A 46,962-nucleotide genomic window follows, 5' to 3' on the forward strand; every position below is an offset into this window, starting at 1 on the left:
GCATTCAGGTGGGCAACGGGCAGGACACCAGTGGCGGCACCGTGCAGTAAGCGCGCGCAGCGGTTGCGCTGATGTAGTTGCCAGGTGAGTCACCGGTTTGGTCTGAGCGCCGGTGCGCCCAGCCTTCGGCCCTCCGGCGACCACCGTCCTTGCAGGTGGCGCACCGCTGCGAGGCAACGGACCCTGGAGCGATGTCACCTGACTTCGCTCCCCGGCGACGACCGCGCCGTAGAATAGGCGCGGTCGCCCGCCCGGCTGCGAAGAGATCGGCCAGCAACCCCGTTGCGTGACCGTCATGCGGGTGCGGCTGGTGTTGCAGTGGCGGGTACGGCATGTACCCGCCACGTCTCGCCAGCTGCGCCATCCATGGCTGTCCTGTGGGAATGCCTGCCCTCGAACTGGCTCGTGGCCCCGGCTGCGGGCCGTTTTTTTTCCAGAGGTGATTAGATGGAATTCAAGGATTACTACGCAACGCTGGGTGTGGAGCCCAGCGCGGGCGATGCGGAAATCAAGACCGCCTATCGCCGGTTGGCGCGCAAGTACCACCCCGACGTCAGCAAGGAAGCCGGCGCCGAGGACAAGTTCAAGGCGATCAACGAAGCCTACGAGGCATTGCGCGACCCGGCCAAGCGCAAGGCCTACGATCAGTTGAAGGCGCAGGGGTATCGCCCGGGCGACGAGTTCCAGGCCCCGCCCAGCTATGGTGGCGGGCAGGGCTTCGACTATGAAGAGGTGTTCGGCAACGGCGGCGCCGGCGGCGGTTTCAGCGATTTCTTCGAGAGCCTGTTTGCCGGCCAACGCGGCGGCCGTCCACGCGGGCCGGGTGCCGGTGCGGGCGCAGGTGCCGGCCCACAGACGCGCGGCGACACCCGCGCCAAACTCGCGGTACCGCTGGAAGCGGTGCACTCGGGTGACAGCGTGCGCATCACCATCAACGGCAAGCAGCTGGACGTGCGCGTGCCCAAGGGCGTGCAGCCGGGTCAGGTGATCCGCCTGAGCGGGCAGGGCAACGGCGGCGGCAACCTGCTGCTGGAGATCGAGTACGCCGCGCACCCGCAGTTCGAGGTGGACGGGCGCAACATCCTGTACACCCTGCAGGTCATGCCCTGGCAGGCAGCGCTGGGCACCACCATCAGCGTGCCCACCCTGGGCGGCTCGGTGGAACTGAAGGTGCCCGCCGACTCCGACGCCGGCCGCAAGTTGCGCCTGCGCGGCCGCGGCCTGCCGGGCACGACCCCGGGCGATCAGATCGTGGAGCTGGAAATCCTGGCCCCGGCTCCCACCGACGACGCGCAGAAGAAGGCGTACCGTAATCTCGCCAAGGCATTTGGCGAGACGGTGTGAGCCGGTCCGCATGAGTGCGCGTGTGACCTGGCCCCTCTCCCGGTGGGTGCAGAAAATAAGCCCCTCTCCCCGCGGGAGAGGGGTTGGGGTGAGGGTGCGGTAGGTCAGCAATGCGGCAGTCGACCTCGACCTGTGCCATCGAGCCGCAGCCGTACCCTCATCCGGCGCTGCGCGCCACCTTCTCCCGACGGGAGAAGGGAGAAGCCCCTCTCCCGACGGGAGAGGGGTTGGGGTGAGGGTGCGGTAGGTCAGCGATGCGGCAGTCGCCCTCGAACTGCGCCATCGAATCGCGGCCGCACCCTCATCCGGCGCTGCGCGCCACCTTCTCCCGACGGGAGAAGGGAGAAGCCCCTCTCCCCTCGGGAGAGGGGTTGGGGTGAGGGTACGTAGGTCAGCGATGCGGCAGTCGCTCTCGAACTGCGCCATCGAATCGCGGCCGTACCCTCATCCGGCGCTGCGCGCCACCTTCTCCCGACGGGAGAAGGGAGAAGCCCCTCTCCCCTCGGGAGAGGGGTTGGGGTGAGGGTACGGTAGGTCAGCAATGCGGCAGTCGCCTCGGCCTGCGCCTTCGAATCGCGGCCGTAGCCTCATCCGATACTGCGCCCCACTTGCTCCCCACGCAGCAAGCAATGTCCGGTGCGAGAAGGGGATCAGCGTCGCTGTCCGTCGATTCCTGTGGTGAATCCAACCGTGCCTTGGCCGACGTAGTACTCCAGCAGCCGCCTACAAAGAACGACTGCGCGTCAGTCCATCGCATATCGCAACCTTCGCCAACCACCAACCACCAACCACCAACCACCAACCACCAACCACCAACCTGGCCCAGCTATCGAAAGCGCAGCCGGCGCACTACACTCGCCGCGCACACTAGGGGAAACACATGGCACGCATTTTGATCGTCGACGACTCGCCGTCGCAGCTGCTGGGGATTCAGCGCATCGTCGAGAAGCTCGGGCACGAGACCATCACCGCCACCGATGGCGCCGCTGGCGTGGAAGCGGCCAAGGAGTCGCTGCCGGATCTGGTGCTGATGGACGTGGTCATGCCCAACCTCAACGGCTTCCAGGCCACGCGCACGCTCAAGCGCGAGCCCACCACCCAGCACATCCCGGTGATCCTTGTGACCACCAAGGACCAGGACACCGACCGCATGTGGGGCATGCGCCAGGGCGCCCGCGCCTACATCACCAAGCCGTTTTCCGAAGACGAATTGCTGGAAGTGATGGAGCGCGTGTTCAACCAGAAGGACGAATCGCCGACGGCATGATCGCGGTGGGGTGCCGCGCCGCGTGTGCAGCACCTGCGGCCGTTGCCGCACTACCGTGGCGTCCGGCGCCGCAGTTGCCGGCAGTGTCGGTCGCGGCTCCACATCAGCCAGCCAGGCAAGGCTGCCGCCGGGCAAGGCAAGGCAAGGCAGGTCAGGCCAGCGCTGCGCGTCCGTCCTCGCGCATGCCCGGTGAGACCGGCAGGTACTTGTGCTGGCCATCCATCAACAGGGCACCGGCGCGCCAGCGAGGTCCCTCGTCCCCCGCACATGCCATGCTGCACAGCAATGCGCCCCAATCCACCCAGCGGCTAAATCGCCGATGCACCGGACCGGGCCTTTCAAAACGGCCGGTCTGCCCCATCTAGTAGAATCGGCGAATCAAACAACACGGCGGCACTGCGGGACTGGCCCGCACAGCCCCTCGATCATGGAGCGTGCATGGCCTGGAACACACCCGGCAACAAGGGCGGAGACGGCCCGGATCCCAACCGTCGCAGGTCCTGGGGCCCGCGCGGTGGTGGCAACGGTGGCGGTTGGGGCAATCTGCCCGCCCCGGTGAAAGAGCTGTTCGACGGTGGTGTGGGGCGCTGGATCCTGGTCGCGGTGGTGCTGATGGTGCTGTTTTCCAGCTTCCAGCTCATCGGTGAACAGCAGCGTGGCGTGGTGCTGCGCTTCGGCCAGTTCTCGCGCATCCTGCAGCCCGGCCCCAACTTCAAGCTGCCCTGGCCGATCGAGTCGGTGCGCAAGGTCAATGCCACCGAGATCAAGACCTTCAGCAACCAGGTGCCGGTGCTGACCCGCGACGAGAACATCGTCAACGTCTCGCTCAACGTGCAGTACCAGATCAGCGACCCGCGCAAATACCTGTTCGGCTCGCGCAATGCCGACTTGGTGCTGGAGCAGGCCGCGCAAAGCGCCGTGCGTGAGCAGGTGGGTCGTTCCGATCTGAATACCGTGCTTAACAATCGCGGCCCGCTGGCGATCGCCTCCAAGGACCGCTTGCAGGCGGCGCTGGATGCCTACAACACCGGCCTGGCCGTCACCGGCGTGACCCTGCCGGACGCGCGCCCGCCGGAAGAAGTGAAGCCGGCCTTCGACGAGGTCAACGGTGCCCAGCAGGTGCGCGAGCGCCTGATCAACGAAGCCCAGGCCTATGCCGCCAAGGTGGTGCCGGAAGCGCGCGGCCAGGGTGCGCGCACCCGCACCGGTGCCGAAGGCTACAAGCAGGCGGTGATCTCCAAGGCCGAGGGCGACGCCGACCGCTTCACCCTGCTGCAGGAGCAGTACGCCGGCGCGCCCGAAGTCACGCGCAAGCGCCTGTGGCTGGAAACCGTGCAGAAGGTGCTGTCGGAGAACCGCAAGGTGATCGGCAGCGATGGCCGCCAGGTCATCTACGTACCGCTGCCGGCCGATGCCAACAAGGCGTCCGCGACCAGCGGCAATACCGGAAACAGCGGCATGCCGTCGATGGTGCCGCAGGACGTGCTGTTGAATCCGCCGCAGAATTCCAGCAGCGAGGCCATCCGCAACCCGGAGCGCGGGCCGCGCCCGACCGGCCGTGAGGGAACCGAATAATGAAGAATTCGCTAGTCATCGGCCTGATCGTCGCCGTGTTGCTGACCTTGATGGGCTCGGTGTTCGTGGTGCGCGAGGATCAGACCGCCATGGTGCTCAACCTGGGCCGCGTGGTGCGTGCCGACCTCAAGCCCGGCCTGCACTTCAAGATTCCGGTGGTGGAATCGGTGCGCGTGTTCGATCGCCGCTTCCAGGTGCTCGACACCGCCCCGGCCCGCTACTTCACCGCCGAGCAGAAAGATGTCAGCGTGGACTTCTTTGCCATCGGCTACATCTCCGACGTGCGGGCGTTCTACCGCGCCACCGGTGGCGAGGAGTCGGTCGCCAATTCGCGCCTTGCCCCGATCATCACCGACTCGCTGCGCAACCAGATCAATTCGCGCACCCTGCAGCAGCTGGTCTCCGGCGACCGCAGCGAATTGATCGCCAACCAGCTCAAGGGCATCAATGGCGCCATCAAGGGCCTGGGGATGCAGATCACCGACCTGCGCATCAAGCAGATCGACCTGCCGACCGACAGCCAGGTGATCACCGACGTCTACGAGCGAATGCGCGCCCAGCGCAAGCAGGAAGCCAGCAAGTTGCGCGCAGAAGGCGAAGAGCAGGCCCTGACCATCCGTGCTCAGGCCGACCGCGAAAGCACGATCATCAAGGCCGATGCCGAGCGCGATGCCCAGAAACTGCGCGGCGAAGGCGATGCCGACGCGGCCCGCATCTATGGCCAGGCCGGCGCAAAGGACCCCTCGTTCTACGCCTTCTACCGCAGCCTGGAGGCGTACCGCGAGTCCATGACCGACGGCAACGGCGTGGTCGTACTCGACAAGAACGACCCGTTCCTGCAGTACCTCAAGAGCGATCGTTGATCGCTCTGTCTTGAAACAAAAGCGCCCGCGTAATGCGGGCGTTTTTGTATGTGCCTGTTATTGCCGGGCAGACAGACGCGCCCCCACCGTAGGAGCGCACCCGGGCGCGACGGCTTTACCGGCAATGCCCGTCGCGCCCAGGTGCGCTCCTACGGTGTGGCGTGTCGGGCTGCCGAACCGGGCACACTGCAGCTCCCACGTTGTCCTGGTGTTGCTGATGCACGAGTTCCTGTCCGCGTTATGCCTGATCGCCGTCATCGAAGGCCTGCTGCTGTTCGCCGCGCCCGCCGCCTGGAAGCGGATGGTCGAGCAGCTGTTCAGCCTGCCCACGGCCCAACTGCGTGCCATCGGCGGTGTGACCTTGGTGCTGGGCGCGATCGCGCTGTGGATTGTGCGCCACTGAGTGGGTGGTCCGTTCCGACCGAAATGGGCAGCGTAGGAGCGCACCTGGGCGCGACAGGCGTTACCGGTGAAGCAGTCGTGCCCGGGTGCGCTCCTACGACCCGCGATGGGGGTTTGGGATTGCTAGGCGCCGGCAGCGCCCGGGAGCACCGCGCAACCGCTGGCCAGCGGCAATCCGGCTAGCCCTCGATCCGCCGTTCGCCAAGGGTAGTGCACGCCACCCAAAACCCGGATAATGCACAAAAGCCGGCCGGGCACGCTCCAACCAGAGCACCCCGTTCGGCTTTTTCCGTGTCAGGGCTGGTCGCCGCTGCAACGCTCCCCGATGGAGCCGCGCGCACGGTGGCGCCGCCAGCCCCGAGTCGGTCCCATCCCGCGGCCCCGATGGCTGCAGCAAAACTCAGGAGTTCACCCGTCATGGGTCAATCAGTTGTCGTGCTCGGTGCCCAGTGGGGCGATGAAGGCAAAGGCAAGATCGTCGATCTGCTCACCGAAGAGATCGGTGCAGTCGTCCGCTTCCAGGGCGGCCACAACGCTGGCCATACCCTGGTCATCAACGGCAAGAAGACCGTCTTGCACCTGATTCCGTCCGGCATCCTGCGCGACGACGCGCTGTGCCTGATCGGCAATGGCGTGGTGATCTCCCCGGCCGCGTTGATCAAGGAGATCAGCGAGCTGGAAGGCGCCGGTGTGGAAGTGCGTTCGCGCCTGAAAATCTCCCCGGCCGCGCCGCTGATCATGCCGTACCACATCGCCCTGGACCAGGCGCGCGAGAAGGCCGCCGGCGGCAAGGCCATCGGCACCACCGGCCGCGGCATCGGCCCGGCGTATGAAGACAAGGTGGCGCGTCGCGGTATCCGCATCGCCGACCTGCACTACCCGCCGCAGCTGGAAGAGCTGCTGCGCACCGCGCTGGACTACCACAACTTCGTGCTGACCAAGTACCTGGGTGTGGAAGCGGTGGACTTCCAGAAGACCTTCGACGAGGCACTGGCTTTTGGCGATTACGTGCAGCCGATGAAGTCCGACGTGGCCGGCATCCTGCACGACCTGCGCAAGCATGGTAAGCGCGTGCTGTTCGAAGGCGCGCAGGGCGCGTTGCTGGACATCGACCACGGCACCTACCCGTACGTCACCAGCTCCAACACCACCGTGGGCGGCGCACTGGCCGGCACCGGCGTGGGCGCCGACGCCATCGACTACGTGCTCGGTATCGCCAAGGCCTACGCCACGCGCGTGGGCGGCGGCCCGTTCCCGACCGAGCTGGACGACGAAGTGGGCCAGGGCATCCGCGACCGCGGTGCCGAGTACGGCGCGTCCACCGGCCGCCCGCGTCGTTGCGGCTGGATGGATATCGTCGCGCTCAAGCGCGCGGTGGCCATCAACGGCATCTCCGGCCTGTGCATCACCAAGCTCGACGTGCTCGACGGCATGGAAAAGCTCAAGGTCTGCATCGCCTACGAATACCGCGGCAAGCGCACCGAATACGCCCCGCTGGACGCGCAGGGTTGGGAAGAGTGCACCCCCGTGTACCTGGAGTTCCCGGGCTGGACCGAGAACACCCACGGCATCACCGAGTGGGACAAGCTGCCGGTGGCCGCGCGTGCCTACCTGCGCGCGCTGGAAGAACTGGCCGGCTGCCCGATCTCGATCGTCTCCACCGGCCCGGATCGTGACCACACGATGGTGCTGCAGGATCCGTTCGCCTGATCGGCTGACGCCAGACGCGGCATCGTCCAACGGCCCGGCTTGTCCGGGCCGTTGGCATTTGAGGATTGCTGAGATTTGCCATGACTTCCGGCGGTGCCTGCGCGCACTGTTCCGGCGGATCATCCGCGGCCTGGCGCCGCTTGCCTGCCCACTTCGCCCACATCGAGAATTTCCCATGCGTCTTCCCCTGGTGACCGCCATCGCACTGGCCCTGGTCGGTACAAGTCCGGCTGCCTCCGTGCTCGCCGCCGCGCCCGCACCGCCTAGCGCCGCCGCCTCGTCCATCACCACCCAGTTGCCGCGCACGGCCAAGCCCACGCATTACGCGGTGGAGATCACGCCGCATGCCGACAAGATGACGTTCGACGGCAAGGTCGCCATCGACGTCAGCGTGCTGCAGGCCACCGACCGCATCGTGTTGCAGGCCGCCAACCTGAGCTTGGCGCGGGGCACGCTCACGCAAAAGGGCGGCAAGCCGCAAGCTGCCAAGGTCAGCACCGATGCCGAGGCGCAGACCGCCACGTTCGCGTTCGACAAGCCGCTGGCAGTGGGCGAGTACGTGCTGTCCATCGACTACAGCGGCGTGATCAACACGCAGGCCAACGGCTTGTTCGCGCTGGATTACACCACCGCGCAGGGTGCGCGCCGTGCGTTGTTCACCCAGTTCGAAAACTCCGATGCGCGCCGCTTCATTCCCTCCTGGGACGAGCCAAACTTCAAGGCCACCTTCGACCTGGCGATCAATGCGCCGGCCGGGCAGATGGCAGTGAGCAACATGCCGGTCGCCTCGTCCAAGCCGGGCGCAAACGGGCGCACCCGCATCGCGTTCCAGACCTCGCCCAAGATGTCCACGTACCTGCTGTTCGTCAGCGTGGGCGATTTCGAGCGTGCCACCGTCACCGCCGACAACGGCACCGAGATCGGCGTCATCGCGCAGAAGGGCAAGGTGGACCAGGCCCAGTTCGCGCTGGAATCCGGCCGCGACGTGCTGCACGAATACAACGCCTACTTCGGCATCCCGTACCCGCTGCCCAAGCTGGACAACATCGCCGCGCCCGGGCGCAGCCAGTTCTTCAGCGCCATGGAAAACTGGGGCGCGATCTTCACCTTCGAATACTCGTTGTTGCTGGATCCGGCGGTGGCCAACATCGACACCAGGCAAGGCGTGTTCACCGTCGCCGCGCATGAGATCGCGCACCAGTGGTTCGGCAACCTGGTGACCATGGCGTGGTGGGACGACCTGTGGCTCAACGAAGGCTTCGCCAACTGGATGGAGGCGCGCACCACGGCAAAACTGCATCCGGAATGGGATATCGACAAGACCGGCCCGGCGCTGAAAAGCCGCGCGGCGATGCGGCGCGATGCGTATGCGACCACCCACCCGGTGGTGCAGCACGTGGCCACCGTGGAGCAGGCCAGCCAGGCCTTCGACGCCATCACCTACCAGAAGGGCGAGGCGGTGATTGCCATGCTGGAAGACTACGTCGGCTCGGACCACTGGCGCACCGGCGTGCGCAGCTACATCCAGCAGCACCAGTACGGCAACGCGGTGACCGACCAGTTGTGGCAGCAGATCGACGCGGTGGCCCCCGGCAAGCAATTCACCCAGGTGGCGCACGACTTCACCTTGCAGCCGGGCGTGCCGTTGATCAAGGCCAGCACCCGCTGCGTCGGCGGCCAGACCGCGGTGACGCTGGAGCAGGGCGAGTTCACGCTGGACCGCCCCGACAAGCAGCCGTTGCGCTGGCATGTGCCGGTCGTCCTGCGCAGCGGCAATGGCGCGCCGGTGCGCGTGCTGGTAGACGGCACCGCCCAGGTGCAGGTACCCGGCTGCGACGCACCGGTGGTGGTCAATGCCGGGCAAAAGGGCTACTTCCGCACCTGGTATGCGCCCGCGCAGTTCAAGGCGCTGACCACCAGGTTTGCCGCGCTACCGGTGGTGGACCAGGTGGGCGTGTTGAACGACACCAACGCACTGGCCGGTGCCGGCGTGCAGGCGCAGGCCGACGTGCTGGATCTCACCGCCCAGGTGGCGGCCGGTGCATCGCCCGATGTCTGGGACATGGTGGCCAGCATCTACGACGATGTGGATGGCAGTTTCGAGCGCGACCCGGCTGCGCGCGCCACGTGGCGTGCCTATGCCGTGCCGCGCTTGTCGGCCGAATTCGCAACGCTGGGCTGGGACAACCGCGCTGGCGATTCGGCGCAGATCCAGCAGTTGCGTACCCGCCTGATCGCAACCCTCAGCGACATGGGCGATGCCGCCGTGATCGCCGAGGCGCGCCGGCGCTTTGCCGCCTTCCAGGCCAACCCCGCCTCGCTGTCGCCGGAACTGCGCGACAGCGTGCTGGGCGCGGTTGCGCACAATGCCGACGCCGCCACCTGGGACGCCTTGCATGCCTTGGCCACGCAGGAAACCTCGTCGATGGTGCGCGACACCTATTACGACTTCCTCTCCATGCCCAACGACGAGGCACTGGCCAAGCGCGCGCTGGAACTGGCGTTGACAGCCGAGCCGGGCGCCACCACCGGTGCGAGCATGATCGACCGGGTCGCTTCCCGGCACCCGGAGCTTGCCTTCGACTTCGCGGTGGCGCATCGCACGCAGGTGGACACCCTGGTGGACTCCACCTCGCGTGCCCGCTACTACCCCGGCCTGGGCATGGACTCAGCCGAGCTTGCCACCGCCGACCGGATCAAGGCCTATGCCGAGCAGTACATCGCACCCACCTCGCGGCAGGCCGCAGACAACGCCGTCAACACGATCCAGACGCGGGTGAAGCTGCGGGCGGCCTCGCTGCCGCAGATCAAGGCATGGTTGAAGGCGCGCAAGCGCTGAGCGTTGCGGTCATCGCAGCACAGGAAACAGCCCGGTCTTGCCGGGCTTCACAACCATCCGCCGTCCAGACGAACTCAAGATGCGTGTTGCTGCAGCAGCGAAGCGGGGCGGCACGACGTCACATGGTTTCATCCTGGAAGCGATCGCCGAAAAGGCGGAAGCGGTCGAGCGTCGTGCCGAGTTCGATGCGGTTGCCGAGCAGCGTGATGCCGGCATCGTGGCGTCCGCGAAGACCATCGCCTGGGACGACATGCGTGGCTATCTGGAAAAGCGCATGGCCGGCGAGCCGGCAAAGCGTCCCACGGCCCGCAAACTAGCCCGGTAGCATGGCGCGTATCGAGCTGGCACCGGAGGTTGCACAGGATCTTGAGCGGATCTTCGACCACCTCCAGCGCCATGAGGCCGCACATGTCGCAGCACGCCTGCACGAGGTCATTGCGGCAATCGATGTGCTGGAAACCAATCCGCTGATCGGCTGGCTGGCGGCGACAAGTGCGAACTGGTGATCGGTCACGGCGCGCACGGCTATCTGGCGCTGTACTGCCATGTCGCGCAGATCGACACGGTGTTTGTGCTGGCCGTTCGCTCGCAACGTGAGGCGGGCTTTGCAGGGCCGTGATGTTCGCAGTTCTCTGATTGCTGTAGCCCGGCGTCCCTAGTTATTCGATGCACTGCCACCCGACCCGCACAAGCCGGTGCTGGAGATCGTCGCGCGCCACGCCGACGTTGCCAACAGGTATCGCCTGCACGCCATAGCCCAAGAAGCCGCCGCAATGCCTCGCCACCCGCCTAGCGCCGTTATCCCATGCGCATCGACGCACTCTCACGCTGCCGGGTATCCATCTCCTGCTGCTGGCTCTGCGCCAACGCCTGTTGGCGATCGGTGCTGGCCACTTCCAGCTGCTGCAGCGACTGCTCCACCGGCGTCTGCACGGCCACGTCGGTCGGCATGTGGGCGCGCAGGTGCGCCGGGTTGTTCAACTCGCCCTGCACCACAAACACATTGCGGCCGGCCGGGCTGTCGGTCGTCTGCTCGCTCAGTACCACGTGGTCGGCCCGGTCCAGGTTGTTCTGGCGGGCGAGGGTCATCACGCTGGCGATGAGGCGCTCGCTGTTCTCGTCTGGTGTGCGCCCGGCTTGCGCATCGATCGCGTTCACGCCTGCGCGCACCTGCTGCAGCAATGCGTAGTCCCGGTGCTCAGGGCCGATATCGGCGAGTTTGGTGGGCGGCTGCATCCGATCGGGCAGCCCGTCGACCGATACCGTGAGCGGGCTGCGGGTAATGGAGCGGTGCGAATCGTCTTCATGGAACTGCGTGGCTTTCTGCTGCCGTTCCAGACGCACGGCGCGGGCATCGTCGAGTTCGGCGATACGGCCGGGATTGGTTTCTTCGCGCATGGAAAGATACCCACCGCCTGCGCTGACGTTCACCCATTTCTGCTCTTTTTCAAAGTACATCGCGTAGAAGCTGTTGCTGCCGATGACGTTGGGGTCGACGGCTGAGCGGCCTTCCAGCATCTGGATCGCCTCGGTGGTGCCGAGCTTGGCCAGGTACTGGCTGCCGGCCGCCAGTCCCATCTGCGCAAAGGTCTCGTAGCCCGTGTTCCTGATACGGGCAGCGCCGCCGTACTCGTTGTCGAGCATGTTGGTCCAGATCTGTTCCAGCTTCTGGGGGCCGCTTTTTTCCAATGCTGCTTGCAGGAGCACGCGGGGTGTCCAGCAGTTAGGGTCTAGCTCATGGTCCAGGAAGGCTTGGTCGTGTGCTCGCATGACGTCCTTGCCGGGAAGGTTCAGTGCCATATCCGGACGCTCTTTGTCGAACCAAGCTTGTCGAAGCTCAAAATCCTTCTTGAGCAGCGTTTGCCCGAACTCTTCCCACTGGCGTTCGCTCAATTCAGCATTGGCAAAGCGCGAGCCAGTATCGCGCTGTGTCTTGGCATAGTCTTGCGCGTAATTGTTAGCCACTTGTCCTGGCAAGCTGTCGTTGCGCACAACGCCTAATGCCAGCGTCCCATAGCCGTCTGCTCCATCAAGCTGCGAGAGATAGTTCCAATACAGCTCGCGATTGCCTTTATTTGCATAGCTGGAAAGAATTTCCAGATCCTGCTCACTCAGTCCGCTCACCGGCTACTCCCTGTAAATACGCTAATCACCGAATTTTACTGCGGGTTAATACGCCCCTCACCGCATCTTCCATGCGCTTCCAGTCCTTCAGGAATGCACGCTTGTAGTTGAGACTGATGGAAAGTTTGTTTTCGATGTCAGAGAAGTAGTGGACGCAACTTGCAGCAACGGCACCTTTTTCATGGACCACTTCAGATCCCTCCAGCCGAACGCCATCTGCTCGAAATTTTATGCTGTCGCACTTGATGAACGTGGTCAAATTGCCGCTGGAGTCGCGCGCGACGTACCAGTCGTCTTCAAACGCAGGGTTGCGCGTCGGAGGCTCGCTGTGTTGGGCTTCATACGCTTTTACATATGCCGCCATCTTCTCCTCATCAATGGCATAGGGCGTTAATCCGAATGCTTCAGGCTGTGCGATGCGGAGATCGAGCCGGGCGACAGGATTGCCCCGCTCAACTGAGTCTGCCTCTGTACGCCTATCGTTTGACGAGAAACGCTCAAGCAATACCTCAATGGGAACACGGTCGACATAGTCGATAGACACGGAAATTTCTTTCCGGAAATCATTCGTGCGCGGGTTGGCCCGTGCCCCGGGCGGGGTGGGGGTCATGTCTGGCCATTCGATGACCAGCGTCACGCCTTCGCCCGGCCATGGTGCGATCTGGCTGTCCAGATAGTTGGCGGGGATGCGGAAGGTGTTCGGCCCCAGCTTTACGTCAACCGGCGCGTCCGAATAGGTGTGCCCGTTGATGGTGCGGCCTGTGGTAACGGTGCCTGACATGGGGGAAGTCCTTTTTTGTTCGGGTGATGGCGTCCGTGCACAGGCACTGCCGGTGACGGCGATGGCGAGTGCAAGAGCCAGGCACCGGCCAGATGACATCATGTGCATTGGTCAATCCATTGCAGGGTTCGCCGCAACTATATGCAACTTGGGATCAGCGCGACAGCAAGGGCCAAGCCTGCGATTGTCCGTGCCATGCGCCGCACGACACGGGAATGCGATCACGCTCTGCCGGAAGGAAAGGCGCGTGGATCAAAACGCGGGCGGTGCAACGGCAGCTCGCCACGTGTGCCGAAGGATGTTTGCCGCCCTTGGTCGCACTAAGTGTCGAGCTGCAGCGTGGTCAACGCAGACGTCGCCGCGTCATGCCCCGAATGCGCCGTCGATCGTATGCATCGCGCCAGTCACAAAGCTCGCTTCCGGGCCCGCCAGCCAGGCCACCATGCCGGCCACTTCCTCGGCGCGGCCGTGGCGCTTGATCGCCATGAAGCTGTGCATCAGGTCTTTCATCGGCCCGTTTTCCGGATTGGCGTCGGTATCGATCGGGCCCGGCTGCACCACGTTGATGGTGATGCCGCGCGGCCCGAAATCGCGCGCCAGCCCACGGGCTAGCCCTTGCAGTGCGGATTTGCTCAGCGCGTAAGAGGCCATGCCGGGCAGCGGCATGCGGTCGCCGTTGACCGAGCCGATCACGATGATCCGCCCGCCAGGTGGCATCTGCCGCGCGGCCTCCACGGCGGCGTGGTAGGGCGCGTGCACGTTGATGCGGAACAGCCGGTCCACCGCGTCCGGATCCTGGTCCAGCGCATCGCCGAACAAGGCGATGCCGGAGTTGACCACCAGGACATCCAGCGGCCCACTGCGTCGCACCGTGTCGATGACCGCATCGCGGTCGGCGCTGTCTGCCAGCACCGCGGTGCTGCCGGTGTCACCGGCCAGGCGCTGCGCCGCCTCGGCGGAGCCGGCGTAGGTAAACGCCACTCGCGCGCCGTCGGCCACGAAGCGCCGCACGATGGCGGCCCCAATTCCCCGGCTGCCGCCGAGCACCAACACGGACTTGTTCTTGAACGCTGACATGCACCCACCTCGCTATTAATGTAGCGGGTAATACATAATAGATCTCGTCTGCCGTCAAGGGTTTTGTAACAATGACTACAGAAATCTCCCGGTCGCGCGGCCGGCCGCGGGCGTTCGACCCGGATCAAGCGGTGGCCACCGCGCAGCAGCTGTTCCATGCGCGTGGCTACGACGCACTGAGCGTGGCCGACCTCACCCAGGCGCTGGGCATCAACCCGCCCAGTTTCTACGCCGCCTTCGGCAGCAAGGCCGGCCTGTATGCGCGCATCCTCGACCGCTACGCGCAGACTGGCGCTATTCCGCTGCCGCAGATTCTGGACGCCAACCGTCCGCTGGCCGACGCCCTGGCCGACCTACTGGAGCAGGCCGCCCGCTGCTACGCCGCAGACCCCGCCGCCACCGGCTGCCTGGTGCTGGAGGGCACGCGCAGCAACGATGCGCAGGCGCGCGAGGCGGCCTGCGGCTTTCATGTCGCCGCCCAGGAGTTGATTCGCTCCCACATCGCCCAGCAGCGCCCGCACGACGCAGACCGGCTGGCGGATTTCGTCAGCACCACCATGGCCGGGCTGTCGGCCAGCGCCCGGCATGGGCAGAGCCTGGAGCGTCTGCTGGCGAGTGCGCGGTTGGCAGGGGAGGGGATTCGGGTGGCGCTACGGGGAATTGGGTGAGCGTGTCTGGCTTTCGCCGTTGAGCGGTAGACCCTCGTTTAGTCAGAGCGCTTAGCGAAGACTGCTTGCAAAAACAGCTCGCCCGCTGGATATTCCATATTCCGGAATATGGAATAAGGTGGGTTCGGCTGTGGAACTGAAGCCACAGGATCTAGTGGTGCTGTACAAGCAGGTCGCCCAGGCGGGCCAGGTCTGGACGTATGCATCCCTTGGAGAAGCGCTGGGCATGAGCCCTTCTCAGGTGCATCGCAGCGTCAAGCGCGCGGTGGCATCCGGCTTGGCGCTGGAAAAAAGTCGCGGCGAGTGGGAGACGGTGCGCACGGCGCTGCACGAGTTTGCGGTCCACGGCGTGCGTTACGCCTTTCCTGCCGTCATCGGGCCGCTAAGGCGTGGCATTCCTACGGCCTTCGGCGTGCCCCCACTGTCCACTGCCATTTCCAGCTCCCCAGGAGATGCACCGGTGTGGCCAAGCGCGCAGGGCACGGCCAAAGGCCCCAGCTTGTCGCCGTTGTCGGCAGGTGCGCCCAACGCTGCGCTGGCCGACCCTGCCTTGCACCAACTTCTGGCGCTGCAGGACGCCCTACGCAGCGGGCGTGCCCGCGAGCGCGCGCTGGCGGCGCGCTATCTCAAACAATTGCTGAGGCTTGGCGATGCGCTCTGACGATCCTAATTTGCCGCACCTGCTTGTGATTGCGAATGCATTGGGCGAGCTTTGCGAACACGTAGTCTTCCTCGGCGGAGCAGTTGTTGGCCTGCTGGTATCCGATCCATTGGCGGAAAACGTCCGCGCCACCTATGACGTCGATGCGGTGGTCAATCTTGATTGGTCCCGGTTCCGCGGTATCGAGGCGCGTGTGGAGTCGCAGGGCTTTGCGCGCGAGATGCAGAGCGGCGTCGTCTGCCGCTGGGTACACCAAGCGTCGGGCGTCATCTTCGACCTGATGCCGGTGGATGCCGGCGTGCTTGGTTTCTCCAACCGCTGGTACGCCCATGCTGTAGAGACGGCCCAAGTGGTGGCCTTGAGCGATCGCCTGTCCATCCGCTTGGTGACAGCGACAGCATTCGTGGCGACCAAGCTCGAAGCCTTCGTTACCCGAGGCAACAGTGACTTCCTTTCTAGTCACGACCTGGAGGACGTCCTCAATGTCGTCGATGGCCGGGCCGAGCTGGTGGAAGAGCTTGCCGTGGAGCATGCAGATCTTCGGCATTGGGTGGCCGACGTGTTCGAGGGGCTAGTGGATAACCCGGCGTTTGTGAACGCGTTGCCGGGATTGGTTGCCGAACCGGAGCGCGCAAGCGTCGTGCTTCAGCGCCTACGCACTATTGCATCAGCGTAGCTGCGGCATCGTCGGCTTAGGTCTGCAAAGAAAACTTGAAGCACTGCCGCTCGCTTGCGATGATGCATCGCAATTGCAACGCACTGGGCCGGCCATGAAATCCGCATCTCTTCCATCGCTCCGGGTAGACCCGGCGCTGCGCCAAGCGGCCGAGGCCGTGTTGCAAGAGGGCGAGACGCTGTCCAGCTTCGTCGAGCACTCCGTGCGCGCCCAGGTGCAGCAGCGGCAGCAGCAGGAAGCCTTCATTGAACGTGGGCTGGCCTCGCGTGACAGCGCGAAGGCGTCGGGCCACTACATCGACGCCAAGGATGTGCTGGCCGGGCTGCAGTCCAAACTGGACCAGGCGCGCAAGGGCTGAGCCAACGTGGGATTTTCCGTCTGCTTCACTCAGCAGGCGCGCGACGATCTCGCGCGGCCCTACGACTGGCTGCTACAGCGTGCCGAAGGCGACTTCACCGTGGCCGAACGTGCGCTGCAGTCCATCCGCGATGGCGTCACCGTGCTTGAACTGGCGCCGTTGAGCTGCCGCAAGGCGGGGTTGGCGGACCCGTTCTTGCGGGAGCTGGTGATCGGTTTCGGTGCCAGCGGCTACGTGCTGCTGTTTGAGGTGGAAAGCGATCAGGTCGTCACCGTTTTGGCAGTCAGGCATCAGCGTGAAGACGACTATCATTAAGCACGGCGTTCGCGCCAACGTCGTGCCACAGGGGAAGTAGATGGCCAATATCAGCAGGCGCCGCACGGGGGAATTGACCCGTGCGCTGTTCCATATCCTCAAGACCCAGCCGGAGGGCATGCGCGCCGCAGACGCGCTGGCCGCACTGGAAAAGCAGGTCGTGCTTACCGAGTACGAAGCGGGCGACTACGAAACTGGCGGCCGTCGCTTCGAGAAGATCGTGCGCTTTAGCACCGTGGCGCCCGTCAAGGCCGGCTGGCTGGTCAAGGACAAAGGCATCTGGACCCTCACGCCAGAGGGGGAAGCGGCGCTGGACGGGTATCCGGACCCAGAGGAGTTTATTCGCGCAGTGGGGCAGCTGTACAAGAAGTGGAAGAGCGCCCAGCCCGTTGCCGACGCGGTCGACGATCCCGAAGGCGAGCTCACCGAAGAATCGGCCAGCATCACGCTGGAAGAGGCAGAAGAGATGGCATGGGCCGAGATCGAGGCTTACCTTGCCGCGATGCCGCCGTATGACTTCCAGGAACTCGTGGCCTCGCTGCTACGGGCGATGGGCTACCACGTTGCCTGGGTCGCACCGCCCGGCAAGGACGGTGGCACCGACATCATCGCCTACAACGACCCGCTCGGCACCCGCCCGCCGCGCATCAAGGTGCAGGTCAAGCGCAATGCCAACTCGCCGCGGATCGATGTAACGGGCCTGCGCAGCTTTATGGCGGTTCTGGGGGAGGGCGATGTCGGGCTGTACGTCGCGCTGTCCGGCTTCACCAAGGACGCCGACTATGAGGCGCGGCAGTCGCATCGTCGCATCAATCTGATTGATGCGCGGAAGTTGGTGGAGCTATGGACCACGCACTATGCACAGCTCAGTGACGCTGCCCGCACACAACTGCCATTGAAGCCCGTCTGGTTTCTTACTGCAGAAAGCTGACAAAAGCCCTGCGAAGAAAGCTGGTGGTCTCAGTGAGATGCCTGCAAAAAACGCATCATCTAGCGCCGTCACTCCGTGCTGAGAGGCGAAACTGATGCTGATCTGTCACTCGAATTTAAGCATTACTAAAGAGACATTTGATTCATGCCATTGACTCTCCCCCAGCTGGAACGCCATCTGTTCAAGGCCGCCGACATCCTGCGCGGCAAGATGGATGCGTCCGAATTCAAGGAATACATCTTCGGGATGTTGTTCCTCAAGCGTTGCTCCGATGTGTTCGAGCAGCGCCGCGAGCAGGTCATCGCCGAGCGCAAGCGCGCTGGCGAAAGCGATGCGCAAGCCAAGGCGTCTGCCGAAAATCCGCGCTGGTACAAGGTCGAGGGTGCGTTTTGGGTTCCGCGGATCTCGCGCTACCAGACGCTGGTCAACGATGCCCACCAGAACGTGGGCGACGCGCTGAACAAGGCGCTGTCCGGGATCGAAGACACCAACAACAGCCTGGAAGGCGTGCTGGAGCACATCGACTTCACCCGCAAGGTTGGCCAGAGCAAGCTCCCCGACATCAAGCTGCGCCAGCTGATCACCCACTTCGCCCTGCATCGCCTGCGCAACGAGGATTTCGAGTTTCCCGACCTGCTGGGTGCGGCCTATGAATACCTGATCGGCGAATTCGCCGACTCCGCCGGCAAGAAAGGCGGCGAGTTCTACACGCCCCGCTCGGTGGTTCGGATGATGGTGCAGCTGCTCAAGCCCGAGCAGCATCACGACATCTATGATCCCTGCAGCGGATCGGGCGGTATGTTGATCCTGTCCAAGGACTACATCGACGAACATGGCGGCGACGGCCGCAAGGCCAATCTGTTCGGGCAGGAGTTCAATGGCACGGTCTGGTCGATCTCCCAAATGAACATGCTGCTGCATGGCATCAGCACCGCCGATCTGCGCAACGAGGATACGCTGGCCGAGCCGCAGCATGTCGCCGGTGGCGAGCTGCAGCGCTTCGACCGCGTGCTGACCAATCCGCCGTTCTCGATCAACTGGGGCACCGCCGACAAGAACGCCGACGGCAGCCCCGCCTGGGCGCCGAAGTTCCCCGAGCGCTTCCGCTACGGCCAGGTGCCGCTGGGCGCGAAGAAGGCCGACCTGATGTTCCTGCAGCACATGGTGGCCGTGACCCGCGATGGCGGCATGATCGCCACGGTCATGCCGCATGGGGTGCTGTTTCGCGGCGGCGATGAGGCACGCATCCGCGCCGGGCTGATTGCCGACGACCTGCTGGAAGCGGTGATCGGCGTGGCGCCCAATCTGTTCTACGGCACCGGCATCCCCGCCTGCATCCTGGTGCTACGTCAGCAGGTGCAGCACGGTGGCAACCGCGTCAGCGGCAAGCCGGCACAGCGCCGGGGCAAGGTGATCTTCATCAATGCCGACCGAGAGTATTTCGAGGGGCGCGCACAGAACTACCTGCTGCCTGAGCACATCGAGAAGATCGTCACCACGTTCGACGAATTCCGCGCCATCGACGGCTTTTCCGCCATCGTCGATAACGCCACGCTGCTGGAGAACGGCTGCAACCTCAACATTCGCCGGTATGCCGACAACGCCCCGGCACCGGAACCGCACGACGTGCGCGCGCATCTGGTCGGGGGCGTGCCGAGGGCCGAGGTGCAGGCCAAGGCTGCGCTGTTCGCCGCGCATGGCCTGCATCCGCAGGACCTGTTCGTTGCGCGTGACGCGGCGTATCTCGATTTTGCGCCGACGCTGACCGCCCGCGCCGAACTCAAACCTGCAGTCGAGGGCAATCCCGGCCTGCAGGCGAAGGAAGCTGCGTTGCGCGAAGCGTTCGAGGCCTGGTGGCAGGCGCAAGGTACCCGCATCACCGCGCTGGCCGGGCGCCAGAATGACGCCGCTGCGCTGGTCGCGCTGCGCCACGAATTGCTGGCCAGCTTCAGCGAAGCGCTGGAAGCAATCGGCCTGCTCGATCCGTTCCAGGTGCGCGGCATCATCGCCGGTTTCTGGGTGCAGACCCGCTACGAATTCCAGACCCTGATGGCGCGTGGCGCCCGCGGCGTCATCGACGCCTGGCGCACCAGCATCGTCACCGCACTGGAGGACAAGGCCAGCAAGGACAACCCACTGGACCACAAGCTGGTGCGTTTCCTGTTGGCCGAGTTCGTCGAGGCCATCGCCGAACTGGACGCGAAGAAGGCCGAGCTGGACAGCCAGATCAAGGCGGCCGACCCCAAGGCAGCGAAAGACGCCGATGGCGAGGACGGGGATGCCGAACCGGCCGATGCGGACGAGAACGAAGATACCGTCGATGAGGCTCAGCTCAAGGCCTGGAAGAAAGACCTGGCTGCAGTCAAGAAGCAGCTCAAGGTCCAGAAGGACAGCTTCACGAATGAGCTCGATCGCAAGGTTGATGCGCTGGACGACGCAGCGGCCGCAACGCTGCTGCTGACCATCCTGCACGACGACATGCGCGCCATCGTCGAGCGCTATGTCGCTGCGCAGCGCAAGCAGGTGGTGGTCGCGTTCGAGACGTGGTGGGATAAGTACCGGGTGACGCTGGCGGATATCGAAGGCAAGCGTGATGCGGCGGCGCGGGCGTTGCGCGGTTTCTTGAAGGGGTTGGGGTATGTCTGAGGCTCTTCCGGATGGTTGGCAGAGTCGCAGCCTGAGTTCGCTTGGCGAATATTCGAACGGGTACGCCTTCAGTAAGCAGCATTGGGCTGAGCATGGCCTCCCCATCGTACGTATTGCCCAGATTACCGGGACGCAAAAAGTCGAAGACCGTTACCCAGGCTCGCTGCCAAGTGCTTTTCGTATCACGGATGGAGATCTGATCTTTTCGTGGAGCGGTACGCTCGCAGTTGTGATGTGGGAGGGTGGGCCGGCGTGGCTGAATCAGCACCTTTTCAAGGTGACGCCATCAGAAGATGTTGATCGAAAGCTACTTTTCCACGTTCTTCGGGCTTCCGTAGCTGAGATGGAAAAGCGGACTCATGGCAGCACCATGAAGCACATAAAGCGTAGCGAGCTCGAGGAGTTCACTGCCACTCTTCCCTTGTGTAGTCGAGAACAAGTCAAGATCGCGGAAATCCTCGACACCCTCAATGCCGCCATCAATGAAACCGAGGCGCTGATCGCCAAGCTCAAGGCCGTCAAGCAGGGCCTGCTGCACGACCTACTGACGCGCGGCATCGACGCCAACGGCGTACTGCGCCCGCCGCATTCCGACGCGCCGCATCTCTACAAGCCTTCGCCGCTCGGTTGGATTCCTTGCGATTGGGAAGCAGGGCCACTTCAACTCTGGTTGTCTGAGAAACCAAAGAATGGATATTCGCCGAAAGAGGCGGGAGAGTGGACGGGCTACCAGATGTTGGGCCTTGGATGCCTAACGGGTTTTGGATTTGAGTCAAGTCAGTTGAAGAACGCTCCGTTTGCAGACGCGAGACTCGATTCGGTAATGCTGTCTGATGGTGATTTGCTCATGAGTCGAGCGAATACGCGTCAACTCGTAGGGCTTGTGGGCGTCTACACGGATGTTGGAACTCCATGCGCCTATCCCGACTTGATGATGCGATTGAAACCAACAGCTGAGACCAGTGCTCAGTATCTGCAGTTTTTCCTTCGATCCCCGATGCTGCGCAGGCAGATCCAGGCTCACGCAGTGGGGACGTCAGAAAGCATGGTGAAGATAAGCGGAAGAATTGTTCGCGACCTTGTCGTTGCGATGCCAGACGGGCAGGAGCAAGCTCGAATTCTGGATGCTCTTTCTGCTGATAGCACCAATCTTGATTCCGAACTGAAAGCTGTATCAGCATTGCGCGATCTTAAATTCGGCCTCATGGACGACCTCCTCACTGGCCGCGTCCGCGTCACCCCACTGCTGGATGCCGCCACTGCATGATCCACGCGCTGCCACCCGCCGAATCGCTGACGGTCGAGTTCAAGAGCGACCGTAGGAAGCTGTCCGACACCGAGCTGGCCGAAGCCGTGGTGTGTCTGGCCAACGCGGATGGCGGCGAGCTGTGGCTGGGCGTGGAAGACGATGGCAGGCCGACCGGCCTGCATGCGGATCACCGTCAGTTGGCCGGCTTGGCCGGCCTGGTCGCTGCGCGCACGTCACCGGCCATTGCGGTGCAGGTAGATGCGGTCGAGATCGACGGTGTGCCCGTCGCGCGGATCGTGGTGCCCAAGGCCGGCACGGTGGTGGCGACTGCCGGCGGCGTCTACCTGCGCCGCCGGCTGAAACACGATGGCACGCCTGAGTGCGTGCCGATGCTGCCGCATGAGCGCGACAGCCGCCTCGGGCAGCTGGGGCTGGTCGATGCGTCGGCCCAGCCGGTGGCCGGCGCGCAGCTGTCGGATTTCGATCCGCTGGAACGCGAGCGTCTACGCCAGGCCGTGCAGCAGTACGGCGGCGACCGGGTGCTGCTGGAGCTCGACGACGAGGCGCTGGATGGCGCGCTGGGCTTCACGACGCGCCAGCCCGACGGCCGCCGCGTGCCGACGCTGTGTGGCCTGTTGGTGATCGGCCGGGTCGAGGCGCTGCGCCAGCATGTGGCCACGCATGAGTTTGCGTTCCAGGTGCTGGCCGAGCAGGCGGTACGCTTCAATGAGTTCCGCCGCGTGCCGCTGCTGCAGGCCATCGACTGGCTAGAAACCAACTTCCGCCCGTACAACCCGGAAGAAGAACTGCAGGTTGGCCTGTTCCGCGTGCCGGTGCCTAAGGTCGACATGGGCGCCTACCGCGAGGCGGTGGCCAATGCGCTGATCCACCGCGATTACCACCGCCTGGGGGCGGTGCATGTGCGGCTGGAGAACGACGCGCTGGTGGTCAGCAACCCCGGCGGACTGGTGGATGGGGTGACGCTGGACAACCTGCTGACCACCGAGCCGCGTCCACGCAACCGCGCATTGGCCGATGCCATGAAGCGTATCGGTGTGGTGGAGCGCTCGGGGCGCGGGGTCGACACGATCTATCGCGGCCTGCTGCGCTTCGGCCGGCCGGCGCCGGACTACACGCGCACCGACAGCCACAGCGTGGTGGTACGGCTGGATACCGGTGCGGCGGACCTCAACTTCGGCCGGATGGTGGTGGAGCAGGAGCGGCGCAGCAATGGCGAACTGCCGATCGACAGCCTGATCGCGCTGGCCGCGTTGCGCGAGCTCAAGCGTGTGACCGCCGACGAGTTGGCCGCGCGCATCCAGCGAGACCCGGCCAGCGCCAAGCGGACGCTGGAGGCGCTGACCGAGGCCGGCCTGATCGAGGCGCACGGGCAGACCCGCGCGCGCAGCTACACGCTGTCGGCCGCCGTGTATCAGCGCCAGGGCGACAAGGCCGCCTATACCCGGCAAGCCGGCTTCACGAGCCTGCAGAACGCGCAGTTGGTGCTGAACTACGTGCAGCAGCACGGGCAGATCCGCCGTGCCGAGGTGATGGAGCTGTGCCGCTTGGGCGCCGATCAGGCCAAGGCCCTGTTGGGGCAGTTAAAGGAGCAAGGGCGGCTGTCCCAACATGGGACACGCCGTTCGGCCTACTACACCATCGAACCTGAGGACTGACTGGTCGTCGGCAGGCGAACTGGGCGCTTTGGGAAGCTTTGGGGCTCTTTGGGAGTTTTTGGGAGTTTTTGGGAAATATTGGGATGTTCATGGATGCCTGCATCCAGCCAGGGAGACGTTGATGGGTTGGGAGTTGGAAGACGTTGAGAAGCCTTTCGTGGCGCAGCTGCAGGCGGTGGGCTGGGCCCATCTGGCCGGCAGCCTGGACGACCCCGCCGCCACAGAACGGAGCGGCTTCGCCGAGGTCGTTCAGGAAGGCCGGCTGCGCGAGCACTTGCTGGCCCTGAATCCGGGGCCGGACGGCAAGCCCTGGCTGGACGACGCCCGCCTCGCTGACGCAGTGGCTGCGATCACGCGCCTGGGCGCGCACAAGTTGATGGAGGCCAACCAGCAAGCCACCGAGCTGCTGATCAAGGGCCTGACGGTCGACGGGCTGGCCGGCTGGGATGGTGGGCGCGGGCAGACGATCCGCTATATCGACTGGGACACACCGGGCAACAACTGTTTCACCGTGGTCAGCCAGTACCGCGTGGACTGCCCGCCCGGCTTCAACAGCGCCAAGGCCTTCATCGTGCCTGACCTGGTGTTGCTGGTGAACGGTATCCCGCTGGTGGTGGTGGAGTGCAAGAGTCCGTCCATCCCCGAGCCGCTGAGCGAGGCAGTGGACCAGTTGCGCCGCTACAGCAACCAGCGCAAGGCCGCGCTGGAAGTGGACGAGAACGAGGGCAACGAGGCGCTGTTTGCCACCAACCAGTTGCTGGTGGCCAGCTGCGTGGACGAGGCGCGGGTGGGAAGTATCGGTGCGGGCTTCGAGCACTTCGCGCAGTGGAAGACCGTGGTGGGGCCGGACGGCGCGGGATCGGAGGCGGAGGCGGCGCAACGCTTCGACAAGCAGAAGCTCAACGCGCAGGAGCGTTTGATTGCCGGCCTGCTGGCGCCAGCGAACCTGCTGGATGTGGTGAAGCACTTCCTGCTGTTCATGCAGGTGGGCGGGCAGACCATCAAATCTGTGTGCCGCTATCAGCAATACCGTGCGGTGAACCGTGCGATCGCAAAGCTCAAGCGCGGCCAGACCCGGCTGCAGCATGGCGAAAGCGATCAGCGTGGCGGCATCATCTGGCATACCCAGGGCTCGGGAAAGTCGCTGACCATGGTGTTCCTGGTGCGCAAGATGCGCGCCGAGCCGGCGCTGCGACGCTTCAAGGTGGTGGTGGTTACCGACCGCAAGGACCTGCAAGGCCAGCTGTCCGTCACCGCCACGCTCACCGGCGAAACCGTGGAGGTGGCCAACAGCACGTCAGATCTGAAAGCCCTGGCACGGCGTAAGGGGCCGGGGTTGGTGTTCGTCACCATCCAGAAGTACCGCGATGGCGACACGGCCAACGATGCGCCGCTGAAGGCCGAGGATCTGCCGGCTGCTGGACACGCGGTCAAGGAGGCGCGGGCGCTGTATGGCAAGGCCGAAGCGGCTGCGGAGCACTTTGAGGTGCTCAACGATGACGAGGCCATCCTGGTGCTGGTGGACGAGGCGCATCGCACCCAGGCCGGCGACCTGCATGCCAACCTGCTGGCCGGATTGCCCAACTGCGCGCGCATCGGTTTTACCGGCACGCCGATCATCATGGGCGAGAAGAAGCGTACACACGAGATCTTCGGCGAGTTCATCGACCGCTACACCATCAAGGAGGCTGAAGCCGATGGGGCGACGGTGCCGGTGCTCTACGAAGGGCGTACCGCCAACGGCGCCATCAAGGATGGTGCGGACCTGGACGAACTGTTCGAGGATCTGTTCCGTCAGCACACGCCGGAAGAGCTGGAAGCGATCAAACAAAAATATGCCACCAAGGGTCATATTTTCGATGCGCCTGCGCTGATCGCCGACAAGGCGCGCGACATCCTGCGCCATTACGTCGCCAACATCCTGCCCAATGGCTACAAGGCCCAGGTGGTGGCCTACAGCCGGCTGGCCGCCACGCGCTATTTCGCCGCCTTGAAAGCTGCACGCGACGAGCTGCTGCAAGAAGCCGATGCGCTGAGCCCGCAGGACAAAGGGATGGATGATGAGGCCCTGTGCCTGCGGCCGCCGAAACTGCGGGCGGTTGTGCAGGCCTGGCGCTATCGCGAGGTGCTGGCGCGTATCGAGTTTGCGCCGATCATCTCCGGCAGCAACAACGATGATCCCGGCTGGAAGCACTGGACCGACAGTGCCACCCATGAGTCGCTGATCAAACGCTTCAAGAAGCCGCTGCTGCATCCGGATATGACCAAGGCGGATCCGCTGGCGTTCCTAGTGGTCAAGTCGATGCTGCTGACGGGATTCGATGCGCCGATTGCCGGCGTGATGTACCTGGACCGGCCCATTCGCGAGGCCGAGTTGCTGCAGGCCATTGCGCGCGTCAATCGCACCGGCTTTGGCAAGCGTCGCGGCATCGTGGTGGATTACTACGGTGTGGCCCAGCACCTGAAGGAAGCGCTGGCTGCCTACGCCGATGAAGATGTGGTTGGCGCATTGGCGAGTTTGAAGGACGAAGTACCTGTGCTGCGCGATCGGCATGCGCGGGTGGTTGAGCTGTTCCGCGAGCGGGGTATCGACTCGCTGGCGGACACCGAGGCCTGTGTGGATGCACTCGGTAACGAGAAGCTCAGAGCGGAGTTCGTGGTCAAGCTCAAGGCGTTTCTTGGATCGCTGGACACGGTGTTGCCACGTCCGGAAGGTTTGCCGTTCTCGGCAGATGCCAAGCGCCTGGCCTACATCCATGCGCGCGCCCGCAATCGTTACAAGGACACGCCGGTGCTTGGGAAGGACGTGGGCGCCAAGGTGCGCAAGCTGATCGACGATCATGTGATCTCGCTGGGCATCGACCCGAAGATTGCGCCGATCCAGCTGACAGATGCCCAGTTCGATGCCCATGTAAGCCGGGCCGCGAATGACCGCGCCAAGGCTTCGGAAATGGAACACGCGGTGCGCTCGCATATCCGCAAGCACGCCGACGAGGACCCGGTGCTGTACCGCAAGCTTTCCGAGCGATTGAACGAGATCTTGCGGGCGTTGGGTGAGCAATGGAGCGAGCTGGTTGCTCAGCTGCAGGCACTGGTGGAGGACGTGCGCAACGGCAGCGCCGGTGCTGCCGATGCGCCGGCGGGTGTGCCGGAGCACTGCGCGCCGTTTCTTCGCACGGTGATGGACGTGGTCTGTGCCGGGCGCGAGCCGCCCCTTACGGAACTGCTCCGGTTGATGGACGTGACCGTGGAGCTGGTCGAGCTGTTGGTGCAGGAGCTGCAGAGCAACCGCAATATCTGGAGCCCGCACAAGCGCGCGGCACAGGAACAGCTCAATGGTTTGCTGTTCGACCGTCTGATGCGGCTGCGTCCCCCGCTGATGGACGAAGCTGCGGCGGGGCTGCTCACCGACAAGCTGATGGAACAGGCGCGTGCCAGCCACGCGCGGTTGATGCAGGTGTGATGCCATGCGAGCACCCATGACAGCCTCCAGTCTGCAGGTGGACGATCTGCTGTTTACGGTGCGACACAGTGCGCGCCGCCGGACGATGGAGATCACCGTCGAGCGTGATGGCGCGTTGGTGCTGTCTGCACCGCCAGACGTGGCAGAGTCCAGGTTACGTGCCTTTGTGCAGGAAAAGCGCTTCTGGATCTACACCCGGTTGGCGGAGAAGGATCGCCTGCAACGCCATGCACCGCGCAAGGAGTTCGTGGGTGGCGAGGGCTTTCTTTACCTGGGGCGGAGCTACCGGCTGAAGATGATGTCCGATCAGACCACGCCGCTGAAGCTGGCCGCCGGGCGTTTCTGCCTGGCGTCGGAGGCCTTGCCCGAGGCCAGGGAGCATTTCATCCGATGGTATGGGGCGCGTGCCAAAGCCTGGCTGTCCACGCGCATGTTGGAGCATGCGGCCCGGATGGAAGTCGCGCCGGCGGGCGTCAAGGTGCAGGACCTGGGCTACCGCTGGGGTTCGTGTGGCAAGGGCGACTGGTTGTACTTCCATTGGAAGACCATCTTGCTCCCTGCCCGCATCGCCGAGTACGTGCTGGTGCATGAGATGGCGCATTTGCATGAGGCACATCACACCCCGGCGTTCTGGCTGCGTTTGGAGCGTGCGATGCCGGACTATGCGCAGCGTAAGGCGTGGCTTGCCGAGCATGGGATGGACGTAGAAGGGATTTGAAAGATCTGATTGGTTGCGCCAATTACGCGATTTGGCTGGTCTTGTGGCGGTGCCGCCGAGCTGGTGGATTACACGCGCTCTGGTCGGCTCGCTGCTAAGAGGTCACTGCGTCGATTGCCGGCTAGCCTTGACGCCAAGCCTTGCCAGTAGCACGATCGCCCCACGGAGCCTCGAAACTCCGCACACAGCGGTACCCACCTCCGTCATATCGGTGGGTTTTTTGTGCCTGCATGTTCTGTAGGTGCAACCGACGCGATGCTCTGCGTCGGGAGGGCGGCTAATACAACACCCGCAAGGGGAATACGCCCGCCGGCTGTGTGCGGTTTCGAGCCTCCCGACTTCCCGTCCGTCGCGCTGCGACGGGCGGGCTGATTCCATGGAATGAGGAGCAGGCCATGTCGGACGTTGTACGAGATGCGCAGTCATACCCGGGTTACTACCTGCCAGAAGGCGCGCAATACCGTTTGCAGCAACTGCGCGACCACATGCGCTTTCTGGCGCGTTTGGCGCAGCCACGCACGCAGGCCGAAGAGCGGGCGCGGCAGCCGGCTATCTGCATGGATGAGTTGGCGGTCTGTCTGGAGCTACTGGCGACGCAGGTGACCCATGTGCTGGAAGAGGTGCAATGGCCTGCGGCGGTGGAGCGCAAGGTGTGATGGCTGGCAGACAAAGACGGCAGGCTGATTGCGCAACCTGCCGTTGATCTTTTACCGATGTCTACTCGCTTAGAAGCAGAATCTGCCGCCCAGGCTGATGGTGTCGACGTATCCGTCGATGCCGTTGAACTCACGCTAGTGGCAGGTGTTCCTGACGCTCAGTTCCTAACTTCTGATGAAGTCGTAGCCGAGTTCGACGCTGTAGCGGCAGTAGAATGCGCATGGACTGTTGAAGCAGCCTTAATCGTAGAAAGAGGGCCAGCCATGCGCTGCGTAAAGGGCGCTTTATTGTCCGCCCTTGCGCATGTGCCTTGGTTCCCACGTGCTCTCAGGGGCGTAAGGACCAACAATCCATGATGCCGTCCCTGGTATGACGCGCTTGCCCACAAAGAGGCGGCCCTTGTTCCCTTCAATCTCAAGACTGAAAGATGGAGGAACCTTTGGGTCACCGGGGTTCATGTACTTGGCGCCAGCGCGGGTCATCGCTTTGTCCATGTGGTACTTCACCCCGTTGAAGGGTAGGCCCATATGTTCGTAGCCGGGCCATTTGATCATTGCGCCCGCAATTCCGCCGCTCTCCTCGGAGCCGCCGCCAACGTAGAGCTCCACTTCGTATTGGTTGTCCGGCGTGTGGAAGGTGACTACCGTGCTCGTCGCACTGACGGACCAGCTGAAGACGGCAAGCGCTGCAAAAAGCGCTAGCGATCCAGCTCCCTTACTGAAGACTCGCTCACGCATGGCATCCCTCCTTGGTATGTGGGGTGATCTTATCCGATCGATTCCCGGTGCCAAGCCATCCGCGTAGCGCTGTCCGTCAGATCCGGTGGCTTAGCGGCGCTACACCGGCGCAGACTTCAAAATCCCCGACAGACTCTCGCGCAGGATCAGCTGCAAATGCATGCGGTTGAGTTCCATGCCGCTGGTCATCACGCTGTGCAGGCCGCCGCACATGGCGGCGACGGCGAAGACGCGGGCCTGGAATTCCTGTTCGCTGCTGGCCGGGTCGGCGTGGCCGCGCAGCAGGCGCTTGAGCAGGGCGCTGAGGTGTTCGATCAGCGATGCGCTCTGGCGGCGCATGAAGGCGGCCAGCACCGGGTCGCGCAGGGTGGCCAGGTGCAGTTCCAGGTCGATGCGGGTGCGCTTGATGTTGATTTCCTGCAGCAGCCATTCTTCGAGCAGGCCGGCGATGAAATCCACCACGTGCACGTTGGCCGGGCGTTCCACCAGCCACATCTGGCGGATGGCGCGCATGTAGTTGCGCTCCAGCAATGCGCGCACCAGCGCGTCCTTGTCTTCGAAACGTTGCAGCAGGCTGCCGCAGCTGACCTTGGCGCGCTCGGCGATCAGCTCGAAGCTGGTGGCACTCAGGCCGATGACGTCGATGCACTGCTCGGTGGCGTCCAGCACCTCTTCCAGCAGCAGTTCTTCGCGCTCTTTTGCCGTGCGCAGCAACAGGACGTTGGACATGGGCAGCAGGGTGTCGGGGGGCTGCAGTATACCGGCGCGGCGTTACCCATCCGTTGCGTTCGCTTGTTGCTATGCCATCAGTCATGGATGCGCGTGCGTATTGAAACACCGGTCACAGATGCGCTGGTCGACCATGTTTTCACGGCGGCTGTGCGACACGTGAGGTCGACGTTGTGCAGGAGAAGCATGTGAGTGAGAACAGTGCGGTAGCCGGTGTCTCGGCGCAGTGGCCGGCGCGGTTGTGGGTGGTGCGGCATGGGCAAAGCGCGGGCAATGTGGCGCGCGATGTGGCCGAGTCCAACGGCTCGGCCTTGATCGACCTGGAGCACCGCGATGCGGATGTGCCGTTGTCGGCGCTGGGCGAGCGCCAGGCCGAGGCGTTGGGGGCGTGGATGGCCGGTTTGCCCGAGCACGAGCGCCCGACGCTGATCCTGAGTTCCACCTATGTGCGTGCGCGCCAGACCGCCGCTGCGGTGGCGCGTGCGCTGGGGCAGCCGGCCGAGTCGGTCAGCGTGGACGAGCGTTTGCGCGAGAAGGAGTTCGGCGTGCTCGATCGCTATACCACGGCCGGTATTCTTGCGACCTTTCCGGAGCTGGCCGAGCAGCGCAAGCTGGTGGGCAAGTTCTACTTTCGCCCGCCCGGTGGCGAGAGCTGGTGCGATGTGATCTTCCGTCTGCGCGGGGTGGTGGGCGATCTGCAGCGCAACCATGTGGGCGCGCGCGTGCTGATCGTGGGGCATCAGGTGATTGTCAATTGCTTCCGCTACCTGATCGAGCGGATGGACGAGGCCACCATCCTGGGTATCGACCGCGAAGGCGATGTGCCCAATTGCGGCGTCACCGAATACGCGGCTGCGGCCGATGGGCAATCGCTGGAATTGCTGCGCACCAAGTTCGTGCCGCCGGAGCTGGCCGACGAGCCGGTGACCACCGAGTCCGACCGCCCGGCCGGGGCGCGCTGATGGCCACCCCGCGCGTGCGCATGCTCACCGCGGCTGCCTTGCGGTCGATGCCGTTGCCGGCCCCGGGTGGCGACAAGGAGCAGCGCGGGCGCGTGTTGATCGTGGGCGGCTCGATGCGCGTGCCCGGTGCGGTGCTGCTGGCCGGCGAGGCGGCGCTGCGCACCGGTGCGGGCAAGCTGCAGATCGCCACCGCCGCCAGTGTGGCGCCGGGTATGGCCTTGGCGGTGCCGGAGGCGCTGGTGCTGGGGTTGGCGCAAAACGGGCAGGGTGAGATCGTGCGTGGGCATCGCGCGCTGGACGGGGCGATGGCGGCCTGCGATGCGGCAGTGATCGGGCCGGGGATGGCGTCGTCGGCCACCACCACGGCGATGGTCAGGCGTGCCGCCGAGCAGGCGGTGTGCACCTTGGTGCTGGATGCCGGTGCATTGTCGCGTGGCCTGCGGGCGCCGATCGGGCGGCCCTTCGTATTGACGCCGCATGCGGGCGAGATGGCGACCCTGGCCGGCGACGACAAGGCGGCGGTGGAAGCGGCGCCGGGCGCGTACGCGCTGAAGTTTGCGCAGAAGCTGCGCAGCGTGGTGATCGTCAAGGGCGCGGACAGTTTTATTGCCGGCCCGGATGGAGTGGTGTGGATGCATCGCGGGGGCGCGTCCGGGTTGGGCACGTCCGGGTCTGGCGATGTGCTGGCCGGGTTGATTGCCGGGTTTGCCGCGCGCGGCTGCGATGCGTTGACCGCTGCGTTATGGGGCGTGTTTGTGCATGCGGCCGCGGGCAGGCAGTTGGCCAGGCGGATTGGGCCGGTGGGGTTTTTGGCGCGCGAACTTGGGTTGGAAGTGCCTGGGATTTTGAATCGGTTGGCGCGCCGCTGATCGACGCTCGTCGCGGTGATGCGGCGCGCAGATCAAGCCCCTCTCCAGCGTGGAAAGGGTTGGGGTGAGGGTACGTTTGCTGAAGGCGTGGTGCTGTCTTTCCAGTTGGGGTTTAGGTTGTTGCCTTGATTGCCGGGGGCGGGTTGCACCCCTGGCAGATGTATCCTCATCCGGCCCTTCGGGCCACTTTCTCCCGAGGGGAGAAGGGAGTGTCCGATCGTGGAAGGATGCATGGTTGCGCTCGTTTGTTGCGCGATGTTGCGCCGCGTTGGTCGGTTAGGCTTGGTCACCAACCTGGGAGGGTGCACGGTGAAGCGAGCGATTGCGTGGTCGATGGTGGGGGTTCTGGGGGTATGGGGTACTGCGACTGAAGCTGTATTGGTATTGGCATCTGCATCTGCATCTGCATCTGCAGCAACAGCATCAGCATCAGCAACGCCGATTCCGATGCAGGCATCGACGGCATCGTTTGCATCCACGCCCGCATCGAAGGCGGTAGAAGCTGCGGTTGCGGATGCTGCTGTTCCGCCAGCCGCCGCCGGTGCACTACGCGTTTACACCTCCGCCCAGGGCGCAACGCAGCAGATGCGTGTCAGCACTGTCGATGCGCCCACGGCCGGGCATGCGTTGACCGAGAAGGAGAACTCCATCTTCGTCAATCCGCAGCGGCGCTTCCAGGAGGTGCTGGGCATCGGCGGGGCGATCACCGATGCTAGTGCCGAGACCTTCGCCAGGCTGCCCAAGCCTGCGCAGCGCGCCTTGCTCACTGCCTACTACGACCCACAAAAGGGCATCGGCTATACGCTGGCGCGCACCACCATCCACAGCTCGGATTTCAGCAGCGGCAGCTACACCTACATCAAGGAAGGCGATGCGGCGCTGAAGAGCTTTTCGGTCAGGCACGATCAGCGTTATCGCATCCCGATGCTGCGCCAGGCCATTGCGGCGGCCGGCGGCAAGTTGACGACATTTGCCAGCCCGTGGAGCGCGCCGGCGTTCATGAAAGACAGCAATAACATGCTCAAGGGCGGCAAGTTGCTACCCGCGTATGCGCAGGCCTGGGCCACCTACTACACGCGCTTTATTGCGGCCTACGAAAAGGCCGGCATCCCGATCTGGGGCATCAGCCTGCAGAACGAGCCGATGGCGGTGCAGACCTGGGAGTCGATGGTGTTTTCCGCGGAGGAAGAGCGCGACTTTTTGAAGAACCACCTCGGCCCGACGATGGAGCAGGCGGGCTATGGCGACCGCAAGATCATCGTGTGGGACCACAACCGCGACATGATGCTGCACCGTGCGCATGTGATCTTCGACGATCCGGAAGCGGCGAAATACGCGTGGGGCATGGGCTTCCACTGGTACGAGACCTGGGCCGGGTTCGCGCCGATGGTGGAGAACGTCGCAGCCGTGGCACAGGCGTACCCGGACAAGCCGCTGTTGCTGACCGAAGCGGCGGTGGAAAAGTTCGACCCGGCAAAGTTGCAGTACTGGCCCAACGGTGAGCGCTATGGCACCGCCATCATCAACGATCTCAATCATGGGGCGGTGGGCTGGACCGACTGGAACATCCTGCTCGATCAAAATGGCGGGCCGAACCACGTGGGCAATTATTGCTTTGCGCCGGTGCATGCCGACACGCGCACCGGCGAGGTGATCTACACGCCGAGCTATTGGTATATCGGCCACTTTTCCAAGTTCATCCGCCCCGGTGCGCGGCGGGTGAGTGCGGCCAGCAGCCGCAGCAATCTGGCAACGACGTCCTTTCTCAACACCGATGGCAGCCTGGCGACGGTGGTGATGAATGCCAGCGATGTGGCGATCCGTTACAACCTGTACGTGGGCGAGGCATCGAGTGAATTGGAGATTCCCGCGCATGCGATCCAGACGGTGGTGATGACGCAATAAGCGCAGGCCGTGGGCGGAGCATTGGTGGGGGTGCGTGCCCTCATCCGCCCTTCGGGCAACTTCTCCCGGTAGGAGAAGGGGAGCTCGCATGATCGAAGCCGTCTTTGCTTAGCTGGTCGAACTACCTTGCGGTTCGGTCTTGCTGATGCATCAGCATTCGAGACTGCCGCCAATACCAAAAACGCCACCGAAGAAAACCCCGCCGACCACTGCGCATGCAGCGATCGGCGGGGTTCTGGTGGCGTGACGCTGGAAGTGCGCTTTAAGCTAACTCAGGACAGCAGCAAGCCGCCGGTGGCACCAAACACTTCGCCGGTGACATAGCTGGACTCCTGCGAAGCCAGGATCACATACAACGGCGCCATCTCTACCGGCTGGCCGGCGCGCTTGAGCGGGGTTTCCGAGCCGAACTCGGGAATCTTTTCCGGCGGCTGGCCACCGCTGGGTTGCAGCGGGGTCCACACCGGGCCGGGGGCGACGGCGTTGACGCGGATGCCCTTCTCGGCGACCTGCTGAGCCAGGCCCTTGGTGAAGTTGACGATGGCCGCCTTGGTGGACGCGTAGTCCAGCAGCGTCGGTGAGGGTTGGTAGGACTGGATCGAGCCGGTGTTGATGATGGATGCGCCCGGGGGCAGGTGCGGGATGGCCGCCTTGCACAGCCAGAACATCGCGTACACATTGGTCTTGTAGGTGGCGTCGAACTGCTCGGTAGTGATGTCGGCGATGTCTTTCATCGCGGTTTGCTTGCCGGCGATGTTGACCAGCAGATCCAGCCCACCGAGCTCCTTGACCGCGCGTGCGACCAACTGGTTGCAGAAAGCCTCATCCTTGAGATCACCAGGGATGCTGATCGCCTTGCGGCCTTCGGCCTCGATCAACTTCACCACCTCCGCAGCGTCCTGTTCTTCTTCCGGCAGGTAGTTCAGCACGATGTCCGCGCCTTCGCGCGCATAGGCGATTGCAGTGGCGCGGCCGATGCCCGAGTCGGCGCCGGTGATCAGCGCCTTGCGGCCCTTCAGGCGGCCGAAGCCCTGGTAGCTCTGCTCGCCGTGGTCGGCCTTGGGCTGCAATGCATGGATGGTGCCCGGCGCTTCCTGGGTCTGCTCGGGGAACTTCGGTTGCGGAAACTGGGTGAGCGGGTTTTGCATTTCGTACTGGTTCTTGGTGCTGGACATGCGCTGGCTCCTGCAGTGGGGGATGGCAGTGCCGCAGCGTGCTGCGGCCGATGCGGAGCAGTCTGGAAACCATAGCGATGCGTGCGGGTGAACGAATGTTGTGCATGATGTGAACGCGCCACGCAGATGGCGCGCGTGCGGTGCTGCTGCGCCGTACACGCAGGCCACGACCGGGAGGACCGCAATGCAGTGTGTAGGGATCGATGGCGCCGGCAGCGGCTGGCTGGCGGTGTGGCAGGCCGGCGATGGATTGCAGTTTGCCGGCTACCCCACGGTGGCCGCGGTGGCGAGCGCATTGGGGGACGTCGCCGTGCTGGGCGTGGATATCCCGATCGGTCTGAGCGAGCACGCGCCCCGCGCTGCGGATGTGCAGGCGCGGCGCTTTGTGGGTGGGCGCCGCGCATCCAGCATCTTTGCCGCGCCATTGCGCGGCATGCTGCATGCATCCACGCAGGTGGAAGCGTCTGCGTTGCATCGGGTGCTGGATCACGACGGCCAGCGTGGCTTTGGCGTGCAGTCGTTTGCGCTGCTGTCGAAGATTCGCGCCTGGGACGATGCCTTGCGCGCCGATCCGCCGTGGGCGGAGCGCGTGTTCGAGGTGCACCCGGAGGTGTCGTTCGCCGTGCTCGCCGGCGGGCACGGCCTGGCGGCAGGCAAGAAGAGCAATGCGGGCCACCAACAGCGCGCCGCCTTGCTGGGCCAATGCTATGGCGCCAGGCAGGTGGCCGCGTTGCTGGAGCGCGTGCCGCGTGCGCTGGCCAAGCCGGACGATGTGCTGGATGCCCTGGTGGCCTGCTGGAGCGCGCAGCGCATTGCCGCAGGTACCGCCGGCAGCCTGCCGACGGTGGTGGAGCGCGACGCCTGCGGGCTACGCATGGGCATTCACTACTGACTCAGCGCGTCTGCGTCGACATCGAATACGGCCGCTGCGCCGGATCGGTGGCCCATTGCGTGTTCGGCGTGGCCTGCATGCGGAAGCGCAACTCGCCGCCGGCCTGAATTTCTTCATGCGTGAGGTAGGCGCGGGTCAGCGGCTGGCCGTTGAGGGTGACGCTGCCGACGTAGCTGCGCGCCTTGCTCAGGCCATCGGCGATCACGCTGAAGCGCTTGCCATTGGGCAGATTGAGCGTGGCGCGCGGCAGGAACGGGCGGCCGATGATGTATTGATTGCTGCCCGGCGCCACCGGGTAGAAGCCCAGCGTGGTGAACACATACCAGGCCGACATCTGGCCGAGATCGTCGTTGCCGGCCAGGCCTTCGGGGCCGGCGTGATACTGGCTACCGATGATCTGGGTCAGGCGCGCCTGCGTGCGCCAAGGCTGGCCCGCATAGGCGTAGAGATAGGCCACGTGGTGGCTGGGTTCGTTGCCATGCGCATACCAGCCGATCAGGCCGGTGATGTCTTCCATGTGCTCGAAGATCTTCGGGTCCACCTTCGCATCGAACACCGCATCCAGGCGCGCGAGGAGTTTGTCTTCGCCGCCATGCGCGGCGGCCAGCCCGGCCACGTCTTGCGGCACGTACCAGGAGTATTGCCACGCGTTGCCTTCGGTGTAGTCGCTGCCGTAGCCACTGGCAGACGGGTCGAACGGCTCGCGGAAGGTGCCGGCGCGGGTGCGCGCGCGCATGTAGCCGGTGGCCGGGTCGAAGGCATGCTTCCAGTTGCCGGCGCGCTGGCTGAATTCTGCGGCGATGGCGGGCTTGCCGAGCTTGTCGGCCATGCGCGCGATGGTCCAGTCGTCGAAGGCGTATTCCAGCGTCTTGGAGGCGGCTTCGCCTTCTTCGTCGATGGGCACGTAGCCCAGCTCACGGTATTGCGCAATGCCATCGTACGGGCCGTAGTTGGCGCTCGCGACCATGGCATGCAAGGCTTCCTCTGCGTCGAAGCCGCCGATGCCTTTCATGTACGCGTCGGCAATCACCGGGACGGCGTGGTAGCCGATCATGCACCAGGTTTCCAGGCCGTGGAATGCCCATACCGGCAGGATGCCGTAGGCGCTTTGGCGACGCGAGGCGAGCAGCGAATTGACCACGTCGCTGCTGCGTTGTGCCGGCTGCACCAGGGTGAGCAGCGGATGCAAGGCGCGGTAGGTGTCCCACAGCGAGAAGGTGGAATAGTTGGTCCAGCCAGTTGCTTGATGCACCGCATTGTCTGGCCCGCGGTAGCGGCCGTCGCTGTCCATGAACAGCGTTGGCCCCAGCAGGGTGTGATACAGCGCGGTGTAGAGCTGGGTGCGCTGTTGCGTGGTGCCTTGTGCATCGATCGCCGACAGCGCCTGCGTCCATTGCGCGCGTGCATCGGCGCGTACGCGATCGAAATCGAAGCCGGGCATTTCGGCATCGAGGTTTGCGATGGCACCGGCCTCGCTGACCGGCGAGAGCGCCACCTTCACCACCAGCGGCGTGCCGTCGTTGGCGACATCGAATACGCCGACCAGTTGCCGGCCTTCGATCTGCGCGCGCTGCGCAGGATTCTTTTCGCCCGGCGGTGGGAACCCTTTGTAGGGGATGTCCTGTTCGGTGTCGTGGAGTTGCGTGGCAGTGAGCGGGCGCGAGAAGCGCATGGCGAAATACAGCTGCCGGCCGGGCGCCCAACCGCGTGTCTCGCGAAAGCCGGTCACCGTGCCATCGCTGCGCACCCGCAGCCGCGACCACTGCACCTTGCCGGGGTAGTCGTACAGGCTGGTGCGCAGGTCCACCAGCACATGTGCCGGTACGCCCTTGGGAAACTGATAGCGATGCACACCCACGCGCGCACTGGCGGTGAGTTCGGCGCGGATGTTGCGGTCTTTCAGGGTGACCGCGTAATAGCCGGGCTGCGCCTGTTCGCTGGCGTGATCGAACTGCGCGGTGTAGCCGCTACCCGGTATGGCGGCATCGCCGCGTTCGAGCTTGATCTCGCCCACCTGCGGCATCAGCAGGATGTCGCCCAGGTCCGAATGCCCGGAGCCGGAAAAATGCGTATGCGAAAAGCCGACGATGGTGGTGTCGCTATGCCGGTAACCCGCAGCCCAGCCATAGGCCTCCTTGCGCGGTTTGATCTGCGTATCCGGGCTCAGCTGCACCATGCCGAACGGGACCGTGGCACCGGGATAGGTGTGGCCTTCGCCACCGGTGCCGATGAATAGGTCCACGGCGGCAAAGGCAGACTCGGCCGTGCGGGCTGCCGCGTTGCCGGTGACGACCGCAAGACTGGTCAACAGCAGCAACCAGCGCAGACGAGGAAATGCGATCAATCGATGCGGCATGCGAACGGCTCCGGCGGATGCAGCGCCGGACCGTAGCACAGCGCCCCGGCGAGCCACATGGTCGCGGCGCAGGCAGCAGTGCGCTGTCGGTTGGGTTCGCCACACGACCAGACGCCGGACAGATTTGTTCAGCACGGACCGGCAGGCACGCTGTTGTCGGCAACGCTGCCGGCCGGGTATCCGTTGCACACGGCAAGATGTCTACCTGCCAGCCGGCGTCTCTACCGCCTGTCGCATGCAACGCGTTGCCCAGCCTTTGCGGCAGCAGGATGGCGGCGCCTCAACGTCGCCGCAGCGCCAGTACCGCCAGGGCCGCAAGCCCCGCTGCTGCCGCGCCAATCACCAGCGTGTTGCGGGGCGAACGTGGATGCGCTGCGGCGCGCCTGCGGTAGCCACCGTCGATGCCTCCTGCAATGGCCGGCGGGCCGAGCACATTGCCGCTGGATTGCAGCACGCGCGGTGCCTGCGCGAAGTAACGCGTAAACACGCGATGGGTGAGGCGGGCCAGCAGATTGGGCGCCAGTGCGTGTGCGGCGCGCATTGCGTGCACGGGCGCGCCCAGCACGACGGTGGCGCGCGGGCGGTCGAGCAGGCGCAGCACCGCTGCAGCCACGGTGCGGATGTCCAACATCAACGGCGGGCCGCCTAGACGCCGGCCTACGTAGTTGGCGCCGTGGGTGAGGCCGGGCGTGTCGACAAAATACGGGTACACGTCGCAGACATGGATGCGCGGGTAGTCGGCCAGCTCGGCACGCAGCGCTTCGGAAAACCCGCGCTGGCCGAACTTGCTGGCGCTGTACGCTGCCGCATAGGGCGTCGGTGCAAAGCCGCCGGAGGAAATCATGTTGACGAAAACGCCATGGCCCTGCGCGATGAAGATCGGGATCACCGCGTGCGCATCGTGCATGCGCCCCAGCAGATTGGCGTGAATGACCGCAGCGCTGGCGTCGATCGGCACCTCGTGAAATTTGCCCACCGCGCCGACACCGACATTGCCGAACCACAGATCGATGCGGCCCAGGAAACTCTGTGCGGCGGCGGCCAGTGCCTTGACCTGGTCGGCGTGCTTGACGTCGGTGGGCACCACCACCACGGTGGCGCCGCGTGCGCGGCAGCGTTCGGCAACGGCCTGCAGGGCGTCTTCGCCGCGTGCAGCCAGCACCAGGCGCGCGCCGTGTTCGGCAAAGGCTTCGGCAGTGGCCTGGCCAATGCCGCTGGAGGCGCCGGAGATCACCACGTGGGCAGGAGAAGTGCGATGCATGCGAGAGCTCCACAACGTTGGACAGGCATGCTTGATCGCCCGGCGTGAACACGACGCGGCTGTTTGGGTACCGCTGCGTGAAGCTGAACTGGTCGGGTTGCTGCACGGCGTGACGCGGGCGTGGTGCTGAAATCGCCAGCGCCCGCCCGCATATGGCAGCGATGGATCTATTCGACACTGCCACCACGCCCTTGCAGGTGCTGGACGATGCCGAAGGCGGCGTGCGCTATTGGCCGCAGCTGTTTGCGCCGGCGCTGGCACAGGCGTGCTTCGATGCGCTGCGCGATGCAGTGGACTGGCGCAGCCAGCGGCGCGAGATGTACGACCGCATGGTCGAGGTGCCGCGTCTACTGGCCTCCTACCGGCTGGATGGCGCGTTGCCTGCCGGCTTGCCGTTGCACTGCCTGCTCGATGCGGTGCAGGCGGTGGTGCCCGCGCCGTACAACGCGGTAGGGCTGAACCTGTACCGCGACGGGCGCGACAGCGTGGCGATGCATCACGACACGCTGCAGACGCTGGTGGCGCCGTATCCGATTGCGCTGGTGTCACTGGGAACGCCGCGACGCATGAACCTGCGTGCCAACACTGGCCATGCGCGCGCCATTGGCCTGGAGCTGGCGCCGGGCAGTCTGCTGGCGATGAGCCATGCGTCGCAGCGAACGCATACCCACGGCATTCCCAAGACCAGCCGCGCAGTGGGCGAACGCCTGAGTGTGGTGTTTCGCGTGCGCCCGGCCGAGCGCATGGCCGCAGGCCGGCATGGGCCGCACTGGGAGCCGCCGTCGCCGTGATGCGCGTGCAGATGTGATGGCCCGGTGGCGCTCGCCTGTGCGAGCGTCACGCCAGGACGTGGCCGTGCGCAAACGGCTGCCACATCCGCTCGCGTGCGCTTGCGGCGCGTGTGCTGCGTGTCATGCGCTGCCGTGCCTATTTCGAGTGATTGCCATCGCCGTCACCACTGCGCATGCTTGCATGCAATCCCCCCTTCAAACGCTGCCGATCCATGCCTCTGGACGAGACCCGCCACCATCAGATGTTTCCCGAGCTGGATGCGGGCCAGTTGGCGATCACGCGGCGCTTTGCCAGCGGGCCGGCGCAGCGGTTCGGCGCTGGCGAGGCCGTGTTCGAAGTGGGCGATGCGCATGCGCCGGTGTGGGTGGTGCTGGAAGGCGCCATCGAAGTGGTGCGCCGCGACGGCCTGGGCAATGAAAAACCGATCACCCTGCACACGCCCGGCCAGTTCACCGGCGAGGTGAGCCAGCTGGCCGGGCGCGCGTCGCTGGCGGCCGGGCGCGCCGGGCCGGACGGTTGCCTGGCGCTGCCGTTCGACACCGCACATCTGCGCGCGCTGATGATCAGTTCGGCCGAAGTGGGCGAAGTGGTGATGCGTGCGTTGATCCTGCGCCGGGTCGGGTTGATCGAAGGCGATGCCTCCGGCTCGGTGTTGATCGGCGAGCCGGACGACCCGCATCTGACCCGTTTGCAGGGCTTTTTGACCCGCAATGGCTACCCCAACACGGTGATGGATGTCTCCGACGACGACGGCCGCGCGCTGGTGGAGCGGCTGGGCATCTTGGAGCACGACCTGCCGGTGATGGTGTGCCCCAGTGGCCGCGTGCTGCGCCAGCCCAGCGATGCCGAGGCCGCGCATTGCCTGGGCATGACCCCTGACATCGACCCGGACAAGCGCTACGACGTGGCGATTGTGGGCGCCGGCCCGGCCGGCCTGGCGACGGCGGTGTATGCGGCGTCGGAAGGCTTGTCGGTGCTGGTGCTGGACCAGCGCGCCATCGGCGGCCAGGCCGGCGCCTCGGCACGCATCGAAAACTATCTGGGCTTTCCGACCGGCATTTCCGGCCAGGCGCTGGCCGGACGTGCGTATAACCAGGCGCTGAAATTCGGCGCCGAGCTGGCCATCCCGCTCGAAGCGGCAACGCTGGAGTGCGGGCGCGACGACGGTGCGCTGCATCTGGACCTGGCCGATGGCAAACAGGTGCTGGCCAGCACCGTGGTGATTGCGTCCGGTGCGCGTTATCGACGCCCCGACATCGAAGGGCTGGAGCGCTTCGAAGGCCACGGCGTGTCGTACTGGGCTTCGCCGGTGGAAGCGCGCCTGTGCGAGGGCGGCGTGGTGGCGCTGGTGGGCGGCGGTAATTCTGCAGGGCAGGCGGTGGCGTTCCTGGCGCCGCGGGTCGAGGAATTGCACCTGATCATCCGCGGCGACGGGCTGGAAGCGTCGATGTCGCAATACTTGATCGAGCGCATCGCTGCGTTGCCGAATGTGCAGCTGCATACCGGCACCGAAGTGGCCGCGCTGGACGGTGACCCCGATCGCGGCATGCAGGCAGCCGTCCTGCGTACCCGCGCAGATGGTGCGACCACACGGGTGGAGTTGCGCCACCTGTTCCTGTTCGTCGGTGCCGACCCCAATACCGGTTGGCTGCAGAATTGCGTGGAAACCGACAAGCGCGGCTTTGTCATTACCGGCACCGCGCGCGGCGATGGCGTGCCGGCCTGCCTGCCGCTGGAAACCAATCGCCCGGGTGTATTCGCCATCGGCGATGTGCGGGCCGGCTCGGTCAAGCGCGTGGCCGCCGCGGTGGGCGAGGGCGCGGCGGTGGTGGCGCAGGTCCATCAATACCTGGCGCATCAGGCCAACCCGGTGCCGGTCTCTGAACTTGCCAGTGCTGGGGAATAGGGAATCGGGAATCGGGAATCGGGAAGCGGGAAGCGGGAAGCGGCTTGCGTGCTGGGCGATGTCTTCGGGGGCGGATGGTGTGTTGGGCGATTGCGATTGTGCCGATGGGTGCGCGATTGGCTTGCTTCTTGCGCCTGCGCCTGTTTACTGCGGCCAGTGCACCTGCGGTAGCGCGCCGATCTGTGGTCTGGCGAACAGGTAGCCTTGCTGCAGGTGGATGCCCATGTCGCGCAGGGCGCGGGATTCGTCGGGTTGTTCGATGCCTTCGGCGATGACGGTGATGCCGAGTTCTTCGCACATGCGGGTGACGTGCAGGACGATGGCCTGGCGGCTGCGGTTGGTGTCGACGCCGCGGATCAGGGCGATGTCGAGCTTGAGCAGGTCGGGCTGGAAGTCGGCCAGCAGGCCGAGCCCGGCGTAGCCGGCGCCGAAATCGTCGATGGCGGTCTTGAGGCCGCGGGCCTGGTAGGTGCGCAGGATGTCGAGCAGGTGGGCCGGGTCGGTGAGGTGCTCCTGCTCGCTGACCTCGAAGATGATGGCATTCAGCGGCCAGCCGTATTGTTCGGTAGCCGAGAGCGTGGCGCGCAGGCAATGCTCGGGGTTGTAGACCGCATTGGGCATGAAGTTGATCGACAGCAGCGTGGGCAGTGCGATCTGCGCGGCGCATTCGATCGCCTTGATGCGGCAAGCCTGGTCGAAGGCATAGCGGTTGCGCGCATCCACCGCCGCCAGGATGCTGCCGGCCGACTCGCCGTTGACCCCGCGCACCAGCGCTTCGCCGGCATAGAGGCTGCGCGTGGCGACATCGACGATGGGCTGGAACGCCATGGTGATGGCGGTGGGAAATTCCTGGCCGTCGCGGCAGGCGTTGCAAACAGGAATCTGGGTCATGGCGTGGTCCATCATGCGGCGTGGGTCGAGCCTAGTCCTATCGGCCGCAACAGCGCGTCATTGAGGGCGGATTGTCCATCGCAGCATCCTCACTCCGCGCGTGGTCGGGCTCGGCGATACTGTGGCCATCACTCGCATCGGACGCCCCATGACCGCTCTTACCGAACGCTACGCCCTGGCCGTGGACTACGCGCGCATTGCCCATGCCGGACAGGTGCGCAAGGGCACGCAGATTCCATATCTGAGCCATCTGCTGGGCGTATCGACACTGGTGCTGGAATGCGGTGGCGACGAAGAACAGGCCATCGCCGGCCTGCTGCATGACGTGGTGGAAGACTGCGGTGGCGGCCACGAGGCGTCGATCCGCGCGCAGTTTGGCGACGCCGTGGCCGACATCGTGATGGCCTGCACCGACGCCACCGCCGAAGACAAGGCCGAGGTGGACGACAGCGCGCGTGCGCGCAAGCGCGATTGGCGCGAGCGCAAGCTGGCCTATCTGGAGCACCTGCGCAAGACGCCCGAGCGCGCGCTGCTGGTGTCCGGCTGCGACAAGCTCTATAACGCGCGCACCATCGTGCAGGACCTGGACAACCCGGCGGTGGGGCAGGACATCTTCAAGGTGTTCACCGCCGGCCGCGACGGCACGCTGTGGTACTACGCCGCGCTGGAAGAGGTCTTCCGCAGCCGCAACGCCGCCACCGCACGCCTGTTCAGCGGCGTGGTCGCGCGGATGCAGGCATTGGCCGACCATGGCGAACAGGCGCTGCCGGCGCACGCGCCGGGCTGAGCGCGGGCGCACGCTGGTCGATCAGCGCTGGGTGACCAGCACCGGCCGCAAGCGCTGACATTGGCTGCATGCCGCGCGCGTTAGGCTGCGGCCTTGTCGATCTGGTTTTACCGTCATGTCCAACGCAATGTCTGCTTCTTCCGGCCTGGTGCGCGTGCGCGGTGCGCGCGAGCACAATCTTCAGCATGTGGACGTGGATATCCCACGCGATGCGCTGGTGGTGTTCACCGGTGTGTCCGGTTCGGGCAAGTCGTCGTTGGCATTCGGCACCATCTTTGCCGAGGCGCAGCGGCGCTATCTGGATTCCATCTCGCCCTATGCGCGGCGGCTGATCGACCAGGTCGGCGTGCCGGAGGTGGATTCCATCGATGGCCTGCCGCCGGCGGTGGCGTTGCAGCAGGCGCGCGGCGCGCCGAGTGCGCGGTCGTCGGTGGGCAGCGTCACCACCATCTCCAACTCGTTGCGCATGCTGTATTCGCGTGCGGGCAGCTACCCGCCGGGGCAGGACATCATCTACGCGGACGGGTTTTCGCCGAATACGCCGGCCGGCGCCTGCCCCACCTGCCACGGCCTGGGCCGCATCTACGACGCCACCGAGGCGACCATGGTGTTGGACCGCAGCCTGAGCATCCGCGACCGCGCGGTGGCAGCCTGGCCGGGCGCCTGGCATGGGCAGAACCAGCGCGACATCCTGACCACGCTGGGTCACGACGTGGATGTGCCGTGGCACAGCCTGCCGAAGAAGACCCGCGACTGGATTCTCTACACCGACGAACAGCCGGTGGTGCCGGTGTATGCCGGCTACAGCCTGGCCGAGGTCAAGCGCGCCCTCAAACGCAAGGAAGAGCCCAGTTACATGGGCACCTTCACCAGTGCGCGCCGCTATGTGCTGCACACCTTTGCCACCACGCAGAGCGCTCAGATGAAAAAGCGCGTGGCGCAGTATCTGATCAGCACGCAATGCCCGCAGTGCGATGGCAAGCGGCTGCGCCGCGAGGCGCTGTCGGTGACCTTTGCCGGGCTGGATATCGGCGAGTTGTCGCGCCGGCCGCTGGACGAAGTGGCCGAGTTGCTGCGCCCGGCCGCGCAGGCCGATGTGCGTACGCGAGGCAGCAGGAAGGGCGCTGCCAGCCACCCGGAGCAGGCGATTGCCGCGCAACGCATCGCCGCCGACCTGCGCGCGCGCATCGAAGTGGTGCACGCGCTGGGGTTGGGCTATCTGAGCCTGGAACGCAGCACGCCCACGCTGTCGCCGGGCGAGCTGCAACGGCTGCGGCTTGCCACGCAGATCCGCTCGCAGTTGTTCGGCGTGGTGTACGTAATGGACGAGCCATCGGCGGGCCTGCATCCGGCCGATGCGCAGGCCCTGCTGGGTGCATTGGACCAGCTCAAGGCGGCCGGCAATTCGGTGTTCGTGGTCGAACACGAGGTGGACGTGATCCGCCACGCCGACTGGATCGTGGACGTGGGCCCGGCCGCCGGCGTGCATGGTGGGCAGGTGTTGTACAGCGGCCCGCCTGCCGGATTGGAACAGGTGCAGGCCTCGTCCACGCGGCGCTATCTGTTCGGCACGCCGCCACCGGTGCACAGCCGCGCGCGCGCGGCGACTGGCTGGCTGCAGCTACGCGGCATCACCCGCAACAATGTGCGCGCGCTGGACGTGGATCTGCCGCTGGGCGTGTTCACCACCGTCACCGGTGTGTCCGGCTCGGGCAAGTCGTCGCTGGTGAGCCAGGCGCTGGTGGAACTGCTGGCGGCTCACCTGGGGCACACGCCGGCAGACGAAGACGAGGCACTGGACCCGCTGGAGCGCGGCACGCAGCTGCCGTTGGGCGGGGCGATCGTGGGCGGGCTGGAGCAGGTGCGCCGGCTGGTACGCGTGGACCAGAAGCCGATCGGCCGCACGCCACGCTCCAACCTGGCCACCTACACGGGCCTGTTCGACCCGGTGCGCAAGTTGTTTGCCGCCACGCCTACCGCCCGCCGCCGGCGCTACGACCCGGGGCAGTTCTCCTTCAACGTTGCCAAGGGCCGTTGCGCCACCTGCGAAGGCGAGGGCTCGGTGTCGGTGGAATTGCTGTTCATGCCCAGCGTGTATGCGCCGTGCCCCACCTGCCACGGCGCACGCTACAACGCCAAGACCCTGGAGATCGAACTGCGCGGGCACACCATTGCGCAGGTGCTGGCGATGACGGTGGATCAGGCGGCCGACTTCTTTGCCGACGACACCAGCGTGCTGCGGCCGCTGCAGGTGTTACGCGAAGTGGGGCTGGGGTATCTGCGCCTGGGCCAGCCGGCCACCGAACTCTCCGGCGGCGAGGCGCAGCGCATCAAGCTGGCGAGCGAGTTGCAGCGTGCGCAACGCCGCGACACCGTCTATGTGCTGGACGAACCCACCACCGGCCTGCATCCGGCCGACGTGGACACCTTGATGACCCAGCTGCAGGGCCTGGTGGATGCCGGCAACACGGTGATCGTGGTCGAGCACGACATGCGCGTGGCGGCCAGCAGCGACTGGGTGCTGGACATGGGGCCGGGCGCCGGTGGTGCCGGTGGCAGTGTGGTGGCGGCGGGGACGCCGGCCCAGGTTGCGCGGCAGCGTGGCAGCCGCACGGCGCCGTTTCTGGCGCAGGTGCTGGCCGGGAAATAAGCAGGGCTGGCGCCGGTGGCCGGCATCGCAGGCTGCCTATGCCGGCGATGCAGCGCGGATGCGCGTGCGCAGTGCGCACCTCGGTGTGGTCGCGCGCGCGGGCGCCGACACATCGCGTTGATGCCTTGCGTGGCCGCCGGCCGGCCGCTGCGTCAACAGCCGGCGCGTGTTGCGATGGTGCCGCTGCCGCTGCAATGCCCGGGCCCTGCAATCAAGCGCAACGCAACGCGCAACGACTGCGGCGACATCGCCGCGCTCATCCCAGCAGTTCGAATCTGCCGCTCACGCCATCGGCTTCGGCCGACGGCGCGATCCACACATCGAACACGCCGGGCTCCACGGTCGGCGTCATTGCCTGCCCGACAAACAGCAGGTGCTCGCGGCGCAGCTCGAACTGCACCTCGACACTCGCGCCGGCCGGCACCCTGACCTTGCGGAAGCCCTTGAGCTCGCGCACCGGGCGGGTAACGCTGGCGGTGCGGTCGCGCACATACAGCTGCACCACTTCGTCTGCATCGCGGCTGCCGCGGTTGCCGATGCGCGCGCTGAGCTGCAGGCGGTCGGTGGCGGTCAGGTGCGGTGCGCTCAGGCGCAGGTCGCTGTAGTCGATGCGGCCGTAGGTCAGGCCATGGCCGAACGGGAACAGCGCCGTATTGGGCACGTCGCGGTAATGCGTGGTGTACGGCTGCAAGGCGGCCGGGTCCAGATTGGGCCGGCCGCTGGGCGGATGCGCGTAGGTGTAGGGCACCTGGCCTGCCGCCTGCGGAAAACTCACCGGCAAGCGGCCGCTGGGTGCCTGCGCACCGAACAGGATGTCGGCCATGGCGTTGCCGGCCTGCGAGCCCAGAAACCAGGTGACCAGGATCGCTGCGCTCTGCAATGCCGGGCCTTGCAACGCCAGCGCTCGGCCGGTGCTGAGCAGCAACACGACGGGTGTGCCGGTGGCCGCCACCGCTGCCAGCAGTTGTTGTTGCACGTCCGGCAGGACGATCTCGGTCCGCGATTGCGCCTCGCCGGAGTAGGTCATCGGTTCGCCGACCGCCAGCAGGG

General features: G+C 65.2%; 39 protein-coding genes. 29 read left to right on the top strand and 10 right to left on the bottom strand.

Annotated features, from left to right (window positions below):
* The first annotated feature begins 447 nt into the window (after positions 1-447).
* The 9 genes from OZ10_RS12740 (at position 448) to OZ10_RS23150 (ending at position 10,506) form a co-directional block, all read left to right on the top strand.
* Positions 448-1,344: a DnaJ C-terminal domain-containing protein gene (locus OZ10_RS12740; protein WP_039565242.1), complete on the top strand. Its 897-nt coding sequence runs from the start codon at positions 448-450 to the stop codon at positions 1,342-1,344.
* Between the two features lie 880 nt (positions 1,345-2,224).
* The gene (gene pilH / locus OZ10_RS12745) at positions 2,225-2,611 is read left to right on the top strand and encodes a twitching motility response regulator PilH (protein ID WP_039407238.1); all 387 of its coding nucleotides are present in this window, start codon (positions 2,225-2,227) and stop codon (positions 2,609-2,611) included.
* 438 nt (positions 2,612-3,049) lie between these two features.
* Positions 3,050-4,186 (top strand): FtsH protease activity modulator HflK, encoded by a 1,137-nt coding sequence (hflK, locus tag OZ10_RS12750; RefSeq protein WP_039407235.1) that lies wholly within the window; start codon positions 3,050-3,052, stop codon positions 4,184-4,186.
* Positions 4,186-5,049, top strand: a complete 864-nt coding sequence (hflC, locus tag OZ10_RS12755; RefSeq protein ID WP_039407232.1) for a protease modulator HflC — start codon at positions 4,186-4,188, stop codon at positions 5,047-5,049. Before hflK ends, hflC begins: the two co-directional genes overlap by 1 nt.
* 217 nt (positions 5,050-5,266) lie before the next feature.
* Positions 5,267-5,452, top strand: coding sequence for a DUF2065 domain-containing protein (locus OZ10_RS12760; protein WP_039407247.1), 186 nt, complete (start codon positions 5,267-5,269; stop codon positions 5,450-5,452).
* A gap of 416 nt (positions 5,453-5,868) precedes the next feature.
* Complete coding sequence (locus tag OZ10_RS12765; protein WP_039565246.1) at positions 5,869-7,161, top strand: adenylosuccinate synthase; 1,293 nt, start codon at positions 5,869-5,871, stop codon at positions 7,159-7,161.
* A 175-nt stretch (positions 7,162-7,336) separates the two neighbouring features.
* Positions 7,337-10,000: a M1 family metallopeptidase gene (locus OZ10_RS12770; protein ID WP_039565247.1), complete on the top strand. Its 2,664-nt coding sequence runs from the start codon at positions 7,337-7,339 to the stop codon at positions 9,998-10,000.
* A gap of 37 nt (positions 10,001-10,037) precedes the next feature.
* Positions 10,038-10,325: a hypothetical protein gene (locus tag OZ10_RS12775; protein WP_039565249.1), complete on the top strand. Its 288-nt coding sequence runs from the start codon at positions 10,038-10,040 to the stop codon at positions 10,323-10,325.
* Position 10,326: 1 nt separating this feature from the next.
* Positions 10,327-10,506: a hypothetical protein gene (locus OZ10_RS23150; RefSeq protein WP_425598951.1), complete on the top strand. Its 180-nt coding sequence runs from the start codon at positions 10,327-10,329 to the stop codon at positions 10,504-10,506.
* A 292-nt stretch (positions 10,507-10,798) separates the two neighbouring features.
* On the opposite strand, the gene OZ10_RS12785 is transcribed toward OZ10_RS23150, so the two are convergent.
* The 3 genes from OZ10_RS12785 to bdcA form a co-directional block, all read right to left on the bottom strand.
* Positions 10,799-12,124: a Smlt3024 family type IV secretion system effector gene (locus tag OZ10_RS12785; protein WP_202903011.1), complete on the bottom strand. Its 1,326-nt coding sequence runs from the start codon at positions 12,122-12,124 to the stop codon at positions 10,799-10,801.
* A gap of 25 nt (positions 12,125-12,149) precedes the next feature.
* On the bottom strand, positions 12,150-13,013 hold the full coding sequence (locus OZ10_RS12790) for a Smlt3025 familytype IV secretion system inhibitor (RefSeq protein WP_039565251.1): 864 nt from the start codon (positions 13,011-13,013) through the stop codon (positions 12,150-12,152).
* A 255-nt stretch (positions 13,014-13,268) separates the two neighbouring features.
* A complete protein-coding gene (gene bdcA, locus OZ10_RS12795; RefSeq protein ID WP_039565252.1) occupies positions 13,269-13,982 on the bottom strand; it encodes an SDR family oxidoreductase in 714 nt (237 codons plus the stop codon).
* A gap of 71 nt (positions 13,983-14,053) precedes the next feature.
* Between bdcA and OZ10_RS12800 the strand changes: the two genes are divergently transcribed.
* The 12 genes from OZ10_RS12800 (at position 14,054) to OZ10_RS12855 (ending at position 27,999) form a co-directional block, all read left to right on the top strand.
* Positions 14,054-14,650: a TetR/AcrR family transcriptional regulator gene (locus tag OZ10_RS12800; RefSeq protein ID WP_039565254.1), complete on the top strand. Its 597-nt coding sequence runs from the start codon at positions 14,054-14,056 to the stop codon at positions 14,648-14,650.
* 130 nt (positions 14,651-14,780) lie between these two features.
* On the top strand, positions 14,781-15,311 hold the full coding sequence (locus OZ10_RS12805) for an AsnC family protein (protein WP_039565256.1): 531 nt from the start codon (positions 14,781-14,783) through the stop codon (positions 15,309-15,311).
* The gene (locus tag OZ10_RS12810; RefSeq protein WP_039565257.1) at positions 15,301-15,987 is read left to right on the top strand and encodes a hypothetical protein; all 687 of its coding nucleotides are present in this window, start codon (positions 15,301-15,303) and stop codon (positions 15,985-15,987) included. Before OZ10_RS12805 ends, OZ10_RS12810 begins: the two co-directional genes overlap by 11 nt.
* A 94-nt stretch (positions 15,988-16,081) precedes the next feature.
* Complete coding sequence (locus tag OZ10_RS12815) at positions 16,082-16,345, top strand: YlcI/YnfO family protein (RefSeq protein ID WP_039565260.1); 264 nt, start codon at positions 16,082-16,084, stop codon at positions 16,343-16,345.
* Positions 16,346-16,351: 6 nt separating this feature from the next.
* On the top strand, positions 16,352-16,660 hold the full coding sequence (locus OZ10_RS12820) for a type II toxin-antitoxin system RelE/ParE family toxin (protein ID WP_039565262.1): 309 nt from the start codon (positions 16,352-16,354) through the stop codon (positions 16,658-16,660).
* Between the two features lie 40 nt (positions 16,661-16,700).
* Positions 16,701-17,591: a restriction endonuclease gene (locus OZ10_RS12825; protein ID WP_039565263.1), complete on the top strand. Its 891-nt coding sequence runs from the start codon at positions 16,701-16,703 to the stop codon at positions 17,589-17,591.
* A gap of 144 nt (positions 17,592-17,735) precedes the next feature.
* Positions 17,736-20,237, top strand: coding sequence for a type I restriction-modification system subunit M (locus OZ10_RS12830; RefSeq protein WP_039565266.1), 2,502 nt, complete (start codon positions 17,736-17,738; stop codon positions 20,235-20,237).
* Positions 20,230-21,504: a restriction endonuclease subunit S gene (locus tag OZ10_RS12835; RefSeq protein ID WP_039565267.1), complete on the top strand. Its 1,275-nt coding sequence runs from the start codon at positions 20,230-20,232 to the stop codon at positions 21,502-21,504. The genes OZ10_RS12830 and OZ10_RS12835 overlap by 8 nt, the downstream gene beginning before the upstream one ends.
* Positions 21,501-23,162, top strand: coding sequence for an ATP-binding protein (locus OZ10_RS12840; RefSeq protein WP_039565271.1), 1,662 nt, complete (start codon positions 21,501-21,503; stop codon positions 23,160-23,162). The genes OZ10_RS12835 and OZ10_RS12840 overlap by 4 nt, the downstream gene beginning before the upstream one ends.
* Before the next feature lie 121 nt (positions 23,163-23,283).
* Positions 23,284-26,625 carry a type I restriction endonuclease subunit R gene (locus tag OZ10_RS12845; protein ID WP_039565272.1) on the top strand — a complete coding sequence of 1,114 codons (3,342 nt, stop codon included), beginning with the start codon at positions 23,284-23,286 and terminating at the stop codon, positions 26,623-26,625.
* A 37-nt stretch (positions 26,626-26,662) separates the two neighbouring features.
* Positions 26,663-27,343 carry a M48 family metallopeptidase gene (locus OZ10_RS12850; protein WP_202903012.1) on the top strand — a complete coding sequence of 227 codons (681 nt, stop codon included), beginning with the start codon at positions 26,663-26,665 and terminating at the stop codon, positions 27,341-27,343.
* A gap of 395 nt (positions 27,344-27,738) precedes the next feature.
* Positions 27,739-27,999, top strand: a complete 261-nt coding sequence (locus OZ10_RS12855; RefSeq protein ID WP_039528675.1) for an XAC0095 family protein — start codon at positions 27,739-27,741, stop codon at positions 27,997-27,999.
* A gap of 285 nt (positions 28,000-28,284) precedes the next feature.
* Here the strand turns inward: OZ10_RS12855 and OZ10_RS12860 are convergent, their stop codons facing one another.
* Together OZ10_RS12860 and OZ10_RS12865 are read right to left on the bottom strand one after the other, a co-directional pair.
* Positions 28,285-28,737, bottom strand: a complete 453-nt coding sequence (locus tag OZ10_RS12860) for a hypothetical protein (RefSeq protein ID WP_039565274.1) — start codon at positions 28,735-28,737, stop codon at positions 28,285-28,287.
* A 99-nt stretch (positions 28,738-28,836) separates the two neighbouring features.
* Positions 28,837-29,466: a TetR/AcrR family transcriptional regulator gene (locus tag OZ10_RS12865; RefSeq protein ID WP_005920554.1), complete on the bottom strand. Its 630-nt coding sequence runs from the start codon at positions 29,464-29,466 to the stop codon at positions 28,837-28,839.
* 173 nt (positions 29,467-29,639) lie between these two features.
* Here OZ10_RS12865 and OZ10_RS12870 point away from each other — a divergent pair, with 173 nt between their 5' ends.
* The 3 genes from OZ10_RS12870 (at position 29,640) to OZ10_RS12880 (ending at position 33,202) form a co-directional block, all read left to right on the top strand.
* Entirely contained in the window at positions 29,640-30,428 is a 789-nt protein-coding gene (locus tag OZ10_RS12870; protein ID WP_026064525.1) for a histidine phosphatase family protein, read from the top strand.
* Positions 30,428-31,297 (top strand): NAD(P)H-hydrate dehydratase, encoded by an 870-nt coding sequence (locus tag OZ10_RS12875; protein WP_039565276.1) that lies wholly within the window; start codon positions 30,428-30,430, stop codon positions 31,295-31,297. The genes OZ10_RS12870 and OZ10_RS12875 overlap by 1 nt, the downstream gene beginning before the upstream one ends.
* A gap of 447 nt (positions 31,298-31,744) precedes the next feature.
* Positions 31,745-33,202: a glycoside hydrolase family 30 protein gene (locus tag OZ10_RS12880; RefSeq protein ID WP_039565278.1), complete on the top strand. Its 1,458-nt coding sequence runs from the start codon at positions 31,745-31,747 to the stop codon at positions 33,200-33,202.
* A gap of 272 nt (positions 33,203-33,474) precedes the next feature.
* On the opposite strand, the gene OZ10_RS12885 is transcribed toward OZ10_RS12880, so the two are convergent.
* On the bottom strand, positions 33,475-34,377 hold the full coding sequence (locus OZ10_RS12885; RefSeq protein ID WP_039565280.1) for an SDR family oxidoreductase: 903 nt from the start codon (positions 34,375-34,377) through the stop codon (positions 33,475-33,477).
* 184 nt (positions 34,378-34,561) lie between these two features.
* Between OZ10_RS12885 and OZ10_RS12890 the strand changes: the two genes are divergently transcribed.
* The gene (locus tag OZ10_RS12890) at positions 34,562-35,269 is read left to right on the top strand and encodes a DUF429 domain-containing protein (protein WP_039565282.1); all 708 of its coding nucleotides are present in this window, start codon (positions 34,562-34,564) and stop codon (positions 35,267-35,269) included.
* A 1-nt stretch (position 35,270) separates the two neighbouring features.
* Here the strand turns inward: OZ10_RS12890 and OZ10_RS12895 are convergent, their stop codons facing one another.
* Positions 35,271-37,625, bottom strand: a complete 2,355-nt coding sequence (locus OZ10_RS12895) for a GH92 family glycosyl hydrolase (protein ID WP_039565283.1) — start codon at positions 37,623-37,625, stop codon at positions 35,271-35,273.
* A 280-nt stretch (positions 37,626-37,905) separates the two neighbouring features.
* Positions 37,906-38,886, bottom strand: coding sequence for an SDR family oxidoreductase (locus OZ10_RS12900; protein WP_039565284.1), 981 nt, complete (start codon positions 38,884-38,886; stop codon positions 37,906-37,908).
* A 161-nt stretch (positions 38,887-39,047) separates the two neighbouring features.
* Here OZ10_RS12900 and OZ10_RS12905 point away from each other — a divergent pair, with 161 nt between their 5' ends.
* Positions 39,048-39,677, top strand: coding sequence for an alpha-ketoglutarate-dependent dioxygenase AlkB (locus tag OZ10_RS12905; RefSeq protein ID WP_039565294.1), 630 nt, complete (start codon positions 39,048-39,050; stop codon positions 39,675-39,677).
* A 212-nt stretch (positions 39,678-39,889) separates the two neighbouring features.
* A complete protein-coding gene (locus OZ10_RS12910) occupies positions 39,890-41,584 on the top strand; it encodes an FAD-dependent oxidoreductase (RefSeq protein ID WP_039565286.1) in 1,695 nt (564 codons plus the stop codon).
* A gap of 144 nt (positions 41,585-41,728) precedes the next feature.
* On the opposite strand, the gene OZ10_RS12915 is transcribed toward OZ10_RS12910, so the two are convergent.
* Entirely contained in the window at positions 41,729-42,475 is a 747-nt protein-coding gene (locus tag OZ10_RS12915; RefSeq protein ID WP_039415585.1) for an EAL domain-containing protein, read from the bottom strand.
* Between the two features lie 148 nt (positions 42,476-42,623).
* On the opposite strand from OZ10_RS12915, the gene OZ10_RS12920 reads away from it, so the two are divergent.
* Together OZ10_RS12920 and OZ10_RS12925 are read left to right on the top strand one after the other, a co-directional pair.
* The gene (locus tag OZ10_RS12920) at positions 42,624-43,262 is read left to right on the top strand and encodes an HD domain-containing protein (protein WP_039565288.1); all 639 of its coding nucleotides are present in this window, start codon (positions 42,624-42,626) and stop codon (positions 43,260-43,262) included.
* Between the two features lie 115 nt (positions 43,263-43,377).
* Positions 43,378-45,912 (top strand): excinuclease ABC subunit UvrA, encoded by a 2,535-nt coding sequence (locus OZ10_RS12925; RefSeq protein ID WP_039565290.1) that lies wholly within the window; start codon positions 43,378-43,380, stop codon positions 45,910-45,912.
* 256 nt (positions 45,913-46,168) lie between these two features.
* On the opposite strand, the gene OZ10_RS12930 is transcribed toward OZ10_RS12925, so the two are convergent.
* Positions 46,169-46,962: glycoside hydrolase family 3 C-terminal domain-containing protein (locus OZ10_RS12930; protein ID WP_039565291.1), on the bottom strand; the 794-nt coding region annotated here is incomplete at its 5' end.

The sequence above is a fragment of the Xanthomonas cannabis pv. cannabis genome (genome assembly GCF_000802365.1).
Taxonomy (GTDB): Bacteria; Pseudomonadota; Gammaproteobacteria; order Xanthomonadales; family Xanthomonadaceae; genus Xanthomonas; species Xanthomonas cannabis.

Coding starts and splice junctions, on each gene's coding strand:
- OZ10_RS12910 (WP_039565286.1), top strand. CDS start 39,890: ATGCCTCTGGACGAGACCCGCCACCATCAGATGTTTCCCGAGCTGGAT.
- OZ10_RS12915 (WP_039415585.1), bottom strand. CDS start 42,475: ATGACCCAGATTCCTGTTTGCAACGCCTGCCGCGACGGCCAGGAATTT.
- OZ10_RS12845 (WP_039565272.1), top strand. CDS start 23,284: ATGGGTTGGGAGTTGGAAGACGTTGAGAAGCCTTTCGTGGCGCAGCTG.
- OZ10_RS12880 (WP_039565278.1), top strand. CDS start 31,745: ATGCAGGCATCGACGGCATCGTTTGCATCCACGCCCGCATCGAAGGCG.
- OZ10_RS12765 (WP_039565246.1), top strand. CDS start 5,869: ATGGGTCAATCAGTTGTCGTGCTCGGTGCCCAGTGGGGCGATGAAGGC.
- OZ10_RS12865 (WP_005920554.1), bottom strand. CDS start 29,466: ATGTCCAACGTCCTGTTGCTGCGCACGGCAAAAGAGCGCGAAGAACTG.
- OZ10_RS23150 (WP_425598951.1), top strand. CDS start 10,327: ATGGCGCGTATCGAGCTGGCACCGGAGGTTGCACAGGATCTTGAGCGG.
- OZ10_RS12855 (WP_039528675.1), top strand. CDS start 27,739: ATGTCGGACGTTGTACGAGATGCGCAGTCATACCCGGGTTACTACCTG.
- OZ10_RS12860 (WP_039565274.1), bottom strand. CDS start 28,737: ATGCGTGAGCGAGTCTTCAGTAAGGGAGCTGGATCGCTAGCGCTTTTT.
- OZ10_RS12830 (WP_039565266.1), top strand. CDS start 17,736: ATGCCATTGACTCTCCCCCAGCTGGAACGCCATCTGTTCAAGGCCGCC.
- OZ10_RS12925 (WP_039565290.1), top strand. CDS start 43,378: ATGTCCAACGCAATGTCTGCTTCTTCCGGCCTGGTGCGCGTGCGCGGT.
- OZ10_RS12920 (WP_039565288.1), top strand. CDS start 42,624: ATGACCGCTCTTACCGAACGCTACGCCCTGGCCGTGGACTACGCGCGC.
- OZ10_RS12770 (WP_039565247.1), top strand. CDS start 7,337: ATGCGTCTTCCCCTGGTGACCGCCATCGCACTGGCCCTGGTCGGTACA.
- OZ10_RS12815 (WP_039565260.1), top strand. CDS start 16,082: ATGAAATCCGCATCTCTTCCATCGCTCCGGGTAGACCCGGCGCTGCGC.
- OZ10_RS12810 (WP_039565257.1), top strand. CDS start 15,301: ATGCGCTCTGACGATCCTAATTTGCCGCACCTGCTTGTGATTGCGAAT.
- OZ10_RS12905 (WP_039565294.1), top strand. CDS start 39,048: ATGGATCTATTCGACACTGCCACCACGCCCTTGCAGGTGCTGGACGAT.
- bdcA (WP_039565252.1), bottom strand. CDS start 13,982: ATGTCAGCGTTCAAGAACAAGTCCGTGTTGGTGCTCGGCGGCAGCCGG.
- OZ10_RS12875 (WP_039565276.1), top strand. CDS start 30,428: ATGGCCACCCCGCGCGTGCGCATGCTCACCGCGGCTGCCTTGCGGTCG.
- OZ10_RS12825 (WP_039565263.1), top strand. CDS start 16,701: ATGGCCAATATCAGCAGGCGCCGCACGGGGGAATTGACCCGTGCGCTG.
- OZ10_RS12835 (WP_039565267.1), top strand. CDS start 20,230: ATGTCTGAGGCTCTTCCGGATGGTTGGCAGAGTCGCAGCCTGAGTTCG.
- OZ10_RS12885 (WP_039565280.1), bottom strand. CDS start 34,377: ATGTCCAGCACCAAGAACCAGTACGAAATGCAAAACCCGCTCACCCAG.
- hflK (WP_039407235.1), top strand. CDS start 3,050: ATGGCCTGGAACACACCCGGCAACAAGGGCGGAGACGGCCCGGATCCC.
- OZ10_RS12790 (WP_039565251.1), bottom strand. CDS start 13,013: ATGCACATGATGTCATCTGGCCGGTGCCTGGCTCTTGCACTCGCCATC.
- OZ10_RS12740 (WP_039565242.1), top strand. CDS start 448: ATGGAATTCAAGGATTACTACGCAACGCTGGGTGTGGAGCCCAGCGCG.
- pilH (WP_039407238.1), top strand. CDS start 2,225: ATGGCACGCATTTTGATCGTCGACGACTCGCCGTCGCAGCTGCTGGGG.
- OZ10_RS12760 (WP_039407247.1), top strand. CDS start 5,267: ATGCACGAGTTCCTGTCCGCGTTATGCCTGATCGCCGTCATCGAAGGC.
- OZ10_RS12840 (WP_039565271.1), top strand. CDS start 21,501: ATGATCCACGCGCTGCCACCCGCCGAATCGCTGACGGTCGAGTTCAAG.
- OZ10_RS12895 (WP_039565283.1), bottom strand. CDS start 37,625: ATGCCGCATCGATTGATCGCATTTCCTCGTCTGCGCTGGTTGCTGCTG.
- OZ10_RS12900 (WP_039565284.1), bottom strand. CDS start 38,886: ATGCATCGCACTTCTCCTGCCCACGTGGTGATCTCCGGCGCCTCCAGC.
- OZ10_RS12800 (WP_039565254.1), top strand. CDS start 14,054: ATGACTACAGAAATCTCCCGGTCGCGCGGCCGGCCGCGGGCGTTCGAC.
- OZ10_RS12890 (WP_039565282.1), top strand. CDS start 34,562: ATGCAGTGTGTAGGGATCGATGGCGCCGGCAGCGGCTGGCTGGCGGTG.
- hflC (WP_039407232.1), top strand. CDS start 4,186: ATGAAGAATTCGCTAGTCATCGGCCTGATCGTCGCCGTGTTGCTGACC.